This window comes from Streptomyces antimicrobicus (assembly GCF_020532625.1).
Classification (GTDB): Bacteria; Actinomycetota; Actinomycetes; order Streptomycetales; family Streptomycetaceae; genus Streptomyces; species Streptomyces antimicrobicus.
Window position 1 is genome coordinate 1 of the sequence record NZ_JAJAUY010000044.1, and the last position, 43,291, is coordinate 43,291.

Annotated in this window: 40 protein-coding genes; 15 read left to right on the forward strand and 25 right to left on the reverse strand. The window is 74.8% G+C overall.

Annotated elements, in window-relative coordinates; genetic code table 11:
- Both LG632_RS13735 and LG632_RS13740 read left to right on the forward strand, forming a co-directional pair.
- A partial coding sequence (locus tag LG632_RS13735) for a CAP domain-containing protein (protein ID WP_226727314.1) occupies positions 1–711 on the forward strand: 711 nt, incomplete at its 5' end.
- A gap of 89 nt (positions 712–800) precedes the next feature.
- Positions 801–3,287 (forward strand): DEAD/DEAH box helicase, encoded by a 2,487-nt coding sequence (locus LG632_RS13740; RefSeq protein ID WP_226727315.1) that lies wholly within the window; start codon positions 801–803, stop codon positions 3,285–3,287.
- Here LG632_RS13740 and gad read toward each other — a convergent pair.
- The 3 genes from gad to LG632_RS13755 all read right to left on the reverse strand — a co-directional run bounded on the left by gad (position 3,256) and on the right by LG632_RS13755 (position 7,007).
- On the reverse strand, positions 3,256–4,647 hold the full coding sequence (gene gad / locus LG632_RS13745) for a glutamate decarboxylase (protein ID WP_226727316.1): 1,392 nt from the start codon (positions 4,645–4,647) through the stop codon (positions 3,256–3,258). The two genes, LG632_RS13740 and gad, sit on opposite strands and share 32 nt — an antisense overlap.
- Positions 4,648–4,716: 69 nt before the next feature.
- On the reverse strand, positions 4,717–5,421 hold the full coding sequence (locus LG632_RS13750; protein ID WP_226727317.1) for a response regulator: 705 nt from the start codon (positions 5,419–5,421) through the stop codon (positions 4,717–4,719).
- Entirely contained in the window at positions 5,418–7,007 is a 1,590-nt protein-coding gene (locus tag LG632_RS13755) for a sensor histidine kinase (RefSeq protein ID WP_226727318.1), read from the reverse strand. The genes LG632_RS13750 and LG632_RS13755 overlap by 4 nt, the downstream gene beginning before the upstream one ends.
- Positions 7,008–7,113: 106 nt before the next feature.
- Here LG632_RS13755 and LG632_RS13760 point away from each other — a divergent pair, with 106 nt between their 5' ends.
- Entirely contained in the window at positions 7,114–8,472 is a 1,359-nt protein-coding gene (locus LG632_RS13760) for a cation:dicarboxylate symporter family transporter (RefSeq protein WP_226727319.1), read from the forward strand.
- Between the two features lie 458 nt (positions 8,473–8,930).
- Entirely contained in the window at positions 8,931–10,706 is a 1,776-nt protein-coding gene (locus LG632_RS13765; RefSeq protein WP_226727320.1) for a S8 family peptidase, read from the forward strand.
- 68 nt (positions 10,707–10,774) lie between these two features.
- On the opposite strand, the gene LG632_RS13770 is transcribed toward LG632_RS13765, so the two are convergent.
- From LG632_RS13770 to LG632_RS13780, 3 genes are read right to left on the reverse strand one after another with little or no spacing between them, the layout of a single operon-like run.
- Complete coding sequence (locus LG632_RS13770) at positions 10,775–11,461, reverse strand: (2Fe-2S)-binding protein (RefSeq protein WP_374203468.1); 687 nt, start codon at positions 11,459–11,461, stop codon at positions 10,775–10,777.
- Between the two features lie 10 nt (positions 11,462–11,471).
- Positions 11,472–12,023: a hypothetical protein gene (locus LG632_RS13775; RefSeq protein ID WP_226727321.1), complete on the reverse strand. Its 552-nt coding sequence runs from the start codon at positions 12,021–12,023 to the stop codon at positions 11,472–11,474.
- A 41-nt stretch (positions 12,024–12,064) separates the two neighbouring features.
- The gene (locus LG632_RS13780) at positions 12,065–13,402 is read right to left on the reverse strand and encodes an MFS transporter (RefSeq protein ID WP_226727322.1); all 1,338 of its coding nucleotides are present in this window, start codon (positions 13,400–13,402) and stop codon (positions 12,065–12,067) included.
- A 432-nt stretch (positions 13,403–13,834) separates the two neighbouring features.
- Between LG632_RS13780 and LG632_RS13785 the strand changes: the two genes are divergently transcribed.
- Positions 13,835–14,518 carry a GNAT family N-acetyltransferase gene (locus LG632_RS13785; protein ID WP_226727323.1) on the forward strand — a complete coding sequence of 228 codons (684 nt, stop codon included), beginning with the start codon at positions 13,835–13,837 and terminating at the stop codon, positions 14,516–14,518.
- Positions 14,519–14,594: 76 nt separating this feature from the next.
- Here LG632_RS13785 and LG632_RS13790 read toward each other — a convergent pair whose 3' ends face one another.
- On the reverse strand, positions 14,595–15,629 hold the full coding sequence (locus tag LG632_RS13790; protein WP_226727350.1) for a TolB family protein: 1,035 nt from the start codon (positions 15,627–15,629) through the stop codon (positions 14,595–14,597).
- 390 nt (positions 15,630–16,019) lie between these two features.
- Between LG632_RS13790 and LG632_RS13795 the strand changes: the two genes are divergently transcribed.
- Positions 16,020–17,003, forward strand: coding sequence for an alpha/beta hydrolase (locus tag LG632_RS13795; protein ID WP_374203471.1), 984 nt, complete (start codon positions 16,020–16,022; stop codon positions 17,001–17,003).
- On the opposite strand, the gene LG632_RS13800 is transcribed toward LG632_RS13795, so the two are convergent.
- Positions 16,978–18,432: a carboxylesterase/lipase family protein gene (locus LG632_RS13800; RefSeq protein WP_226727325.1), complete on the reverse strand. Its 1,455-nt coding sequence runs from the start codon at positions 18,430–18,432 to the stop codon at positions 16,978–16,980. The genes LG632_RS13795 and LG632_RS13800 overlap by 26 nt on opposite strands.
- A gap of 75 nt (positions 18,433–18,507) precedes the next feature.
- Between LG632_RS13800 and LG632_RS13805 the strand changes: the two genes are divergently transcribed.
- Positions 18,508–18,831, forward strand: coding sequence for a hypothetical protein (locus tag LG632_RS13805; protein WP_226727326.1), 324 nt, complete (start codon positions 18,508–18,510; stop codon positions 18,829–18,831).
- A 114-nt stretch (positions 18,832–18,945) separates the two neighbouring features.
- Entirely contained in the window at positions 18,946–19,224 is a 279-nt protein-coding gene (locus LG632_RS13810; RefSeq protein ID WP_226727327.1) for a chaplin, read from the forward strand.
- Between the two features lie 82 nt (positions 19,225–19,306).
- Here LG632_RS13810 and LG632_RS13815 read toward each other — a convergent pair whose 3' ends face one another.
- The 6 genes from LG632_RS13815 to LG632_RS13840 form a co-directional block, all read right to left on the reverse strand.
- Positions 19,307–20,170 (reverse strand): tyrosinase family protein, encoded by an 864-nt coding sequence (locus LG632_RS13815; protein WP_226727328.1) that lies wholly within the window; start codon positions 20,168–20,170, stop codon positions 19,307–19,309.
- A gap of 13 nt (positions 20,171–20,183) precedes the next feature.
- A complete protein-coding gene (locus LG632_RS13820; RefSeq protein WP_226727329.1) occupies positions 20,184–20,543 on the reverse strand; it encodes a tyrosinase family oxidase copper chaperone in 360 nt (119 codons plus the stop codon).
- A gap of 61 nt (positions 20,544–20,604) precedes the next feature.
- Complete coding sequence (locus tag LG632_RS13825; protein WP_226727330.1) at positions 20,605–21,237, reverse strand: GNAT family N-acetyltransferase; 633 nt, start codon at positions 21,235–21,237, stop codon at positions 20,605–20,607.
- 87 nt (positions 21,238–21,324) lie between these two features.
- The gene (locus tag LG632_RS13830; RefSeq protein WP_226727331.1) at positions 21,325–22,428 is read right to left on the reverse strand and encodes an acyl-CoA dehydrogenase family protein; all 1,104 of its coding nucleotides are present in this window, start codon (positions 22,426–22,428) and stop codon (positions 21,325–21,327) included.
- Complete coding sequence (locus tag LG632_RS13835; RefSeq protein ID WP_226727332.1) at positions 22,425–23,618, reverse strand: acyl-CoA dehydrogenase family protein; 1,194 nt, start codon at positions 23,616–23,618, stop codon at positions 22,425–22,427. Before LG632_RS13835 ends, LG632_RS13830 begins: the two co-directional genes overlap by 4 nt.
- A complete protein-coding gene (locus tag LG632_RS13840; protein ID WP_226727333.1) occupies positions 23,615–24,583 on the reverse strand; it encodes an NADPH:quinone oxidoreductase family protein in 969 nt (322 codons plus the stop codon). Before LG632_RS13840 ends, LG632_RS13835 begins: the two co-directional genes overlap by 4 nt.
- A 195-nt stretch (positions 24,584–24,778) precedes the next feature.
- Here LG632_RS13840 and LG632_RS13845 point away from each other — a divergent pair, with 195 nt between their 5' ends.
- On the forward strand, positions 24,779–25,960 hold the full coding sequence (locus LG632_RS13845; RefSeq protein ID WP_226727334.1) for a hypothetical protein: 1,182 nt from the start codon (positions 24,779–24,781) through the stop codon (positions 25,958–25,960).
- An 85-nt stretch (positions 25,961–26,045) separates the two neighbouring features.
- Positions 26,046–27,044, forward strand: a complete 999-nt coding sequence (locus LG632_RS13850) for an SDR family oxidoreductase (protein ID WP_226727335.1) — start codon at positions 26,046–26,048, stop codon at positions 27,042–27,044.
- On the opposite strand, the gene LG632_RS13855 is transcribed toward LG632_RS13850, so the two are convergent.
- The 4 genes from LG632_RS13855 to LG632_RS13870 all read right to left on the reverse strand — a co-directional run bounded on the left by LG632_RS13855 (position 27,031) and on the right by LG632_RS13870 (position 30,911).
- Positions 27,031–27,867, reverse strand: coding sequence for an enoyl-CoA hydratase/isomerase family protein (locus LG632_RS13855; RefSeq protein WP_226727336.1), 837 nt, complete (start codon positions 27,865–27,867; stop codon positions 27,031–27,033). The two genes, LG632_RS13850 and LG632_RS13855, sit on opposite strands and share 14 nt — an antisense overlap.
- Positions 27,868–27,919: 52 nt before the next feature.
- A complete protein-coding gene (locus LG632_RS13860; RefSeq protein ID WP_226727337.1) occupies positions 27,920–28,672 on the reverse strand; it encodes a PIG-L deacetylase family protein in 753 nt (250 codons plus the stop codon).
- A gap of 138 nt (positions 28,673–28,810) precedes the next feature.
- A complete protein-coding gene (locus LG632_RS13865; protein WP_226727338.1) occupies positions 28,811–29,896 on the reverse strand; it encodes an S-(hydroxymethyl)mycothiol dehydrogenase in 1,086 nt (361 codons plus the stop codon).
- A 73-nt stretch (positions 29,897–29,969) separates the two neighbouring features.
- A complete protein-coding gene (locus LG632_RS13870; RefSeq protein WP_226727339.1) occupies positions 29,970–30,911 on the reverse strand; it encodes a LysR family transcriptional regulator in 942 nt (313 codons plus the stop codon).
- Between the two features lie 71 nt (positions 30,912–30,982).
- Here LG632_RS13870 and LG632_RS13875 point away from each other — a divergent pair, with 71 nt between their 5' ends.
- Together LG632_RS13875 and LG632_RS13880 are read left to right on the forward strand one after the other, a co-directional pair.
- Complete coding sequence (locus tag LG632_RS13875) at positions 30,983–31,936, forward strand: dihydrodipicolinate synthase family protein (RefSeq protein WP_226727340.1); 954 nt, start codon at positions 30,983–30,985, stop codon at positions 31,934–31,936.
- A gap of 368 nt (positions 31,937–32,304) precedes the next feature.
- Positions 32,305–33,072: a LysM peptidoglycan-binding domain-containing protein gene (locus LG632_RS13880; protein WP_226727341.1), complete on the forward strand. Its 768-nt coding sequence runs from the start codon at positions 32,305–32,307 to the stop codon at positions 33,070–33,072.
- Positions 33,073–33,145: 73 nt separating this feature from the next.
- Here LG632_RS13880 and LG632_RS13885 read toward each other — a convergent pair whose 3' ends face one another.
- Complete coding sequence (locus LG632_RS13885) at positions 33,146–34,762, reverse strand: peptide-N4-asparagine amidase (protein ID WP_226727342.1); 1,617 nt, start codon at positions 34,760–34,762, stop codon at positions 33,146–33,148.
- A 128-nt stretch (positions 34,763–34,890) separates the two neighbouring features.
- On the opposite strand from LG632_RS13885, the gene LG632_RS13890 reads away from it, so the two are divergent.
- Both LG632_RS13890 and LG632_RS13895 read left to right on the forward strand, forming a co-directional pair.
- A complete protein-coding gene (locus LG632_RS13890; protein ID WP_374203472.1) occupies positions 34,891–36,123 on the forward strand; it encodes a cytochrome P450 in 1,233 nt (410 codons plus the stop codon).
- Positions 36,124–36,125: 2 nt separating this feature from the next.
- Positions 36,126–36,875, forward strand: a complete 750-nt coding sequence (locus LG632_RS13895; RefSeq protein ID WP_226727344.1) for an HAD family hydrolase — start codon at positions 36,126–36,128, stop codon at positions 36,873–36,875.
- Between the two features lie 117 nt (positions 36,876–36,992).
- Here the strand turns inward: LG632_RS13895 and LG632_RS13900 are convergent, their stop codons facing one another.
- The 4 genes from LG632_RS13900 to LG632_RS13915 form a co-directional block, all read right to left on the reverse strand.
- Entirely contained in the window at positions 36,993–37,187 is a 195-nt protein-coding gene (locus tag LG632_RS13900; protein WP_226727345.1) for a CsbD family protein, read from the reverse strand.
- Positions 37,188–37,276: 89 nt separating this feature from the next.
- Complete coding sequence (locus LG632_RS13905) at positions 37,277–37,948, reverse strand: HAD family acid phosphatase (protein WP_374203469.1); 672 nt, start codon at positions 37,946–37,948, stop codon at positions 37,277–37,279.
- A 207-nt stretch (positions 37,949–38,155) separates the two neighbouring features.
- On the reverse strand, positions 38,156–38,551 hold the full coding sequence (locus tag LG632_RS13910; protein ID WP_226727346.1) for a VOC family protein: 396 nt from the start codon (positions 38,549–38,551) through the stop codon (positions 38,156–38,158).
- Between the two features lie 104 nt (positions 38,552–38,655).
- Positions 38,656–39,717, reverse strand: coding sequence for an alkene reductase (locus tag LG632_RS13915; protein ID WP_226727347.1), 1,062 nt, complete (start codon positions 39,715–39,717; stop codon positions 38,656–38,658).
- Positions 39,718–39,867: 150 nt separating this feature from the next.
- On the opposite strand from LG632_RS13915, the gene LG632_RS13920 reads away from it, so the two are divergent.
- Positions 39,868–40,407 (forward strand): MarR family winged helix-turn-helix transcriptional regulator, encoded by a 540-nt coding sequence (locus LG632_RS13920; RefSeq protein ID WP_374203470.1) that lies wholly within the window; start codon positions 39,868–39,870, stop codon positions 40,405–40,407.
- A 477-nt stretch (positions 40,408–40,884) separates the two neighbouring features.
- Here the strand turns inward: LG632_RS13920 and LG632_RS13925 are convergent, their stop codons facing one another.
- Complete coding sequence (locus LG632_RS13925) at positions 40,885–42,534, reverse strand: beta-N-acetylhexosaminidase (RefSeq protein WP_226727348.1); 1,650 nt, start codon at positions 42,532–42,534, stop codon at positions 40,885–40,887.
- A 68-nt stretch (positions 42,535–42,602) separates the two neighbouring features.
- Positions 42,603–43,052, reverse strand: a complete 450-nt coding sequence (locus LG632_RS13930; RefSeq protein ID WP_226727353.1) for a GlcG/HbpS family heme-binding protein — start codon at positions 43,050–43,052, stop codon at positions 42,603–42,605.
- Positions 43,053–43,291: the final 239 nt, after the last annotated feature.

A 43,291-nucleotide genomic window follows, 5' to 3' on the forward strand; every position in this document is an offset into this window, starting at 1 on the left:
CGGCGGCAGACCCGGCGGCGCGCGGTCGGGGGCGCCGGGGTGGCCGTCTGCGTGGCGGGCGGCGGACTCCTCTACCTGGGCACCCGGCCCGGCGCCCCCGACGCGCAGGCCGCCAAGGGCGCCCAGGCCTCGCCGGTGGCGGCCCTGAACGCCTCGGGCTCGCCGATCCCGTCCGCCTCCCCCTCCCCTTCCGCCTCGCCGTCGCCTTCGGCGTCGGCGTCGCCCTCCCCGTCGGCGTCCGCGTCGGCCTCCGCGAGCCCGTCGAAGTCGCCGAGCCCGAGCCTCAGCTCCAGCTCCGCCCCCAAGCCGCCGGCCCCGGCGCCCGCGCCGCCGGGCCTGGCCGGCGAGGTGCTGGCACTGGTCAACAAGGAGCGGGCGGCGGCCGGTTGCGGCCCGCTCAAGGAGGACCCGCAGCTGCGCGCGGCCGCCCAGAAGCACTCGGACGACATGGCGGCCCGCAACTTCTTCGACCACACCAACCCCGACGGGGCCGACCCGGGCGACCGCACCACGGCCGCCGGCTACCGCTGGTCGACGTACGGCGAGAACATCGCGCGGGGCCAGCAGACGGCGGCGTCCGTGATGAACTCGTGGATGAACAGCTCCGGTCATCGGGCGAACATCCTCAACTGCTCCTTCAAGGACCTCGGCGTCGGCGTCCACCAGGGCGCGGGGGGACCCTGGTGGACGCAGAACTTCGGGGCGCGCTGATCCACGGCCCGGCGGCGGATGCTTCAAAATAGGCAGCAGATAGCGGCTGGTGCCGAAACGGGCTGATCAGAGTGGGTGGAGCGACGCGTATGCGGAAGAAGGAGCTCCGACCGCACCAGCGGGAGGCCGTCGACGCGGTGGTCCGCGCCCTCCAGCTGCCGCCGGGCGGACGGGTGCCGGAGGCGGGGCTGCGGACCCAGGTGATCATGGCCACCGGGTCCGGCAAGTCCCTGGTGGCGGTGCGCTCGGCCGAGGAGCTGCGCGCCGGCCGGGTGCTGGTCCTGGTGCCCTCGCTGGACCTGCTGACGCAGACCGTGACGGCCTGGCGGGAAGGCGGCCGGGCCGGGCGCACGGTCGCCGTCTGCTCGTTGCGCGGCGAGGACGCGGGGGTGCCCGCGACCACCGACCCGGCCGTCCTCGTGCGCTGGTGCCGCTCGGTGGAGCGGGTGACCGTCGTCGCGACGTACGCCTCCCTGGGGCTGGGCACCCTCGAACGCGCCCACCGCGCCGGGCTGCCCGGCTGGGACCTGATCGTGGTCGACGAGGCGCACCGCACCTCGGGCCGGATCGGCAAGCCGTGGGCGGTGGTGCACGACAACGCGAGGATCCCGGCCCTGCGCCGGCTCTACATGACCGCGACGCCGCGGGTGTGGCAGGACGGCGAGGAGGAAGGGTCCGAGGGAGCGCCGCCCGGCGGGGCGGAGGGCTCCGGCAAGGGGCAGGGCGGGCTGGTGGCCTCCATGGAGGACGACCCGGCGGGCCCGTTCGGGGCGCGCTGCTACACGCTGTCCCTGTCGGAGGCCATCGACCGCGGGATCTGCGCGCCGTACCAGGTCGTGTGCGTGGACGTGACCGATCCGGAGTTCCAGGCGGCGGTGCTGCTGGGCGCCGACGGCCGCTCGGCGGCGGTCCGCGGGGCCCGGCTCGCCGCGCTGCAGGCGGCGCTGGTGAAGGCCGCCGCCGAGCAGGGCTTCACCCGGACGCTGGTGTTCCACCATCTGACCAAGGAGGCCGAGGCGTTCGCCGCCGGGCTGCCGGCGGTGGCGGCGCGGCTGCGGGCGGCGCACCGCGCGCCGCGCCCCGAGTACCCGCGGACGGTCTGGGCGGACTGGCTGTGCGGGCAGCATTCGGCGGCCCACCGGCGCCGGGTGCTGGAGGCCTTCGCGGCCGACCGGATCGCCGACAAGGCGTTCCTGGGCAGCGTACGGGTGCTCGGCGAGGGCGTGGACACCAAGGAGTGCGACTCCGTCTACTGGGCGGACGTCCGCGGTTCGATGCCCGACCTGGTGCAGGCGGTGGGCCGCGCACTGCGGATCCACCCGGGCGAGGGGAAGGTCGCCTCGCTGGTGGTGCCGGTGCTGCTGGGGCCCGGGGAGACCCCGGAGACGATGCTCACCTCCCGTGCGTACGGGTCGCTGGCCCGGCTGCTGGAAGCGCTGCGGGCGCACGACACCCGGATCGTGGAGCCCTTGGCGCAGCCGCAGGTGCCGAGCCGGGCGCCGAAGGCGGCGGCCGCGACCGCCGCGGGAGCCGGCGGCGGGATCAGCGGGGCGGCGCAGGGCCTGCTGCGCTTCTCCACGCCCCGCGACCCGGCGCTGCTGGCCGCGTTCATCCGGCTGCGGGTGCTCGATCCGGAGACCGCGCACTGGCGGCGCGGGATGGAGGCGGCCCGGATCTACGCGGCCACGGCCGGGGACCTCAAGGTGCCGTTCGGGTTCAAGGTGCCCGCGGGCGGCGGGCCGTGGCCGCAGGGCCTGGCGCGGTTCCCGCTCGGGCAGTGGATCGCCGACGCCCGGCGCGCGCACCGGCGGGGCCGGCTGAGCAAGGAGCGCGTGGCGCAGCTGGACGGGCTGGGGATGGTGTGGAGCCACTTCGACGTGGCGTTCCAGGACGGACTGGCCGCGGCCCGTGCCTGGGCGGCCGCCCACGGGCACCTGCTGCCGCCGGCCGATGCCACCTGGGACGGCGCGCCGGTGGGGATCTGGGTCAAGAACCAGCGCGCCGCCGCCCGCCGGCAGGGCCCGGGGGCGCTGCCGCAGGAGCGCCGGGAGGCGCTGGAGGAGATCGACCCGTCGTGGTGCCCGGCGTGGGACGTCTCCTGGCAGCGCGCCTTCCACCTGACCCGGGTGCACCTGGACTCCGGCGGCCGGCTGCCCGCGCCGGGCGAGGTGGTGGTGCAGGGGGAGGACCTGGGTGGCTGGATCCGGTCCCAGCGGCTGGGCTGGGACCGGCTGCGCTGGGCCCAGCGCTGGCTGCTGGAGCACACGCTCGGGCTGACCCCGGCCACCGAGGCCGAGCGGCCGCGGCCCCGGCGCAGCCATGCCGACGCCTGGGCGGCGGGGCTGGCGGCCGCCCGTGCCTTCCACGAGCGGGAGGGGCACCTGCGGGTGCCGCGCGGGCACGTGGAGGAGGCGGGCGGCGAGCGGGTCAGGCTGGGCTCGTGGATCGCCAACCAGCGGGCCCGCGCGTCCGCCCTGACCCCCGAGCGGCGTGCCGCCCTGGACGCCCTCGGCATGCGCTGGTCGGTGCCCGGCCGCCGGGGCGTCAGTGGTGGAAGCCCGAGCGGGAGGCGCTGACCGGGGAGGGCGGTACCGGCACGGCCTTGAAGTGCTCCAGCGCCCGGCGCACGTCGTCCGCGAGCAGGGCCGTCTGGTCCCGGGTGACCCCGTGCCGGACCAGCACCCGCTGGACGACGGTCTGCGCGCGGTCCGGCGGCAGCGGGTACGAGGGGACCTGCCAGCCGCGCATGCGCAGCCGGTCGGAGAGGTCGTAGAGGCTGAAACCGGCGCCGTCGGGGTCGGTGAGGGTCCAGCAGACGGCGGGCAGGGCGCCGTGGCCGTCGTGCAGGAGGGTGAAGGGGCCCATGCCGGCGATCTGCGCGGCCAGGTGGCGGGCGGTGTCGGCGCAGGTCTGCTGGACCCGCCGGTAGCCGGCGCGGCCGAGCCGGAGGAAGAGGTAGTACTGGGCGATGACCTCGCCGCCGGGGCGGGAGAAGTTCAGCGCGAACGTCGGCATGTCGCCGCCGAGGTAGTCCACCCGGAAGACCAGCTCCTCGGGCAGGTGTTCGGCGGAGCGCCAGACGATCCAGCCGACGCCGAGGGGGGCCAGGCCGTACTTGTGGCCGGAGGCGTTGACGGACACCACCCGCGGCAGCCGGAAGTCCCAGACCTCGTCGGGCTGCAGGAAGGGGGCGACGAATCCGCCACTGGCGGCGTCCACGTGCAGCGGGACGTCCCAGCCGTGCTCGGCCTGGATCCGGTCGAGGGCGGCGGCCAGCTCGGCGACGGGCTCGTAGACGCAGGTGTAGGTGACGCCGAGGATGGCGACCACGCCGATGGTGTTCTCGTCGACGTGGGCGGCGAGCTGGTGGGGGCCCAGGCCCGTGGCGCCGGGTTCCAGCGGCACCTGGCGCAGCTCGACGTCGAAGTAGCGGGCGAACTTCTCCCAGCAGACCTGTACGGGGCCGCAGACCAGGTTGGGCCGGTCGGCCGGCTTGCCCTCCGCCCGGCGGCGGGCCCGCCAGCGCCACTTGAGGGCGAGTCCGCCGAGCATGGCGGCCTCGCTGGAGCCGGTGGTGGAGCAGCCGGTGGCGGCGCCGGGCGGGGCGTGCCAGAGGTCGGCCAGGATGCTGACGCAGCGGGCCTCGATCTCGGCGGTCTGCGGGTACTCGTCCTTGTCGATCATGTTCTTGTCGAGGCACTCGTCCATCAGCCGGTGGACCTCGTCCTCCGACCAGGTGGTGCAGAAGGTGGCGAGGTTCTGGGCCGCGTTGCCGTCGAGCAGCAGTTCGTTGTGGAGCAGCGAGTAGACGACCTCGGCGGGCGAGTGCTCCTCGGGCATCCGGAGCTTGGGGAGGACCTGGCCGCTGAGCGGGGAGGCGAACACGTCGGTGTCCAGGTCGCCCGTGCCCGCTTTCTTCGTCTCATGAAGAGGCATGTTCCGGACTATAGGTGACATACCGCCGCACGGCGGGGAGTGCGCCGTGCGCCCGCGCCGCGGCTCGTGCTACGCCGTCGGGACCGGACCGGCCGCCGCCAGCCAGCGGTAGTGCAGTTCGGGGCGGCCGACCTGGCCGTAGCGCGGGGTCCGGTCGGCGCGGCCGGTGTCCACCAGGTGCTCCAGGTAGCGGCGGGCGGTGATCCGGGAGATCCCGGCCGCCTCCGCGGCGCCGGCCGCCGTCAGACCTTCGGGCGCCGAGCGCAGCAGGGCCGCGACCCGGTCCAGGGTGGGGGCGCTGAGCCCCTTGGGCAGCTCCGCGGGCCGGGGCGCGCGCAGCGCCGCCAGCGCCCGGTCCACGTCGTCCTGGCCCGCCGCCTCCCCCGCCGCGGCGCGGAACTCGGCGTAGCGCAGCAGCCGTTCGCGCAGGGTGGGGAAGGCGAAGGGCTTCAGGACGTACTGGACCACGCCGAGCGAGACGCTCTCGCGGACCACCGCGAGGTCGCGGGCCGAGGTCACCACGATGACGTCCACGGGGTGCCCGGCGGCCCGCAGGCCGCGGGCGAAGCGCAGTCCGTTGCCGTCGGGCAGGCCGAGGTCGAGCAGGAGCAGGTCCACCTCGGTGCGGTCCAGCACGCGGGCGGCCTCGCCGAGCGAGTGGACGGCGCCGACGGCCCGGAAGCCCGGTACCCGGCCCACGTAGAGGGCGTGCGCGGCGGCGGCGACGGGATCGTCCTCGACGACGAGCACCCGCACCTCGGGCCCGGCGCTCACGCGGTCACCTCCCGGCACAGCGGCAGTCGTACGGTGAACTCCGCGCCGCCGCCGGGGACCTCGGCCGCGGCCACGGTTCCGCCGTGCCGGTGGGCGGCCTGGCGGACCAGGGCCAGACCGAGGCCGCGCCCCTCCCCCTTGCCCGACCAGCCGCGGCGGAACACGTCGGCGCCGGCCGGCAGCCCGGGGCCGTTGTCGGCGACCCGCAGCAGCAGGTGCTCCCCGTCGGGGCGGGCGGTCACCCGGATCCGGGCGCCGGGGACGCCGGTGAGCGCGTCCACGGCGTTGTCGATGAGGTTGCCCAGCACGGTGACCAGGTCCCGGGCCGGTGGTGTCGGGCAGCCCTCGGGCAGGATCCGGCTGTCGGGGGTGACGACGAGTTCGACGCCCCGCTCGTGCGCCTGCGCGGCCTTGCCCAGCAGCAGCGCGGCCAGCACCGGTTCGCCGACGGCCGCCACGACCTGGTCGGCGAGGGTCTGGGCGAGCTCCAGCTCGGCGGTGGCGAAGGCCACCGCCTCGTCGGCGCGGCCGAGTTCGATCAGGGAGACCACGGTGTGCAGCCGGTTCGCGGCCTCGTGCGCCTGGGAGCGCAGGGCCTGGGTGAAGCCCCGCTCGTGGTCCAGTTCGCCGGTGAGTGCCTGCAGTTCGGTGTGGTCGCGCAAGGTGACCACGGTGCCGCGGCGGCCACCGCCGTCGACCGGCGCGCTGTTGAGCACGAGCACCCGGTCGGCGGTCAGGTGCACCTCGTCCACCCGGGGCCGGTCGGCCAGCAGCGCGCCGGTCAGCGGCGCGGGCAGGCCGAGGTCCACGACGCCCGTGCCGCGGACGTCCGTGGCGGGCAGGCCCAGCAGCTCGCGCCCGGCGTCGTTGATCAGGGTGATGCGGCGGCGGCCGTCGAGCATGAGCAGGCCCTCGCGCACGGCGTGCAGGGCCGCCTGGTGGTAGTCGTACATGCGGCTGAGCTCGGTGGCGTTCATGCCGTGGGTGTGCCGGCGCAGCCGGGCGTTGACGACGTAGGTGCCCATGCCGCCGAGCGCCAGGGCGCCGGCGGCGACCCAGAGCAGGGCGGTGAGCTGGCCGGCGAGGCGGTCGCTGATCGCGCGCACGGTGATCCCGGCGCTGACCAGGCCGACGATCCGGCCGTCGGTGTCGCGCAGCGGGGTGACCACCCGGATCGACGGCCCCAGGGTGCCGGTGTACGTCTCGCCGAAGGTCTCCCCGTGCAGGGCGCGGGCGGTGGTGCCCATGTAGTGCTCGCCGATCCGGCGCGGATCGGGGTGGGTCCAGCGCCGCCCGCCGGTGTCCATGATCGTGACGAAGTCGACCCCGGAGCCGCGGCGGACCTGTTCGGCGTACGGCTGGAGGACGGCCGAGGGGTCCGCGGTGCGCACGGCGTCGCGGACGGAGGGCGAGCCGGCGACCGCGTGGGCCACGGCGCCCGCCTGGCGCCGCGCGGCCTCCTCCGCCTGCCGCCGCGCGGTCGCGTACGCGAAGACGGCGCAACCGGCGACGACCACCGCGACCAGCACCACCTGCATGGCGAACAGCTGGCCGGCGAGGCTGCGGGGACGAGGCAAGCGGAACATGACGGTCAGTGTGCACCGGTGTGTGAACTCAATGAACGCAAGGGTGACCGGGGTCACAGGCCTGCGTCATGGTCTCCCGGAACGACTTCACCACCCGGGAGGCAACGTGGCCGCCAGGCGCGACCGAACCCACTATCTCTACATCGCGGTCATCGCCGCGGTGCTGCTCGGCATCATCACGGGGTTCGCCGCTCCCGGGACCGCCGTGGAGCTGAAGCCGCTGGGAACCGGCTTCGTCAACCTCATCAAGATGATGATCTCGCCCGTGATCTTCTGCACGATCGTGCTGGGGGTGGGCTCGGTCCGCAAGGCCGCCAAGGTGGGCGCCGTCGGCGGCCTGGCCCTGGGCTACTTCCTCGTCATGTCCACGGTCGCCCTCGCGATCGGCCTGCTGGTCGGCAACCTGCTGGAGCCCGGCGGCGGGCTGCACCTGACCGAGGCGACGGCGAAGGCGGGCGCGGCCCAGGCCAAGGCCGGGGGCGCCGAGTCCACCACCGACTTCCTGCTGGGGATCATCCCGAAGACGCTGGTGTCGGCCTTCACCGAGGGGGCGGTCCTCCAGACCCTGCTGGTGGCGCTGCTGTGCGGATTCGCGCTCCAGGCCATGGGCACGGCGGGCGAGCCGGTGCTGCGAGGGATCGGCCACGTGCAGAAGCTCGTGTTCCGGGTGCTCGCGATGATCATGTGGGTCGCCCCGGTGGGCGCCTTCGGGGCGATCGCGGCGGTGGTCGGGGCGACCGGCGTCGACGCGCTGAAGTCCCTGGCCGTGATCATGATCGGCTTCTACACCACCTGCCTGCTGTTCGTCTTCGTCGTGCTCGGCACCCTGCTGCGGATCTGCACCGGGATCAGCGTCTTCGCCCTGCTGCGCTACCTGGGCCGGGAGTTCCTGCTGATCCTGTCCACCTCCTCCTCGGAGTCGGCGCTGCCGCGGCTGATCGCGAAGATGGAGCACCTGGGGGTGTCCAAGCCGGTCACCGGCATCACCGTGCCGACCGGGTACTCCTTCAACCTGGACGGGACGGCGATCTATCTGACGATGGCCTCGCTGTTCGTGGCCGAGGCGATGGACAAGCCGCTGTCGCTGGGCGAGCAGGCCTCCCTGCTGGTGTTCATGATCATCGCGTCCAAGGGCGCGGCGGGCGTCACCGGCGCCGGACTCGCCACGCTGGCCGGCGGGCTCCAGTCGCACCGCCCCGAACTGGTCGACGGCGTGGGCCTGATCGTCGGCATCGACCGGTTCATGAGCGAGGCCCGGGCGCTGACCAACTTCGCGGGCAACGCCGTGGCCACCGTGCTGGTGGGCACCTGGACCAAGGAGTTCGACAAGGGGCGGGCCACCGAGGTGCTCGCCGGACGGCTGCCGTTCGACGAGAGCACGCTGCTGGACGACGGCCACGGCGACGCGCCCGCGCCGCCGGTGCCGGCCCAGCCGGCGGACGGCAAGGACACCGTCCCGGCCTGATCCCAGGCCCCGTAGACCCTCCGCCGGACGACCGGCCCACCCATCCGGTCGGCGGAGACCGCCGCACCGCCGTCTCGCGAGGGGCGGCGCGGCGGGAACCGGCGGGCCGGGGCGCGCCCCCATGGCGCCCTGCCCGCCGGTCCGGGCCCGGTGGCCGACCCTCCCGGCTGCCGGGCCCTTCCCTGTCCGCCCACGGGAACCGGCGGCCCGTCAGCAGCGTCCCCGGGGGCCGGTGGAGCGGACGCGGGCGGTCCCGGCAGAGCGGACACCGATGGTCGATTTTCGGCCACATCAGCGAGAACCGACGTGCGCCGAAAGGTACTTCCCTCCCCGGGTCCGTGTCTGACATCTTGCGTCCACCACTCGTTTCGTACGCCCCGGTAGGTGTCACCAGCACCACCGGGGCCTCGGAGGACGCATTGATACCCCACATATCGGGCCGACCCCGACGTGTCCTGGTGACGGCCGCCGCCCTCGGCGCCGCCTTGACGTTCGCCTCTCCTTCGGCGTTCGCCACCGCCGGACCGACGAACCCCTCCGCGCAGCCCCCTCGGGCCGCCGCACCCGCCACCACCGCCGCTGCCGCTGCCGCTTCCCAGAGTGCGACCTGGGCCGCCGGCACCCGCGCCTACCTCGTGCTCACCGCTCCCGGTGACACCTCCGCCGTACGAGCGGCCGTGGCCGCCAACGGCGGTTCGGTCTTCTCGTACTTCGACGCCATCGGCGTCGTCGTGGCCCACTCCACCTCCAGCACGTTCGCCGCCACCATGCGCGGCGTCAGCGGCGTGCAGAAGGTGGGCGCCACCCGCACCTCGGACGTGCCGGCCGACGCCTACAACCCGGCGCTGCCCGCCAACCCGGCCCAGGCCGCGCCGCCGACCACCGAGCCGGTCCGCTCCGACATGAGCCAGATCAAGGCCGACCAGGCGTGGGGGGTCAACCCCGGCTCGGCGACGGTCAAGGTCGGCATCCTGGACACCGGCGTGGACGACCAGCACCAGGACCTCGCGCCGAACTTCAACGCGGCCGACTCCGTCTCCTGCGCCTACGGCAAGCCCGACACCCGCCCCGGTGCCTGGCGCGACGTGGACCAGCACGGCACCCACGTGGCCGGTACGGTCGCCGCCGCCAAGAACGGCAAGGGCGCCATCGGCGTGGCCCCTGGCGTGAAGATCTCCTCGGTGCGCATCGCCGAGCCCGGCACCACGCTGTTCTTCCCCGAGAACACCATCTGCGGTCTCGTCTGGGCCGGTGACCACGGCTTCAAGGTCACCAACAACAGCTACTACACCGACCCTTGGCAGTTCGTCTGCCCGAACGACCTGGACCAGGCCGCCATCCTCGAAGGCGTCGGCCGCGCCCAGGCCTACGCCGACGGCAAGGGTTCGCTCCAGGTCGCCGCGGCGGGCAACGAGAACTACAACCTGGCCGCCAAGACGACCGACTCCTCCAGCCCCAACGACTCGACGCCGGTCACCCGCACCGTCACCAACGACTGCAAGGACATCCCGGCCGAGCTGCCGGGCGTCGTCACCGTCGCGGCGAACGGCACCAACGGCACCTCGAAGGCCTCCTTCTCCAACTACGGCCGCGACATCATCGAGGTGTCCGCCCCCGGCGAGTCGGTCTACAGCACCGTCCCCGGCGGCAAGTACGCCTCGCTGAGCGGTACGTCGATGGCCTCGCCGCACGTCGCCGGTGTGGCCGCGCTGCTCGCCAGCACCAACCCGGCGTCCACCCCGGCGGACATCCGCGCCAAGCTGGCCCAGCAGGCCACGGACCTGGCGTGCCCCGCGTCCGACAGCCGCTGCACCGGCACCACCGCCAACAACAGCTTCTTCGGCGAGGGCCGGGTCGACGCGCTGAAGGCCGTCCAGTCCACCCCGCCGGACGGCAAGTACTTCGAGAACCCGGCGGACGTCACCGTCAACGACAACGCCACGGTCGAGAGCCCGATCACGGTCAGCGGAGTCACCGGCAACGCGCCGGCCACCCTGAAGGTGGGCGTGGACATCAAGCACACCTACATCGGTGACCTGAAGGTCGACCTGGTCGCGCCCGACGGCAGCGTCTACACCCTGCACAACCGCAGCGGCGGCAGCACGGACAACATCCTCCAGACCTACACGGTCAACGCCTCCTCCGAGGTGGCCAACGGGACCTGGAAGCTGCGCGTGAACGACAACGCCAGCGCGGACACCGGCAGGATCGACTCCTGGAACCTCACCTTCTGAGGCGTCCCGCGGACCGGTCGACGGGCCGTCGGGGAGCAGCACCCCTGCTCCCCGGCGGCCCTTGCCGTTCAGTCCCGCCGGTCCCGCCTGCCGTGCAGGACGCAGTCCCCGCACAGACCGCCACCGGCCGGCACCCGGTAGTACAGGCAGCAGCTGCGGCGCCGGAACGCCACCCCGAGGCCCTCCTCGTGCACGAAACCGCCGGTGCCGGCCAGGCGGCCGCCCGGGCCGAGCAGCTCCGCGACCAGGGGCACCGGCGGGCAAGGCGGTGCGGGGAGCCGGTCCAGCAGCACCCGCAGGGTCCCCACGAGGGCGGACGCCGCGTTGCCCCGCAGGATCCGGGGCGACACCCCGAACCGGGCCCGGACCTCGCCGTCGAGCACGGCCAGGTTCCCGTCCAGCACCGCCGTCCCGAGCTCCGCGCCCGGCAGGGCGGCCGGCTCCGGCAGCCACAGCTGGAGCGACCCGGCCGCCGGCAGCCGCCACCACACCCGGTCGGGTGCGAGGTCGGGCACGCGTGCGGCCAGGGCCGCGCAGCCCAGCGCGAGCGACCACATCCGGGAGGCGATCCCGAGGTGCGCGGTCGAGGCCGCGACCCGCCGGTCCCCGGTCCCCAGCCGCCGCCCGACCTCGGCGACGTACCCGTCGAGCCCGCTCCCGTACAGCTCGGCCAGCGGCCGGTACCCCGGCCCCGGTGGCTCGCCCCCGGCGGGCACGTCGAAGAAGCCTCCTACGCCGCTCAGCTCCCGCAGCACCTCCCGCACCTCAGACCCCGTATCCGTCGTCGGGCACGGCCCGGTCGGGCTCGGGGCACACCTCGTGGTCCCGGCCGCTGGTGCTCGCCTGGTACAGCGGCCAGTCGTCGGCCGGGGCGTCGTCCGGCCGGTGGCGGGCGACGAAGGTGAACGTCACGGCGCTGTACGGGGTGGGCCTGGTGGTGAGGATCCGCTGCTCGGGCCGGTCCTGGGGCCGGTCCTCCGTCCGCCAGGACACCCCGGCGGCGGTCAGGGCGGCCGTGAGCCGGGACTCGGTCACCGGCATCGGGACGAGCGTGCTCCCGCCGGCGGCGGGGCCGGGGATCTCCAGCTCGCCGTGCCAGGCGGGCACGTGCATCGCGCTGAGCCGCCGGCAGCGGCACCACACGATCTGCAGGGAGCCGTAGTGGAGCCAGTGCGGCCAGCGCCGGCCCGGGGACACCCGCTGCTGCGCCTGCGGCTCGCCGTGCACGGCCACGACGTCGTACAGGTGCACGCCGTAGCCGAAGACCCCCAGTCGCCCGGTGGCCGCGAAGCGGGCCAGTTCCGCTGCGAAATCCATGGGCCGATCATGTCAGGTCGCGCCGGCGGCCGGACCGGCCCCTACCGTCCCGCCCGTACGGTCGGGACCGCGGTGCCCGCCGGGGTGCCCTCCGGGGTGCCCGCCGCGTCCGGCGCCGCCGCCGGCTCCCCGGCCGCGGCTGCCGCGGCCGGTTCCGGCTCGGGCTCCGGGCGCTGCGCCGCGGCCCGTTCCGCCCGCCGGACGGCGGGTCCCATCGCCCAGGACGCCACCAGCAGCACGCCCCCCAGGAGCAGCCAGCCCGGGATGCCCCACAGCAGGAGCAGGGAGGTCAGCAGGAGCGGGCCGAGGGTCCGGGCGACGGGCACCCCGGTGCCGAAGAACCCCTGGTACTGGCCGATCTTCTCGGGCGGGGCCAGCGAGAAGCTGATCTGCCAGGACCCGGCGGACTGGCGCATCTCGGCGAACAGCTGGAGCACCGCGCCGACGACCAGGGCCGCCCCGGCGGCCCAGGCGGCCGCGGGGAGCGCCGACAGGGCGAAGACGACGCAGGAGGCGGCCATGACCAGCCCGGAGCTCCAGACGGCGGCCCGGGCCGTACGCAGGTCGGTCACCGGGCGGGCCGTGCGGACCTGGAACAGCATCACGCCGACGGTGTTGAGGACGAACAGCGCCGACACCAGCCAGCCGGGGGCGTGGGTGCGCTCCACGATCCACAGCGGGATCGCCAGGCTCAGCAGCGGCATCCGCAGCAGCAGGACCGCGTTCAGCGCGGTGACCAGCGCGTACGGCCGGTCGCGCAGGACCGCCAGGCGCGGCTCGCCGGCGGCCCGCCGCTCCACGGGGGCCACCGCGGGCAGCCGCAGCAGGACGGCGGCGCACACGAGGAAGCTGACGGCGTCCATGGCGAACACGGCCCGGTAGGCGCCCGCGCTGTCGGCGCTGAGGGCGAGCCCGCCGATCGAGGCGCCCAGGGCCAGTCCCGCGTTCAGCATGGACTGCAGGTGCGCCAGCACCCCGGTGCGCTCCCGGGGCTCCACCAGCCCCGCCAGCAGGGCCTGACGGGCCGCGGCGAGCCCGCACTGGGCGGTGGCGTAGAGGCAGGCGGCGAGCAGGAACGGCCAGAAGGACCGGATGACGAGGAACGAGGCCACGGCGGCGGCCGTGGCGAGCGCCAGCAGCACGGAGGTGCCGCGGGGCCCGCGCCGGTCGGCGAGCGCCCCCAGAGGCACTCCGGCGACCGAACCGACGGCCCAGGCGACGGTCAGCCCCAGGCCGATCTGGGCGGGCGAGAGACCGACCACCCGGGTGAAATACAGGGCCGAACACACGTAGTACGCACCGTCACCGACGGAGTTGCTCAGCTGCGCGGCAGCCAGTCGGCGCGGTGCTCCGGGCGGGGGCAGGATGCGTAAGTTCATCGCTCCATGAGAACAGTCACGGTGGCCCGCTGGGCAGGTCCAATCGGCGCCGCTCCGGTTGGGCCAATTCACCATTGCTCCCGACCCCTGCCGACGATACCCGATCTTCGCACGTCGTCGCAGGTCAGGAGGGGTGGGAGCAGGTCTGCGGGGCGGCTGCGCGGGGGGCGCGGACGGGGTCGGCGAGGTGCGTGGACGGGCCGGTCCGTGAACGATGAGCACCCCCGGCCCGTGATCCTCCTCGGGGCCGCCGGAAAACAGTGTCGCGCCATACGTCTCAAGGGGGTTCATCGGATCCCGGTAACGAGCTACATTGAGCCACTCGTCGCGTTCACCTGACCGCCCGTTGCCCTTCATTCCTGTTTTGCCCACGCAACGACGTCCGGGGCGCAGACTGTGCCACCACCCATCTTCCGAAGGACCGAAGGCTCCGTGCCCGTACCCGTACTCCTCGCCGGCCGCTCCGTGCGGCTGGAGCCCCTCGCCCCCCACCACACCGAGGCCCTGGCCGTGGCCGGGGCCGAGGATCGTACGACTTACGCCTTCACCCCCGTACCCCACGGTGTGGAGGCGGCCCTCGAGTACATCGACCGCGCCCTCGCCGATCAGGCGGCGGGCCGCTCGCTGCCCTTCGCCATCGTCAGGCGGAGGGACGGGCGCGTGGTCGGTTCCACTCGGTTCCTGGAACTGGACTACTGGCAGGGACCGCTGGTGTGGCCTTCCGTGCCCGGGGTCCCGTACGGCGATCCGCTGACCGCGGTCCCCGACGCCGCGGAGATCGGCAACACCTGGCTGTCCCCGGCGGCCCAGGGCACCGGGATCAACACCGAGACCAAGCTGCTCATGCTCCGCCACGCCTTCGAGACCTGGGGCGTACGGCGGATCTCGCTGCGGGCCGACGCCCGCAACACCCGCTCGCGGGCGGCCATGGAGAAGCTGGGCTTCACGTGCGAAGGGGTCCGGCGGGCCCATTCGCGGGGCCTGGACGGCATGGTCCGCAGCACGGCCTTCTACTCGATCCTCGACGAGGAGTGGCCGGCCGTGCGCTCGATCATCGAGCTGCGGCTGTCCGCCCGGAGCCCGCGCCGGCGGCGCAAGACGCTGGTTCCGGCGTAACGGTCCTGCGGGGCGGTGGCACGGCCGCCGCCCCCGGTACCGCCCGCCCGTCCGGCGCGGCCCCGGTCCGGTCCCCTCAGCCGAGGAGGGCCGGGGCGAGGGCCGCGTCCATGAACCGGGCCGGTGCGCCGCTGCCGTCGGCCGGTACGGCGTACAGGTCGGCGCCGAAGTCACCGGGCAGCGCGTAGGCCACCGTCCGGTCGTCGAGCCACACCGCCTGGTCGTCGACGCTGCGCTGCTCGGCGAGCGGGGTCTCGGCGCCCGTGGCCAGGTCCAGGACGTGCAGCTGCCAGGGGGCCTCGGCGGGCCGGCCGGGGATCCGCTTCTTGAAGGCGATCCGGGTGCCGTCCGGGGACAGGGAGGGGCACTCCGCGTTCTCCCGCAAGGTCGTCACCGTCCGCGCCGCCAGGTCGCCGCGGACCAGGTAGGTCGTGCCGCCGGTGGCCAAGGTGGCGTAGAAGCCCTGCTCGTCGGGGGTGAAGGTGACCCCCCAGAAGTTCACGTCCACGGCCTTGTGGATCCTGCCGTCCTTGCGGATCGCGTAGTCCTCCAGCGAGGCCTCCAGCCGGCCGGTGCGCAGGTCGAGCACCGAGGTGCGGGTGGAGAAGTCCGTGCCCGCGTAGCTGTCGCCGCCGACGAACACGGTCCAGGCGGCCAGGTGCCCGCCGGGCGAGACCCGGGCCCGGGTCGGGATGCCGGCCAGCGGGTGCGCGGCGAGCTCGCGCAGGGACGCGTCGAGGACCACGGCGCGGTAGCCGTCCTGGACGCCGGCGCCGCCCTTGACCGACTGGAGGCAGATCCCGGTCCCGGCGGCCGCGTGCAGCCGCAGGCAGCTCACGCCGGAGGCGGTCCGGGGTGCCCGCGGGTCCTCGGCGGGCACGGTGGCGAGCTCGTCCCGGTGGGGTCCCCAGGCCATGTTGCGGAACACCAGGCGCCGGCCGCCGCCGGCCGCGGCGAGCGAGACCGGGCCCGGGGCGACCCGGGGGCCGCCTGCCTGCTCCCGGTCCTTCTCGTGGGCCCGGTCCCCCGCCCGTACGACGGCGGCGACGGCGACCCCGCCCAGCAGGACGACGGCCACGAGCAGGATCAGCAGACGGCGGTGGAGGGACAGGCCGAGCACGGGTTACCTCCGGTACGTGGGGGGTCGGTGGCGGCGCGGGGGGCACCGTACGACGGGAGTCCGGCAAGGAGGAGCCCCAGGGAATCCCAAGAGAAGGAAAAATTAGGAACTGGGCAGGGGTTTCGTTCATCCTTCGAACGGAAGACACCATCCGAGCCCCCTGGGGCAGCAGCAGCCGGAGACCTCACGCACATGTCGCACATACCCGACGGGCAGTATCAGCAGGCGTACCAGGAGGGGTACCGGCAGGGCTACGAGGACGGCTGGGCGCAGTCGCGGGACGGCGACGGCCACCGGGACGAGCCCCGTCCGCGCAAGGCGCGACGGTGGATCATCGCCGGCGTCAGCGTGCTGGCCCTCGGCGGTGTCGCGGCGGGTGTGATGGCCTACTTCGAGATCCCGCCGTTCACCGACAAGGGCTCGCCGGTCTCCTTCGGCGGCGGCGCGGGCGCCGGCGGCGGGCAGGCGGGCGGTGCCGAGCAGTCGGCGAACTCCAAGGTGCTGATGCCGACGGGTCCGCAGGCCGACTTCAAGAACTCCATGACCCTGGGCGACGGCACGCACGTCGCCGTCACCACCGTGACCGGCAAGAAGTCCGGCTTCACGGGCAAGGTGTGGGTGTGGGCGCCCAAGGAGTACGGCGACCCCAAGTTCGCCAAGAGCGGTTTCCCGGTGCTCATAGCCCTGCCGGGCGGCGCCGGGTATCCGAACAACTACTGGATGGGCACCGACCTCGGCCTCCAGACCAGCATCAGCAAGTGGTACCACGAGGGCAAGAGCAAGCCCTTCATCCTCGTCATGCCGGTGCTCAACCCGGCCCCGGACGACAAGGGCATCTACTGGGACGGCTCCGACATCCCCGGCCAGCCCAAGATGGGCACCTGGCTCACCGAGGACGTCCCGGACTTCGCCAAGGCCAACTTCCGCACCATCAAGTCCCGTGACGGCTGGGCCTTCATGGGCTCCTCCACCGGCGGCTTCGCGGGCCTGAAGGCCGTCCTGAAGCACCCGGACAAGTTCAAGGCCGTGATCGCCTCCGGCCCGGACATCGTCCCGGACTCGCCCCTGTGGAAGGGCTACGACAAGGAGAAGGCGGAGAACAACCCCGAGGTGCTGGCCAAGCAGCTCATCGACAAGAAGGGCCCGGACGTCTACCTGGCCTTCCAGGTCGGCACCAACGAGAGCAACAAGAACACCCTGCCGAACGTGCAGAAGTTCATCGCGACCTACGGCAAGGGCCCCGTCCACACCAGCCTGCGGGTCATCGAGGGCGGCCAGCACAACGCCAAGACCTACGTCCCCAACATGGGCGAGGGACCGATCCAGTTCATCAGCAAGGTCATGGAAGGACCGGTGTCGGACTGACCCCGGCGTCCGCCGCGAGCGCCGGCCCGCCGAACTCCTTCGGCCGGCCGGCGCCGCCGTCGTACGCCGCCCAACCCGGCTCGCCACCGGTGCCGTACGCCACCCACGCCGCGTGCATCTCGTCGGCGAGGGCCTGGGGCGCGCCGGGCCCGGCCAGCCAGGAGCTCTCCGGCACGGCCAGGGTGTCGAAGACGAAGCCGAGCTCCAGGGCGTGGCAGGCACCGAGCCCGGGCACGGCGGACGGCCAGCGGAACTCGTAGAGGTGGACCGGTGCCCGGCGGCGGGCCCCGGCCAGCGCCCGCAGGGGGTCGCGCAGCAGCCGGTCGGTGAGCAGGTGCCCGGCGAGGTCTGCGGGTCCGGCGGTCGGCAGCGCGGTGCGCAACGCCCGTACGGCGGCCCGGTCCTTGCCGCTGCGCAGCCGGGCCAGGGCGACGGCCAGCGGGCCGAGCCGGTCCAGTCGGCGCAGCATGCCGGTCGGCGCGAGCCAGAGCCGGTACTCCTCGGTGGTCCAGCCCAGCATCAGCGGCACGTCGGCCGAGGCCCGGCCGCGCACGAGGGCGTCGAGCGGGTCCTCCGGGAGGACGGCGGGATCGGTGACCAGACCGAAGGCCGGGCCGCCGAGCGGCCCGGAGCGGCGCAGCACCGCGGCCTGGGCGGCGAGGAGGGTGGCGCGGTCCAGGTCGGCGAAGGCCCGCGCGGTGGCCGGGACCTTCAGCAGGGACGCCATCCGGCGCACCGTGGTGCGGACCCGGTCGCGCGGCAGCACCTCGGGGGCGCCGCTCTGCAGCACGGCCCGGGCGAACAGCCCGGCGGCACGCGGGGCGGCCAGCAGGGCGCCGGTGCTGATGGCGCCGGCCGACTCGCCGAAGACCGTGACCCGGCCGGGGTCGCCGCCGAAGGCGCGGATGTTGTCGCGCACCCATTCCAGGGCGGCGATCTGGTCGAGCAGGCCCCGGTTGGCCGGGGCGTCGGGGAAGAGCCCGTAGCCGAGGACGCCGAGCCGGTAGTTGAGGGAGACCAGGACGACGCCGTCCCGGGCGAAGGCGGAGCCGTCGTAGACGGGGCAGGCGGAGGAGCCGCGGGTCAGCGCGCCGCCGTGCAGCCAGACCATGACCGGCAGCCCGGCGCCGGGGGCCGGGTCCGGGGTCCAGACGTTGAGGTTCAGGCAGTCGTCGCCGGGCACCTCGGGGTCGGGCAGCAGCGTGGCGAAGGGCGCGGCGTACGCCACCTTGGGTGCGGTGGGGCCGAAGGCGCCCGCGTCCCGTACGCCGTCCCAGGGGGCCGGCGGCGCGGGCGCGGCGAAGGCGGCCGGGCCCACGGGCGGTGCGGCGTAGGGGATGCCGCGGAAGACGGCGATCCCCCGTTCGGTGCGGCCCTCGACCACACCGTGTCCGGTCCTGACCTTCGGGCGTACGTGCTCGGCGTTCACCGGGCCCACCGTGGCACAGCCTCCTACGGGTGACAAGCCGTGACCCGTGCGGGGCGGGGCGGGGTTGGACCTGGCATGCGTATCAACGACACCTTCCGAGCCGCCGCGGTCCCCGCGCTCCTGCTGGCGGCGGCCGCCGCCGGCCCGGCGCAGGCGGCCGGGGCGGACTTCCAGTACCTGGGCCAGGACGACCGGCCGCACGCGATCACGGACCCGCGGGGGTGCGTCGCCGCCGCGGGCAAGGGCGGGGGCCTGACCGGCGCGGTGGTCAACCACACCGGGAGGACCGCCACGCTGTACCCGGAGCCGGGCTGCAAGGGCCGTGCGCTGCTCGTCGTCGGGCCGCACTCCAGCGCGCCCGTCGGACCGTTCTTCTCGTCGGTGCGCTTCACGGAGTGACGAGCGTCATCACCGGGAAGGCGCAGCGGCCGTGACCCCTGGCCGCTCTCCGCGTTGTATGCCATGTCAAATGCCGCACCAGTGCGGCACCCCCCGTCTCTCAAGGAGATCTTGATGTCGCGTATCGCGAAGGCAGTCGCCGTCACCGCAGCTGCCGGCAGCGCCCTGGCCGCCGGCGCCGGGCTGGCCGTCGCCGACGCCGGAGCGCACGGTGCGGCGGTCGGCTCCCCCGGTGTCGCCTCGGGCAACCTCCTCCAGGTTCCCGTCCACGTCCCGGTGAACGTCTGCGGCAACACCGTGAACGTCATCGCCCTCCTGAACCCGGCGTTCGGCAACACCTGCATCAACCAGTCCGACGGTGAGCACCACACCGAGGGCGGCTACGGCCACTGACGCCGAGGCACCCAGGCAGCGCTGAGGGCCCCCGCCGGACGGCGGGGGCCCTTCGTCGATCAGGCCTCGTAGCGCTACACGATCAGGCCTCGTAGCGGTACAGGCCCTGGTGGCTGAGCATCTCGCGCGGGGTGACGTCCCACGGCGGCATCGGCTCGTCCAGGGAGATCACCCGGCCGCGCTGGAGGTCGCCGAGCGGCAGCGGCCGGTCGGGGAGGTAGCCGGCCCCGGGGTGGCGCTGCTGCCAGCGGTCCCACAGCAGGTCCACGAACGCGTGGTGCAGCCAGAACGCCGGGTCGTTGGGGGCCGCGCCGCCGGTCATGTGGCCGCCGATCCACTGGTGCACCTTGTTGTGGTTGCGCCACTTCTCGCTGCGCGGCGCGGCCCAGCCCTCCAGCCGGTTGCGGAAGCCGTCGGGGGCGGTGGAGTCCCAGGGGTCGGAGTCGTAGAGCGGGGCGTCCAGCGCCCATTGCAGCTCGGCGGCGGTGGGCAGCTTGATCGGGTTCTGCGGGCGGCCGAGGTTGCGGGTGAGGTAGCCGGCCTCGCTGGTGCGGACGTTGATGGTCCAGTTGCCCCGGTCGTAGGCGAACGCGCCGGTCGTCACCCGGCGGTCGCCCTCGCGGCCGGTGCCGCCGAGGAAGTCGTCGGCCCACAAGGAGGAGACGGGGCTGTTGTCGGTGGTCCAGTCCCAGTACGGGATGGACAGGCCGGGGTCGAGGGCGCGCAGCCGGTTCTCGAACTCCAGCAGGTAGCGCCGGTGCCAGGGGAAGAACGACGGCGACATGTGCCCGACCCGGAGCTTGGTCTCCCGGTCGGGCACGAACCAGCGGTCGTGGACGCGGACGAACTCGTCGTAGGTGCCGTTGCGCTTGAGCTCCAGCAAGGCCGCCACGAAGCGCTTCTTCTGGGCGCCGGTGAGGTTCTTCTGGTTCTGCCGGGTGTGCACGGGCGGACTCCGCTCAGCCGTGGTGGGGCGCGGCCAGGGCCAGCCGCTCGGTGCCCAGCTCGTCGACGGCGGCGCGGGCGAGCTCCAGCGGCGTGGCGAAGGACTCGAAGTGGTTGATCCCGCTGAGGTAGCTGCCGTCGGCCCGGCGCATCACGTGCAGCGGCCGGCCGTCGATCCACACCTGGTGGCTGCGGACCGCGATGTGCCGGCCGCGGTACGTCTCCTCGGCGAGCGGCGCGGGGGCGGTGACCGGGCGGGGCCGGCGGGCCCGGAGCACCGGGGCCAGCGCCGCGGCCGTACCGGCGAGGACGGCCGCCGTGAAGGCCGTGCGCAGCAGCGCGCGGCGGGTGGGCGGTACGGCGACTGCGTCCATGCGGACTCCCTGGCTCGGCGGGACGGCGACTACGGGGTCTAACGCGGCGCCGCCGACGAGGTCACCTCGGCTGCTCGGGGTGCTTGTGGAACAAGGTCGTGGGGCGCAGCCGGCCCTCGGGGTCGGTGGCGTAGTCGGGGATGGTGCCGGCCTCGGTCCAGCCGGCACGGCGGTAGAGGTGCTCGGCGCCGCTGCCGGTCTCGGTGTCCAGGACGAGCAGGACGACACCGGCCCGGGCGGCGCCCGCCTCGGCCTCGGCGAGCAGCGCCCGGGCGGTGCCGCGGCCGCGGGCGGCCGGGTGCACCATGAGCTTGCGCAGCTCGGCGCGGTGGCGGCCGTTGGGCTTGGTCTCCCGGCACCAGCTGACGGTGCCGTCGACGCGGCCGTCGGTCCGGGAGACCCACAGGGCGAGGGTGCCGTCCTCCAGGCCGGGCAGCAGGGAGTCCCACCAGGCGGCGGCGGCCCGGTGGTCGAGGCCGGCGAGGAAGCCGAGGGAGGCGCCCGCCTCGACGGTGTCCACGAGGAGCGCGGCCAGTTCGGCGCGGCTCGCGCGCAGTCCGTCGGCGGTCAGGCGGGTGATGGCGGTGGCGCCGGTGGTGCCGGTGGCCGAGGGGGAGGCGGGCGACGGGGAGGGCGCGGGAGGGACGGCGGGGGTGGCGGGCGTGGCCGGGGTGGCGGGCGTGGCGGGCGTCATGCGGCCAGGGTAGGGATCAGCGGGGGACCCGCGGCGGGCGGGGCAGCCGCAGGGCGCCGGAGCGGCGGCCCTGCGGGTGCCGTCCGGTCAGGCGGGCGGGGCCGGGAGGTCGGCCTCGGCGGCGATCAGGGTGTGGTGGTGGGACGCGGTACCCAGGGCGAGCGAGGCGGACTTGGCCCGTTTCAGGTAGAGGTGGGCCGGGTGTTCCCAGGTCATGCCGAGGCCGCCGTGCAACTGGACGCACTCCTCGGCGGCGCGGACGGCGACGCCGGAGCAGTACGCCTGCGCCACCGCGGTCAGCAGCGGCGCGTCGGGTGCGGCCGTGGCCAGCGCGTCGGCGGCGGCGCGGGCGGCGGCCCGGGCGGCGGCCACGTCGAGCCACAGCTGCGCGAGCCGGTGCCCGAGCGCCTGGAAGGAGCCGAGGGGGCGGTTGAACTGGTGCCGGGTCTTGACGTGGGCGACCGTCGTGGTCAGGCACCACTCGGCCAGGCCCACCTGCTCGGAGGCCAGCAGACCGGCGCCGGCCCGCAGGGCGCGGTCCACCGCCGCCCGCGCCGGACCGGGACCGGCCAGCAGCCGGCCGGGGGCGCCGGTGAGGCGCACCCGCGCGAGCGGGCGGGTCAGGTCCAGCGGGACCTGCGCGGTGAGTTCGGCCGCGGCGGCCGGTACGGCGTGCAGGCCGGTGTCGGCGAGGACCAGCAGTGTGTCGGCGGCCGCCGCGTCGGCCACCGCCGTGACCGTGCCGGTGAGCCGGCCGCCGCCGGTGTCCCGGACCGTGGGCGTCGCCGCCGCTCCCGGCGCGGCCGTCAGCGGCAGGGCCAGGACGCCCACGCTCTCCCCGGCGGCCAGCGGGCCCAGCAGGGCCTCGGCCGCGGGGCCCGGGCAGCCGAGCAGGGTCTCGGTGGCGAGCACCGCGCTGGTCAGGTACGGCAGGGGGGCCACGGCCCGGCCCAGTTCCTCCAGCACCACCGCCGCCTCGCGGTGGCTCGCGCCCTGCCCGCCGAGCTCCACCGGGACGAGCAGTCCGGCCGCCCCGATGTCGCGGGCCAGGGTCCGCCACAGCGCCGGGTCGTGCGGCCGTCCGGCCTCGGCCCGGGCGAGCGCGGCCGCCGGGTCGAGCCGGGCCCCGAGCAGCGACCGTACGGCGGCGCGGAGTTCCTCCTCGGTGTCGCTGTAGAGCAGATCGGTCATCGGGCCAGGTCCTTCCAGGGCAGGTCCTTGTCGTCGCGCGGGTCGGCCGGCAGGCCCAGCACCCGCTGCGCCACGATGTTCAGCAGCACCTCGCTGGTGCCGCCCTCGATCGAGTTGCCCTTGGCGCGCAGGTAGCGGTAGCCGGCGTCGCGGCCGGTGAAGTCGACCAGTTCGGGCCGGCGCATCGTCCAGTCGTCGTACAGCAGGCCCTCCTCGGCGCGCAGTTCCACCTCCAGGGCGCTGATCCGCTGGTTCAGCCGGGCGAAGGCCAGCTTCGTGCCGGAGCCCTCCGGTCCGGGCTGCCCGGCGGCCAGTTGCTGGCGCAGCCGGTCGGCCGTCAGCCGGGCGACCTCGGCCTCGACCCACAGGCCGAGCAGCCGCCGGTGCAGGTCGTGGGTGCGCAGCTCGGGGCGGGCCCGCCAGGTGGCGGCGACCGGCCCGATCATGCCGCCCTCGCGGGGCATCCGCATGCCGCCGATGGAGACGCGTTCGTTCATCAGGGTGGTCCGGGCGACCTCCCAGCCCTGGCCGACCTCGCCCAGGCGGTGCGCGTCGGGGATCCGGACGCCGGTGAGGAAGACCTCGTTGAACTCGGCCTCGCCGGTGATCTGGCGCAGCGGCCGGACCTCGACGCCGGGGGCGGTCATGTCGCACAGGAAGTAGGTGATGCCGCGGTGCTTGGGCACGTCCGGATCGGTCCGGGCGAGGAGGATGGCCCAGCGGGCGGTGTGGGCGCTGGAGGTCCACACCTTCTGGCCGGTGACGGTCCAGTCGCCCGCGGTGTCGCGCACGGCCCGGGTGCCGAGCGCGGCGAGGTCGGAGCCGGCGCCGGGCTCGCTGAAGAGCTGGCACCAGACCTCCTCCCCCAGCCACAGCGGCCGCAGGAACCGGCTCTTCTGCTCGGGGGTGCCGTGGGCGAGGATCGTCGGGGCGGCCATGCCGAGGCCGATGCCGATCCGGCGCGGGTCGTTGTCGGGGGCGCCGGCGGCCTCCAGTTCGGCGTCGACGACGGCCTGCAGGGCGCGGGGCGCGCCGAGGCCGCCGAGGCCTTCGGGGTAGTGGACCCAGGCGAGCCCGGCGTCGAAGCGGGCCCGCAGGAAGTCCGCCCGGTCGGTGGTGGCGGGCGGCCGGTCGGCGAGCAGGGCCCGGGTGCGGGCGCGGAGGTCCTCGGCGGTGGTCGCGGCGGTCATCGGGCGGCTCCCCCGGGTACGACGACCAGCCGGCCGGTGGTGGTGCCGTCGGCCACGCGCTGGACGGCGTCGGCGGCCCCGGCGAGCGGGACGCGCTCGCTGACCAGCGGTTTGATCGCGCCTTCGGCGGCGAGGCGGGTGAGCTCGGTGTGGCAGGCCAGGATCGAGGCCGGGTCCTTGGTGGCGTACAGGCCCCAGTGCAGGCCCACGATCGCGTAGTTCTTGACCAGGGCGTGGTTGAGGGCGGGTGCGGGAACGGTGCCGCCGGCGAAGCCGACGACGAGGATCCGGCCCTCGAAGGCCACGCACTTGGCGGAGGCGGTGTAGGCGTCCCCGCCGACCGGGTCGTACACGACGTCGGCACCCCGGCCGCCGGTGAACTCCTTGACCCGGGCGACGACGTCCTCGCAGGTGCGGTCCACGACCAGGTCGCAGCCGAGGTCCTCGGCCGTGCGGAGCTTGGCCTTGCCGCCGACGACCCCGATGACGGTGGCTCCGGCGGCCTTGCCGAGCTGGACGGCGGCGCTGCCGACGCCTCCTGCGGCGGCGTGCACGAGGAGGGTCTCGCCGGCCTGGAGACGGGCCCGCCGGTGCAGGCCGAACCAGCCGGTCTGGTAGCCGATGTGGAGGGCGGCCGCCTCGGCGTCGTCGAGCGCCTCGGGCGCCGGGAGCAGGGCCGCGGCGGGCGCGGTGACGTACTCGGCGAACCCGCCGTGGGGCAGGGCCGGGTTGGCGACGACGCGGCGGCCGTCCTCGGTCTCGCCGCAGATCTCGACGCCGGGGGTGAAGGGCAGCGGCGGGCGGATCTGGTACTGGCCGCGGCACAGCAGGGCGTCGGGGAAGTTGACGTTGGCGGCGAGCACCCGGAGCTTCACCTCGCCCTCGCCGGGCCGGGGTTCGGGTACCTCGTCGAGGCGCATGGCCTCCCGGGGTTCGCCGTGGGTGTGGACTCGCCATGCCTGCATCGGGGCCTCCAGCCGCCGTCGAGGGTTCACGCCGGTCCGCATACTAAGCGGTCGCTTGCCGTCCTGGGAACCGGGCGGAACCTGGCCCCCCGGCCGCTCGACAGAAAGTGGTATGCACCATTCCGGGTCGATCCGCCCTGATCCTGTGCAGGATGTGACCCTGCCTCACCCGTCTCACCTGGGGGGAACCACCACATGCGCACCACCTTGAGAACGACCACGTCCACCCTCGCCGCCGCCGTGGCCCTGGCCGGGCTGGTCACCGCCGCCGGTCCGGCCGGGGCCGCGGTCCCCGCCGCCACCCCGGCGTGCAGCCCGGGCCTGGTCACCCTGCCGTCCCTGCCCGACCCCGGCGGCTGGACGTACGGCTCCGTGCGCGCCTTGGGCTCCGGCGACCTGGCCGTGGGCACCAGCGTCGGCCGCCCCGCGTACTGGACCGGGGGCGAGGTGCACGCCGTACCGCTGCCGGACGGCTTCCGGGCGGGCGAGGTCACCGCCGTCAACGCCAAGGGCCTGCTGGTCGGTACCGCCCGGCGCACCTCGGACCAGGCCACCGCGGTGTTCGCCTACCAGCTCGGGGCGCCCGTGGCCCGGCTGCTCACCGAGGCGTCCGCCACGGGGACGGGCGCGCCGTACGTCAACGACGCCGGTCGCGTCGTGGCGCTCGACCGCGGCGCGGTCAAGGAGTGGGTGAACGGCACCGAGGTGGCCCGCGCCTTCCCGCTGCCCGCGGACGCCCGGCCCGGCACCGAGATCGTCTCCCTCAGCGGCGTCAACCGCCGCGGCGACGTCCTCGGCACGGCGTACTCCACCTACGTGGACCCCGAGACGGACGAACTGCACCGCAGCCGCTACCCCGTGGTCTGGCCGGCCGGCGGCTACCCGCCGTACAGCCTCCCCGTGTGGACCGACGACGACCGCACGGTGGGCACCGTGGCGACCGGCATCGACAACCGCGGCCGGGTCGTCGGCTACGAGAAGGAGAGCTACCGCGACGTCCAGCGGCGCACCCCGGCCGTGTGGAAGCAGCCCTACGACGCGCCGCCCGCCGACCCGGGCCGGCTGGCCGGCGAGGAGCAGGCGGCGCTGGAGGCGATCAGCCCGAACACCAACGTCGCGGTCGGCACGGCGAGCACGTTCGTCGACGGCTACGAGAACTACGCCCAGGCGCTGTACTGGCCGGGCAGCGGCCCGCTGCTCGCCCTGCCGCGACCGGGCACCGACTGGCGCAGCTGGGCCCACGCCGTCTCCGACGACGACCGGGTCGGCGGGGAGATGGTGGACAACTCCACCCTGAAGGTCACGGCCGTGATCTGGACCTGCGCGAGCAAGCAGGCGTTCCTGCCCGGGGGTCCGTCGAAGGGCTCGACGGGCTGATCGGCCCTCCCCGCCCGGCCGGGAAGCGGCGGTCCGGGGCGGCATGGGCATGGTGATCTGCGGGCCCACGCGCTATCGATGCGCCATGGATCCCCTCGACAACACCGCGCCCGGCCGGCCCGGACCGCCCGGCCTGCCCCCACCACCGCCGTACGGCGCCGCCGCGCTGCCCCCGGGGACGTACCGAGGGCAGGTGGTCCTGGTCACCGGCGGCGGCACCGGGCTGGGCCGGGCGGTCGCCGCCGAGTTCGCGCGGCTGGGCGCGGACGTGCTGATCACCGGGCGCCGGGCGGAGCGGCTCGGCGACGCGGCCCGGGAACTGGCGGCCGTCCCCGGCGCGGGCCGGGTGACGTCCGCCGTCTGCGACATCCGCGATCCGGAGCGGGTGGCGGAGCTGTTCGCGGCGGCCGACGCCACGGTGGGCCTGCCGGACGTGCTGGTCAACAACGCGGCGGCCAACTTCCCCTGCCCGGCCGAGGACCTCTCGCCCCGGGCCTGGCGGGCGGTGCTCGACACCACGCTGACGGGGACCTGGTTCATGACCCGGGAGTTCGGCCGCCGGCACCTGGCCGCGGGCACCCCGGGATCGATCATCAACGTCGGCGCCTCCTACGCCTGGACCGGCGGCCCGGGCTTCGCGCCCGGCGCGGCGGCCAAGGCGGGGGTGAAGAACCTGGTGGAGACCCTGGCCGTGGAGTGGGGGCCGTACGGGATCCAGGTCAACGGGCTGGTGCCGGGGCTGTTCCCGCACGCGGACATGACCGCGGACATCAGGCAGGGGCTGGACCGCGCGGCGCCCGAGGAGACCGGGCACGACGACCGGCAGCCGGCCCTGCGGGTCGGACTGCCGCGCGAACTGGGCTGGGCGGCCACCTTCCTCGCCTCGCCGTACGCCCGGTTCGTCACCGGGCACACCCTGGTCGTGGACGGGGCGAACTGGCAGCGGCGGGCGCTGGTGAACCCGCCGGTGGTCCCGGTGCGCGAGCAGCTCGGGCGCGGGCCGTTCACCGGCGCCGGACGGGCGGCGGGCGGGGCGGCGGGGACCGGGCCGGCGGAGAGCGGGGGGCCCGTCAGTCGCCCGTGAAGCGGGGCGGGCGGCGGGCGGCCCGGGCCGCGTAGCCCTCCCGGCAGTCCTGCGAGGTCAGGGTCAGGGCCGCGGTCAGGGCCACCCGGTCCAGGGCCGCGGCCAGCGCGGCGTCGGCGTACGCGTCCACCGCGCGCTTGATGCCCTGGACGGCGAGCGGCGCGTTGGCGGCGATCTCCGCCACCAGCGCCCGGGCGGTGGCGTCGAGCGCGTCGGGGGCGACCACCTGCTGGACGAGGCCCAGGCGTTCGGCCGTGGCCGCGTCGATCCGGCGGCCGGTCAGCGCCAGCAGCTTGGCCCAGCCGGCGCCGGCCTCCCGGGCGATCCGCAGGTCGCCCCCCGCGTCCACGGCCACGCCGAGCCGGGCCTCGGGCAGGGCGAACACGGCGTCGTCCGCGGCGATCCGGATGTCGGCCATGAGCGCCAGCTCGAAGCCGAAGCCGAGGCAGTGGCCCTGCACCGCGGCGACCACCGGCTGCGGGAGCCGGGTAAGGACCGCGAAGCGCTCGTGGACCCAGCGGACGCCCTCGTAGTAGTTGCGGGTGCGCCGGGCCGGCGAGTCGCCGGTGATCGCCCCGCCGGGGGCGGTGACGTCGATGCCGGCGCAGAAGGCCCGCCCCTCGGCGCGCAGCAGGACGGCCCGGACGGTCTCGTCGAAGCGGATGCGGTCGGCGAGCAGGCCGAGCTGGCGGCTGGACTCCCAGCTCCAGCCGTTGAGGGTGGCGGGGCGGCAGAGGGTGAGGACCGCGATGCCGTCGTCGCCCACCTCCAGACGGATGCGTTCCTCGCCCTCCTCGATCCGCGTGGTCACGGTGTCGATCACGGCTCCGCCCCCCTCCCCTACCTGACGAGTCGTCAGATTACGGGGTGCTCCCTCACCTCGGGAAGACCTCGAACGCCACCGCCGGCCGACCGCCGAACCGGGCGCCGGTCTGCTCGGCGTTGCGGGTCAGGAAGCCCCGGGCGTAGGTCTCGCAGTCCTCGTCCGTGAGCGCCTCGATGTAGGCGCGGTGCTCCATCAGGGACTTCACCGAACGTTCCAGACCGGGCCGCGCGTCGGCCGCGTGGGTGGGCGTGCTGGAGCCGGCGACCGCGACCCAGCGCACGCCGTTCCAGGGTTCCAGGCCCTGTTCGCTGATCAGCTCCGGGAAGATCCAGCGGTTGCCGGCGTCCCCGGCGGCGTCCAGGGTCGCCCGGCCGACGGCGCGGTGGTCGGGGGTGTTCCACAAGCCGCCGGGACCCTGGCCCCAGATGTCACGATGGTTGAGCGTGATCACCAGCTCCGGGCGGTGCCGGCGGATCGCCGCCGCGATGTCGCGGCGCAGGTCCGGGCCGTACTCGACGACGCCGTCCCGGTGGTCGAGGAACTCCACCGTCGAGACGCCGACGACGGCCGCGCTGGCGCGTTGCTCGGCCTCGCGCACCGAGGCGCACTCGGCCGGGGCCAGGGTGTCGATACCGGCCTCGCCGCGGGTGGCGAGCAGGTAGACGACCTCGCGTCCGCCGTCGGTCCAGTCCGCGACGGCCGCCGCGCAGCCGTACTCCAGGTCGTCGGGGTGCGCGACCACCGCGAGGGCGCGCTGCCAGTCGGTGGGCATGGGCTGCAACTGATCCATGGACTCGGTCATACTGTGCACCCTAGGCCAAAGATCGCCGAGAGGCGGCCGGACGCAACGCCCGGGCCGCGGAGCGGCGTTGCCGGACCCACGGGACCCGACCCGGCCGCCGCCCCCACCTCACGGAGCCGCGCTGCCGGGCCGGCGTGGTCAGAACGTGACGACCGAGCGGAGCACCTCGCCGCGTTCCATGCGGGTGAAGGCCTCCTCCACCCCGTCGAGCGGGACGGTCTCGGAGACGAACGCGCCGAGGTCCAGGCGGCCCTGGAGGTAGAGGTCGATCAGCATCGGGAAGTCGCGCTCGGGCAGGCAGTCGCCGTACCAGGAGGACTTCAGCGCGCCGCCGCGGCCGAACACGTCGAGCAGCGGCAGCTCCAGCTTCATCTCGGGGGTGGGGACGCCCACCAGGACGACCGTGCCGGCCAGGTCGCGGGCGTAGAAGGCCTGCTGGTAGGTCTCGGGGCGGCCGACGGCCTCGATCACCACGTCCGCGCCGTGCCCGCCGGTCAGCTCCTGGATCGCCTTGACCACGTCCTCGGTGCGGCCGTTGACGGTGTGGGTGGCGCCCAGCTGCCGGGCCCACCGGAGCTTGCGGTCGTCGAGGTCCACCGCGATGATCTTCGCCGCGCCGGCCAGCCGGGCGCCGGCCACGGCGGCGTTGCCCACTCCCCCGCAGCCGATGACGGCGACGGAGTCGCCGCGCCCGACGTTGCCGGTGTTCAGCGCGGCGCCCAGGCCCGCCATCACCCCGCAGCCCAGCAGTCCGGCGACGGCCGGCGAGGCCGCCGGGTCGACCTTGGTGCACTGGCCGGCGGCCACCAGCGTCTTCTCGGCGAAGGCGCCGATGCCCAGCGCCGGGGACAGCCGGGTGCCGTCCTCCAGGGTCATGGGCTGCGCGGCGTTGTGGGTGGCGAAGCAGTACCAGGGGCGGCCCCGCTTGCAGGCCCGGCAGGTGCCGCAGACCGCGCGCCAGTTGAGCACGACGAAGTCCCCGGGGGCGACGCCGGTGACGTCCGGCCCGACGGCCTCGACCACCCCGGCCGCCTCGTGGCCGAGCAGGAAGGGGAACTCGTCGTTGATGCCGCCCTCGCGGTAGTGCAGGTCGGTGTGGCACACCCCGCAGGCCTGGACCTGGACGAGGGCCTCGCCGGGGCCCGGATCGGGGACGAGCACCGTGGTCGTCTCCACCGGTGCGCCCTTGCTCCGCGCGATGACACCTCGTACGCGATGCGTCACGTCGTACCCCTTCTTCCGTTGATCGGCCCGGTGAACGAACGTACACGGCCGGGACCCCGTACGGCAGTTGGCCTCACCGGCCCGGGGACGCGAGCTCCGGCGGTACGGCCTCGCGGACGGCGGCGGCGAAGGCGGCCACGGCGGGGTGACCGCCGGCGCCGCTGCGGAAGGCGATCTTCGTACGGCGCTGCATCGGCAACCGGGTGAGGCTGACCCCGGACCCCTCGCAGCCGGCGGACCGGTCGACACCCAGCTGCGGTACGACGGCCACGCCCTGGCCCGCGGCCACGAGCGCCAGCACGGTCGGGAACTCGTCGACCTGGTGGCGCACCCGCGGGCCGAACCCGGCCGCCTGGCAGGCCCGCACGGTCATGGCGTGGCAGAGGGTGCCTGGAGTGGCGGTGATCCACGGCCTGTCCCGGTGCGCGCGGAGCACGGCGCCCTGGTCGGGCCCGGGGGTGTCGGCGGGGTCGGGACCGGCCCCGGCGGGGGACGCGAGGTACATGGACTCGCTGTAGAGGGGTTCGGTCTCCAGGCCCGGTTCGGGCGGGGCGGGTACGAAGTCGTACTCGTGGACGAGGGCCACGTCCAGGTCCCCGCCGCGCAGGGCGTGGGCGACGGCCGCCGGGTCGGTCTCGCAGACCATGGGTTCCAGCCGGGGGTGGCGGCGGGCGAGGGTGACCAGGGCGGCCGGGACGATGGCCCGGGTGGCGGTGGGGAAGGCGCCGATCCGCAGGGCGCCGGCCAGGCCCTGGCGGGCCTCGGCGAGATCGGCGTCGGCCTGTTCGAGGCGTTCGAGGACGGCCTCGGCGTGGCCCACGAGGTGCCGGCCGGCGGGGGTGAGCCGGACCCGGCGGCCGGTGCGTTCGAGCAGCGGCAGGCCCGCTTCGCGTTCGAGGACGCTCAGTTGCTGGGACACCGCCGAAGGGCTGAACGACAGGGCTTCGGCGACGGCCGCGATGGTGCCGCGGCGGGCGAGTTCGCGCAGCAGGCGCAGGCGTCTGACGTCGAGCATCGGCTCAGCTTACGCTTCAGGTAAGAAAAGCGAACTGGACCTGAGGCTCGGTGCGCACGATTCTCCTGTGCATGGCACAGGACATGATCGACATCGCGCCGCCGGGCGGCATCCACGTTCCCCTCGTCACCCCCTTCTCGGCCTCCGGGGAGGTGGCGGCGGACGCCCTGGAGGGGCTCGCGCACGAGGTGCTGGACGCGGGTGCGGCCGGTGTCGTCGCGCTCGGCACCACGGCGGAGGCGGCCGCGCTGGACCCGGCGGAGCGGGCGCTGGTGACCGAGGTGTGCGCCCGGGTGTGCGCCGAGCGGGGCGCGGTGCTGACCGTCGGCGTCGGCAGCTCCGACACCAGGGCCGGCGAGGCCGCGCTGGGCGCCCTGGCGCGGTGGCCGCAGGCGCGGGCGGCGCTGGTGACCGTGCCCGCGTTCGTACGGCCGTCACCGGCGGGCGTGGTGGCCCACTTCGCCCGGCTGGCCGCGGTCAGCCCCGTGCCGTTGATCGTCTACCACATCCCGTACCGGACGGGGCTGCCGCTGGACGCGGCGACCCTGCGCACGCTCGGGGAGCTGCCGGGGGTGGTGGGTGTGAAGTACGCGGGCGGCGGCATCGACCAGGAGACGGTGGCGCTGCTCGCCGATCCGCCGGCCGGGTTCTCGGTGCTGGCCGGGGACGACGTGTACCTCTCCCCCATGCTGGCGCTCGGCGCGACGGGCGGCATCCTCTCCTCCGCCCACCTGGCGACGGCGCGGTTCGTGGAACTGGCCGCGGCCTGGGAGGCCGGGGACACGGCCCGGGCGCGGGCGCTCGGGCACGCGCTGGCGAGGTTCTCGGCGGCCGCGTTCGCCGAGCCCAATCCCGTGGTGGTCAAGGCCGTGCTGCACGCCCAGGGGCGGATCCCGACGCCGGACGTCCGGCTGCCGCTGCTGCCGGCGGCGCCGGCGTCGGTGGCGGGGGTGGAGGCGGCGCTGGCAAGGGTGGAGGCGGCGCCGGCGGAGGTGGAGGCGGTGCCGGCGGCACCGGGATTCTGACACCCTCGGCGGATCTGTCCATTTTGCACCGGATCAATACTCGGATCGGCATTTACCGGGGAACGCAAACAACGCCCTTCTCGACCCCAACAGCAGCACTTGCCCAGGTATGAAAGCGGGGCTGTTCATGGGCCGCTCCGGGTGACGTCAGTCACTCGGAGCGGCCCAACATCATTCTTTTCCGGGGCCCGCAACCCAAGGGGGAAAAGGCGAGTTGGGTGTGCCCGAGATCATTGCGCGGAGGTAATTCGAGGGCCTAATCCCCATTATCGATCACATCGGGAATTTCAAGGGTTGTTCCCGGGCTTCCGGCTCGCTTACGGTCGCCCCGATTCCCCTCCCGCACCCCCCATGTGAGGAATTCGCCCATGCGCGCCAAAGGCAGGCACCGTCGCCCCAAGAACAACGCGATCACCCGTCGGATCGCCGTCGCCGGTACCGGTGGCGCGGCCCTCGCGATGCCGCTGATCGGCGCCACCGCCGCCGAGGCGCAGCCGGCGGCCGCCGCGCAGGCGCCGCAGGTCATGGCCATGACGAAGACCGCGCAGGCCGTGGCGGCCGGGCAGCCGGCGAAGGCACCGGCCAAGGCGTCGGCCAAGCCGGTGATCTATTCGGTGGTCACGGGCGACACCCTTTCCGAGATCGCCCAGGAGCATTCCGTCAGCGGCGGCTGGCAGCAGCTGTACGCGGACAACAAGGCGCTCATCGGCAGCGACCCCTCGGTGATCCGGCCGGGTCTGAAGCTGACGATCGGCGGCCCCGCCAAGGCGGCCCCCGCGGTCGTCCAGGCCGCCGCTGCGCCGGCGAAGTCGTACCCGAACAACCTCGACGGCTGGATCCGCGAGTCCCTGGACGTCATGGCCAAGCACGGAATTCCCGGCACCTACCACGGGATCCACCGCAACGTGATGCGCGAGTCCTCGGGCAACCCGCGCGCCATCAACCTCTGGGACTCCAACGCCGCGGCCGGCATCCCCTCGAAGGGCCTGCTCCAGGTCATCGACCCGACCTTCAAGGCGTACCACGTCCCCGGCACCTCGCTGGACTCGTACGACCCGGTCGCCAACATCACCGCGGCGTGCAACTACGCGGCCGCCCGCTACGGCTCCATCGACAACGTCTTCGGCGCCTACTGATCCCACCGACCGCCCGCCGATCCCCCGTCAGGGCCGGGCGGCCACCGCCCGGCCCGTGGGCCCGGCGTGATCGTCAGCAGCGGAGGTGGTCCTCCGTCAGCGTGCCCTGGGTGGTGCGCAGGGTGCGGTCGTGGCAGGTGGTCGGGGTGTGCAGGCGGTAGCGGGTGGTCGTGGTGCCGACCGCGTGGCGCTGGTCCCGCGGGACGCCCGTCGTGTACGTCGCGTCGCCCTCGTAGGTGTGGTCGCGCAGGCTCCGGCTCGGGAGGCGACCCGGGCGGGTGGTGCGGGTGTCGGCCCGGTCGGTCAGGGCGAGGACCGTGCGCAGACGGGCGTCCGTGCCGATCGTGGTCGTGCCGTCCATCGTGTAGGTGCGCTCCGTGCGCACCACCGTGCCATGGCCGGAGGTCACCGTCTCCTCGTCGGTCCAGGTGGCCCGGAGCGCGTCCCGGTTCTCGCCCTCCGTCCAGCGGTGCACCGAGGTGGTGCGCACGGACCGGCCGACCGTGGTGACGACCCGCCCGTGGGAGGTGTCGAGGTAGCCCGCGACCGTGAGGCGGTGCCCGCCCTCGGTGTCCAGGCGGTGCTCCTGCGGACCCGGGGTCCAGCGCGAGGAGTTGGCCGGATCGCTCTGCTCGTGCCGGGTCAGCGCGCCGGGCACGACCGCGCGGCCGGCGTCCTGCCACAGCAGCAGGTTGGTCGGCGTGCTCCAGCCGCTCTGCCCCGCCGGCACCCCGGCGACGGAGACGTCGACCGCGTGCGGCCGGCCGTCGTTGAGCAGCGCCGCGAACGGCGTGAGGTCGTACACCACCGGCTGGACGTCGAAGGCGCGCGGCCCGGGCGTGACGTACCACAGGAACGGGTTCGACCAGCCGCCGGTCCACACCGTCGGGAACGGCGCCGCGATCCCGGCGAGGGTCCCGTCGACGCGGATCTGCACCTCGCGGTAGGGGCCGTCGGCCGCCTTGCACGAGTACGGGGCCGCGTCCGGGGTGGTCATGTACCAGTACTCCTCGCAGCCGCCGCCCGACCCCGTCGCGTAGACCTCGGCTAGGAGCCGTTCGGTGTTGCGCGGGGTGGTGACCGGGGTGCCCGCCGTGACCGGGACGACCCGGTCGGGCACCTCGTCGCGGCCGGCGGGCCGGGTGCGGCCCTCGGCGGCGTAGAAGGTCAGCGTCACCTTGACGTCGATGACGCCCGTGTACGTGTCGTTCACGACGTTGCCGATGAGCATCTCGACCGGCTGCGCACGGCGGAAGGTCTGCGCGTAGCGGGTGACGTCCTTCTCCACGGACCACTGGATCCCGTCGGGCGACGGTTGCGGGGTGGAGGTCCGCAGGATCTCGACCCCGCCCATGGAGAGGTACCCGAGCCGGTCGTACTGGCGGCCCTTGACCTTGCCGTCGAGGCGGAGCACGACCTCGGCCCAGGGGCCGGCGCAGTCGGCGGGCGGAGTGTAGCGGCCCGTGTACGGGGTGAAGTCGCGGAACTGCGCCTCGGCCACCGTGATCTCGCAGGACCGGGTCGACGGGCGTTCGACCGGCGGGTCGGCGGTCAGCGGGTCGTGCCAGTCGCTGCCGAACTCGGCAGGCGGGGTCGGTCCCCCGGCCGCCGCGGCGGGCCCGGCCGCCGTCAGGGCGCCGGCGGCCAGCAGCAGCGCGCCGAGCATGCTCATGATCCTCGTTCGTGTCATGGCCCCGCAGTGAAGCGCGGCCCGGCGGCGTCCGCCAGGGTCCGGGCCCGGCCCTGGCGTGATCCGGCCGCACCCGTACGGCGGAGTGTGGGCGCGGTCGGAGCGGGTAACCGCGCGGCATGAGGCCAGTGATCGACAGCACGGTCCCCCTCCTGCTGCGGGGCTACGCGTGGCTGCCCGCCAAGCGCCGGCGCGCCGGCGACGACGGCGGGGGGCTGGTGCGCGCCCGGCTGCTGGGCAGGCCCGCGGTCTTCCTCCACGGACCGGCGGCGGTGCGTTTCTTCTACGACGAGCACCACGTGCGCCGCGGCGGCGCCCTGCCCGAACCGGTGCTGGACACGCTCTTCGGCCAGGGCGCCGTCCACACGCTCGACGGGGACGCCCACCGGATCCGCAAGGCCCTGTTCACCGAGCTGCTGATGGACCCCGAGGCCGTCGCCACGCTCACCGACACCGTCGTACGGCACTGGCGGGAAGCCGCGGCGCGCTGGTCCGAGCGGTCCCGGGTGACCCTCTTCGACGAGGTGGCGGTGGTCCTGGCGACGGCCGTGTGCGCCTGGGCCGGGCTGCCGCACACCGGCCGCGCGGCCGCCCGGCTCGCGCGGGACTGCGTGGCGATGGTCGACGGCTTCGCCACGCCCGGACCGCGCCACTGGCGGGCCCGCCGGGCCCGGGCGCGGCAGGAGCGGGTCCTCGCCCGGACGGTCGAGCGGGCCCGGGCCCAGGGGGCGCGGGGGAAGGTGCTGGAGCGGGTGGCCGGGCAGCGCGACGCCGACGGCGAGCTGCTGGACGCGCGCACGGCGGCGGTGGAGCTGCTGAACATCGTCCGTCCGACCGTCGCCCTCGCCTGGTTCGTCACCTTCGGCGCGCACGCCCTGCACCGGCACCCGGAGCTGCGCGACGAACTGCGGGCGGCCCAGGAGCCCTCGTTCGAGACGGCGTTCGCGCACGAGGTGCGCCGCTTCTACCCCTTCGCCCCGTTCGTCGGCGGGCGGGCCGTGACCGACCTGACCTGGGGCGGCGAACCGATCGCGAAGGACAGCATGGTGCTGCTCGACCTGTACGGGCAGAACCACGACCCCGCCCTGTGGGAGCAGCCGTACCGCTTCGACCCGCGCCGGTTCCTGGGCCGGCCGCCCGGTCGCGACGAGCTGGTGCCGCAGGGCGGCGGGGACGCGCGCGGCGGCCACCGCTGCCCGGGCGAGGACGTGGCCGTGCAGGTGGTGGGAGCGCTGTGCACGGAGCTGGCACGGATGGAGTTCGACGTGCCCCAGGAGCAGGACCTGCGGATCCCGCTGCACCGGATCCCGACCCGGCCGCGCAGCGGATTCGTGATCGCCACCGTCCCGACGGGAGGCTGACCATGCAGCGGGCCGCGCTGTTCGACGTGGACGGCACCCTGACCGACACCACGTACCTGCACGTGACGGCCTGGTTCGAGGCCCTGCGCCAGGCCGGGCACAGGGTCCCGATGCGGGCCGTGCACCGGGCCGTCGGGCTGCCGTCGAAGGACCTGCTGGCCCATCTGCTGGGCGAGGACCGGGACCCGGACCAGGACGAGCAGCTGACTGCCGCTCACGACGCCCTGTACGCCACGTGGTTCGAGCGGTTGCCGGCCCTGGAGGGGGCGGGCGACCTGCTGCGGCGGCTCGACGGGCTCGGGTGGACCGTGGTCCTGGTGACCTCGGCCTCCGGCACCGAGCTGGAGGCGCTGCGCGCGGCCATCGACGCCGATCCCGTCATCGCGGCCACCACCAGCGCGGACGAGGTCTCGCGGGGCAAGCCGGATCCCGAGCCGGTCCACCGCGGGCTGGAGCTGGCCGGGGTCCGGCCGGAGCGCGGGGTCTTCGTCGGGGACTCCGTATGGGACATGGAGGCGGGGGTGCGGGCCGGGGTGACCTGCGTCGGCCTGTTGTCCGGGGGCATTCCGGAGCCGGACCTGAGGCGGGCGGGCGCCTCGGCGGTCTACGCGCATCCGGCGGAGCTGCTGGCCCGGCTGGAGGAGAGCCCGTTCGCGAGCGGGTCCGCCGACCCGTCCGCGAGCCCGTCCGCGAGCCCGTCCGCGAGCCCGTCCGGGAGCCCGTCCGGGAAGGCGGCGCCGAGCGCGCCGTAGCGGGGCCGCCGGCAGCCGCCGCCCGCCCGGCCCGCAGCCGCCCGGCCCGGCGGGGACGCGTCGTAGCGGCCCGCTCCGGAGGGGGCGGGCCGCTACGGTCGTGGAGCGGGGGCGGACCTACATCGAGCGGCGCTTGTCGCGTGCCGTCTGCCGGGCGGTGTCGGACATGGCGTCCTCGACCTTGCCCTTCATCTTCTCGGTCTTGCCCTTCATCTTCATGCTCTCGTCGTCGGTCATGTCGCCGACGGTTTCCTTGACCTTGCCCTTGACCTGGTCCGCCTTGGCCTTGGCCTTGCCCTTCGCCTTGTCCATGACCTCTCCCTTCCGGAGTCGAGCGGCGCCGGATCGGGCGCCCGCTGGGCGGGTACCCGGCCGTTCGCCGGGTATGCGCCCTTGCGGGCCTACGACAGCTTGCCGTCGTAGTCCGGCAGCTTCACCGTGCGCTCGGCGTGGCCGCCGACCAGGTCGCTGTGGTTGTTGCCGATGTTGGCGATGATCGTGTAGCCGCGGGCCTCGATCTCGGCGCGCTTGGCCGTCTTGTACGTGCTGACCTCGTGGAAGAGGTCGGGCAGGTCGCGCACGTAGAGGCCGGTCACCGGGTAGCCCACCTGCTTGAGGTTGTACAGGGTGAGCGACTCGATGATGCCCGGGCGGGCGGTGACGAAGAAGACGGCGACGCCGCGGGAGTGGGCGTACTGCACGAGGGCCCGGACCTTGGTGATGGCCGGGGTCGGGAAGGTCCAGAAGTAGTGGAAGTCCGTCTCCAGCGACGAGTTGTCGATGTCGAGGACCAGGGCCGGCTTCTCGCCCGGCCGCGCCGCCGCGATGCGCTGCTCGATGTGCGGGCGGGCCTCGTCGACGACCGCGGCCACGTCGCGCTGCCAGGTCGCGTAGTCGATGCCGAGGATGGCCGCGTTGCCGCCGGGGGCGGACGCCTGCGCGACCGCCACGGGGGCGGGGGCCGGGGCGGTGGCGGCCTGGGCGGCGGTGGCCGGGACCAGGGTGAGCACGGCGGTCGCCGCGGCCGCGGCGACGGCCGAACGGGAGGTGCGGGGGCGGGAGGGCATCTGCATGTGGGGGGCTCCTCGGTGGCGGCACGGGGGCGCGCCGCACCGGGGACCGGGCGACGCGCTCGCATTGGCATGAACGCAACCAAGAATCAGCGAGAACCGGCCAGGAATCTACTGGCCGGTAAGGAACTTTTCGCGACCAGGAAGTGAACCAACGCCCCTACGGGGTGGGCGACTTCCGGGTGCTGCCCCGCCGTGCAGGGGGACGGATCAGGACGGCCGGTAACGCAACGGATGGTCGGCCGGCACCTCGACCAGGACGATCCGCACCCCGTCCGGGTCGGCGATCCACATCTCGATCAGCCCCCACGGCTCCTGCTGCGGCGGGCGCAGGACCTCCACCCCGCGCCCGCGCAGTTCCTCGTACGCCGCCCGTACGTCGGCCACCTGGAGCCAGAGCCGCAACCCCGGGGCCGTGGCCGTGGCCGGGTCGGCGCGGCCGGAGACCTCCAGGAAGCCACCGCCGAGGAAGTAGACCGTGCCCCGGTCGGGGCCGGTGCCGAACTCCCGGTGGACGGCGAGGCCGAGGGTCTCGCCGTAGAAGGCGCGGGAGCGTTCGGGATCGGTGGGGCGCAGCAGGACCCGGCTGCCGAGGACGTGCACCATGCCCCCAACCTAGTGCGCGGAGCCGGCGTGCGCACGGCTCCGCCGGCGTGGCGCCGCCGGCCCGGCCCCGCCGGCACGGTGCCGGCGGAGCGCGGCCCGGTCCGCTAGAGCGCCGGGTAGTCGGTGTAGCCGCGGGCGTCGCCGCCGTAGAACGTGGCCTGGTCCGGGGTGTTGTACGGCCCCTCGGCGCGCAGCCGGGCCGGCAGGTCGGGGTTGGCGAGGAAGAGGCTGCCGAAGGCGACGACGTCCGCCACGCCCTCCTCGACCAGGCCGAGGGCGCGGTGGTCGGTGGGACCGTCGGTGGCCGGGTTGAGGATCAGGCGACCGGAGAACTGCTCGCGCAGGGCGAGGGTGATCCCGCGGGTGCCCGCGGGCTCCATGATGTGCAGATAGGCGAGGCCCAGCTGGTCGATCTCCTTGACCAGCGCCTCGTACGTCGGGAGCGGGTCGGGCTCGTCGATGTCGTTGAAGGGGTTGCCGGGCGAGACCCGCAAGGCGGTGCGCTCGGCACCGATCTCGGCGGCCACGGCCTTGACCGTCTCGACGGCGAAGCGGATGCGGTTCTCGACGGTGCCGCCCCACTCGTCCGTGCGCCGATTGGTGCCGGGGGCCAGGAACTGGTGGATCAGGTAGCCGTTGGCGCCGTGCAGTTCGACGCCGTCGAAGCCGGCCTCGATCGCGTTGCGGGCGGCGCTCGCGTAGTCGGCGATCGTCTGCCGCACCTCCGCCGCGGTCAGCTCCCGCGGGGTGACGAAGTCCTGGGGACCCTCGGGGGTGAAGACCTGGCCCTTGGCGGCGACCGCGGAGGGGCCGACCGGCGTCAGGCCGTCCGGGAGCAGGGACGGGTGGCCGATCCGTCCGGTGTGCATGAGCTGCGCGAAGATCCGGCCGCCGGCGGCGTGCACGGCGTCGGTGACCCGGCGCCAGGCGGTGACCTGCTCGGCGCTGTGCAGGCCGGGCGTGAAGGGGTAGCCCTGACCGACCGGCGAGGGCTGGATGCCCTCGGTGACGATCAGCCCGGCGGAGGCGCGCTGGGCGTAGTACTCGGCGGTGAGCTCGGTCGGCACTCCCCCCGCTGCCGCGCGGCTGCGCGTCATCGGGGCCATGGCGATGCGGTTGGCGAGCTCGGCACCGCCGACGTGGATCGGGTCAAAAGCGCTGGTCATGACTGCCCTCACAGGTTAATTGGTCGGCCAATGATTGGCTGCGGAGCCCACCATACACCCATTCATTGGCCGACCAAGTTAAAATCTGCCGCAGGGGGCACGGGATGCTGGATCCTGGGAGGCGGGCGACGCGAGGACGGGAGCCGAACGATGACGACCACGACGCACGGGGTCACGCAGGAGCAGGGTGCCGCGGCGCCGCGCTGTCCGGGGCCGCCGAGCGCGATGCTGGACGGGCCGGTCAGCCATGCCGTGAGCAAGGTGGCGCGGCTGCACCGGATCGTCGCGGGGCGGCTGCTGCGGGAACTGGGCCTGCATCCGGGGCAGGAGTTCTTGATGATGCACCTGTGGGACAACGGGCCGGTCCGGCAGTCGGAACTGATCAAGACCGTGGGCCTGGACCCCTCCACCGTGACCAAGATGCTCCAGCGCCTGGAACAGGCGGGCCACGTCCGCCGCTGCCCGGACCCGGCCGACCGCCGGGCCTCCCTGGTCGAGGCCACGGAGACCAGCTGCGGCCTGCTCCAGCAGGTCCGCGAGGCCTGGGCCGAACTGGAACGCCGGACCCTGACCGGCCTGGACGAGGCCGAGAGCGCGGAACTGCTGCGGCTCCTGCGGAAGGTCGAGGGAGCCCTGTGCACGGAGGCAGCAACGGACCCGACGTGCCGCACCGATCCGGACCCCGGTTGACGCCCTGCCGGGCGGCGCGGCAGGCCCGGGCGATGCCCGGCCGGGCGGCGACGTGGGCCGGGGCGAAGCACGGCCGGGCGGCGACGTCGGCCAGCGCGAAGTCCGGCCGGGCGGAGCAGCAGGCCAGGGCGAAGCCCGGCTGGGCGCCCTACGGGGGGGCGGGGGCGTCGTACGGGTTCAGCGGGACTTCGGCCTACGGCCAGGCTCAGCCGCGTTGCGGCGTACGGCCAGGGCGGGGGCCCGCCGGGCGGCGCATGGCCAGGAGCGGAGCCGCGACCCGGCGGGCGGCCGCTGGGGCCCGCCGGGCAGCGGCGCGTGCCCGGAGCGCGGACCCGCCAAGCTGCGGCGCGCGCTCAGGCGGAGCCGGCGTGTGCGGCGTACGGCCAGGGCCGGGGCCCGTCGGGCTGCGGCGGACGCCCAGGGAGGGACCGGAGGCGGTCAGGGGGCTCGGGCCGGGGCGGGGTGGCAAGGCGCCGGTCAGTCGGGCGGGGCGTGGAGTCGGTCGGCGAGGGACGCGAAGGTCGGCCACGGTTGCGTCGGGGGTCGCGGGTCCCAGGTCTTCTGGGCGACCGCCGCGAGCGGCCGGGCGATCCCGGCGGCGACCTGCGCCTGGGTCTGCGCGTTCGCGAGGTCGCACCAGACGGCGAGCCGGCCGCCGAGGATCTGGTCGGCGTACTGCGCCGGGACCGGCGTGGTGCCGCGCAGCACGAGCGGGGTCCACTGCTCGTAGATCCGGCGGCCGGTGGGGTACGTGAACTGGTTGGGCTCGCCCAGGACGTAGTACAGGAATTCGTCGTTGAGGTTCACCACCGGACGCCCCTCGCGCAGGTACGCCAGCGGGGGCCGGGCCCCGATCTCCTTGCCCGTCCAGTACTCGACCTGGAGGTCCTTGGCCGGGGTGACGACCCCGCCCGGGAAGAAGCCGTCGTTCCAGGCCTTCGGCTGCCGGCCGGCCGCGCGGACCACGGCGGCCCGGTCGTTCAGCCAACCCGTCGCCAGGTCGGCGACCTTGGCCCCGGCGCCGTACCGCTGCTGCGCGGCCCGGGCCAGCTGCGGGAAGGACAGCTGCGGGTTCTTGACCACCAGCGCCTGGTATTCGTCCGCGCCCAGGTGCCACGGGCTGCCGGGGAACAGCGGCAGGTACTCGCGCAGCAGGTCGTCCACGAGCCGGGCCGAGGCCGGGTTCGAGATGTCGACGGCGCCCTTGACCGCGGTGCCGTCGGCGTTGCGCAGCTGGAGCTCGGGGTGCGCGCGCAGTACGGCGCCGAGGTGCCCGGGTGAGTCGATCTCCGGGACGACCGTGATGTGCAGGCTCTTGGCGAGCGCGACGATCCGGCGCACCTCGGCCTTGGTGAGGTGCGGGGTGGACACGATCTCGGGGTGGCTGTCGGAGGCGATCCGGAAGGCCTGGTCGTCGGAGAAGTGCAGGCCGAGCTGGTTCAGCTTCAGGTCGGCCATCTCGCGCAGCCGGTCCTCGATCCAGTCGGGGGTGAAGTGCTTGCGGGCGATGTCGAGGTGGAGCCCGCGCTGCGGCTTGTCGGGCCGGTCGGTGACCGTGCCCTCGCCGATCGAACCGGCGGAGCGGACGGCCTGCTGGAGGGTGCGGGTGCCGTAGAAGACACCCGCCTCGTCGGGGCCGGCGATGCGGACGGTGCCGTCGCGGACGGTGAGGGTGTAGGACTCCGCGCCGCCGGAACCCCCGCCGGAACCGGTGGCGCCGAGGGCGAGTTCGACGTCGCCGCGCCGCGGGGCGGCGCCTTCGGCGTAGCCGATGCCCAGGCCCTTCGCCAGCAGCTCGCCCTCGTCCTTCAGAGCCGCGGCATCGTCCTGGGCGACGACCACACGGGCGCCGTCCGCCGGCTTCCAGCCGGGACCGCGGCCCGGCTGGAACGCGCGTACCGAGGGGATGGTGCGGGGGGCCGCGGCCGGCGGGTACGTCGGCGAGGGCGGCGGGGCCGGGTCGGTCGCGGCCGTGCCGGTGACCAGCGGTGTCGGCGCGGGGGTGCCCGCCAGGCCCCGCGGACCTCCGTCCTGCGGGGTGCCCGCGCAGCTGGTGAGGCCGAACGAGAGCACCGCAACGACTACGGCCGGCGCGGTGCTCCGGGCCCTGGTCCTCGGCTTCCGCATGAGTCACCACGTCCTCCACCCCAACGTCCCACCGGTGGCGGGCACGCGCGACCCGGGACGGCGGGCGGTCAGCCCAGCGCGGCGAGGGCGGCGAGGGCGGCCTCGCCGAAGGCGTGGTCCTGGGCGGGGGCGCCACCGCCGATGCCCAGGGCGCCGACGAGGCGGCCGCCGCGGCGGATCGGCAGCCCGCCGGCGAGGAACAGCAGCGGCCGGTCGAGGGCCGTGGGCAGGGTGTGGAACGGCCCGTCGGGACGGACGGCGTCGACCAGGTCGGCCGTCGCCGCGTCCAGCTGGAGGGCGGTGAAGGCCTTGCGGGTGCTGGTCTCGCCGGAGATCAGCACGGCCCGGTCGTCCCGCCGGAAGGCCAGCAGGTGCCCTCCGGCGTCGACGACGCTGACGCTGACGGCCACACCGTCCCGCTCCGCGGCCGCCACGGCGGCGGCGAGCAGGCGCTCGGCGTCGGCGGTGGTGAGCGGGTGGGGGGCCGGGGTGGGGGACGGGGCCGCGGCCGGGGTCACCGCCTGGGGCGCCGTCGGCTCCGCGACCGACGCATCGACCGGCTCTGCGACCGACTCTGCGACCGACGCCGGGGCCGGGGTGGGGCTGGGGCTGGAGGTGGGGGTGGTACGGGCGGACATGCGGGGGTGCTCCTTGTTCTTCGCTCTTCGGCGTTCTTCGCTCTTCGGCGTGGTGGTGGCGGTGGTCTAGCGCCGCGCGGCGGCTGCGGCGGGGGTCGTTCGCGGGGCCGGAGTGCGCG

What these genes read in the sequence shown, in the direction of transcription:
- LG632_RS13845 (WP_226727334.1), top strand. Translation starts at nt 24,779, where the DNA reads ATGCGCACCACCTTGAGAACGACCACGTCCACCCTCGCCGCCGCCGTG.
- LG632_RS13870 (WP_226727339.1), bottom strand. Translation starts at nt 30,911, where the DNA reads ATGCTCGACGTCAGACGCCTGCGCCTGCTGCGCGAACTCGCCCGCCGC.
- LG632_RS13895 (WP_226727344.1), top strand. Translation starts at nt 36,126, where the DNA reads ATGCAGCGGGCCGCGCTGTTCGACGTGGACGGCACCCTGACCGACACC.
- gad (WP_226727316.1), bottom strand. Translation starts at nt 4,647, where the DNA reads ATGCCTCTTCATGAGACGAAGAAAGCGGGCACGGGCGACCTGGACACC.
- LG632_RS13755 (WP_226727318.1), bottom strand. Translation starts at nt 7,007, where the DNA reads ATGTTCCGCTTGCCTCGTCCCCGCAGCCTCGCCGGCCAGCTGTTCGCC.
- LG632_RS13740 (WP_226727315.1), top strand. Translation starts at nt 801, where the DNA reads ATGCGGAAGAAGGAGCTCCGACCGCACCAGCGGGAGGCCGTCGACGCG.
- LG632_RS13875 (WP_226727340.1), top strand. Translation starts at nt 30,983, where the DNA reads ATGGCACAGGACATGATCGACATCGCGCCGCCGGGCGGCATCCACGTT.
- LG632_RS13775 (WP_226727321.1), bottom strand. Translation starts at nt 12,023, where the DNA reads ATGGATTTCGCAGCGGAACTGGCCCGCTTCGCGGCCACCGGGCGACTG.
- LG632_RS13810 (WP_226727327.1), top strand. Translation starts at nt 18,946, where the DNA reads ATGTCGCGTATCGCGAAGGCAGTCGCCGTCACCGCAGCTGCCGGCAGC.
- LG632_RS13830 (WP_226727331.1), bottom strand. Translation starts at nt 22,428, where the DNA reads ATGACCGATCTGCTCTACAGCGACACCGAGGAGGAACTCCGCGCCGCC.
- LG632_RS13835 (WP_226727332.1), bottom strand. Translation starts at nt 23,618, where the DNA reads ATGACCGCCGCGACCACCGCCGAGGACCTCCGCGCCCGCACCCGGGCC.
- LG632_RS13825 (WP_226727330.1), bottom strand. Translation starts at nt 21,237, where the DNA reads ATGACGCCCGCCACGCCCGCCACCCCGGCCACGCCCGCCACCCCCGCC.
- LG632_RS13805 (WP_226727326.1), top strand. Translation starts at nt 18,508, where the DNA reads ATGCGTATCAACGACACCTTCCGAGCCGCCGCGGTCCCCGCGCTCCTG.
- LG632_RS13795 (WP_374203471.1), top strand. Translation starts at nt 16,020, where the DNA reads ATGGCCTACTTCGAGATCCCGCCGTTCACCGACAAGGGCTCGCCGGTC.
- LG632_RS13840 (WP_226727333.1), bottom strand. Translation starts at nt 24,583, where the DNA reads ATGCAGGCATGGCGAGTCCACACCCACGGCGAACCCCGGGAGGCCATG.
- LG632_RS13885 (WP_226727342.1), bottom strand. Translation starts at nt 34,762, where the DNA reads ATGACACGAACGAGGATCATGAGCATGCTCGGCGCGCTGCTGCTGGCC.
- LG632_RS13925 (WP_226727348.1), bottom strand. Translation starts at nt 42,534, where the DNA reads ATGCGGAAGCCGAGGACCAGGGCCCGGAGCACCGCGCCGGCCGTAGTC.
- LG632_RS13820 (WP_226727329.1), bottom strand. Translation starts at nt 20,543, where the DNA reads ATGGACGCAGTCGCCGTACCGCCCACCCGCCGCGCGCTGCTGCGCACG.
- LG632_RS13780 (WP_226727322.1), bottom strand. Translation starts at nt 13,402, where the DNA reads ATGAACTTACGCATCCTGCCCCCGCCCGGAGCACCGCGCCGACTGGCT.
- LG632_RS13850 (WP_226727335.1), top strand. Translation starts at nt 26,046, where the DNA reads ATGGATCCCCTCGACAACACCGCGCCCGGCCGGCCCGGACCGCCCGGC.
- LG632_RS13900 (WP_226727345.1), bottom strand. Translation starts at nt 37,187, where the DNA reads ATGGACAAGGCGAAGGGCAAGGCCAAGGCCAAGGCGGACCAGGTCAAG.
- LG632_RS13910 (WP_226727346.1), bottom strand. Translation starts at nt 38,551, where the DNA reads ATGGTGCACGTCCTCGGCAGCCGGGTCCTGCTGCGCCCCACCGATCCC.
- LG632_RS13860 (WP_226727337.1), bottom strand. Translation starts at nt 28,672, where the DNA reads ATGACCGAGTCCATGGATCAGTTGCAGCCCATGCCCACCGACTGGCAG.
- LG632_RS13920 (WP_374203470.1), top strand. Translation starts at nt 39,868, where the DNA reads ATGACGACCACGACGCACGGGGTCACGCAGGAGCAGGGTGCCGCGGCG.
- LG632_RS13915 (WP_226727347.1), bottom strand. Translation starts at nt 39,717, where the DNA reads ATGACCAGCGCTTTTGACCCGATCCACGTCGGCGGTGCCGAGCTCGCC.
- LG632_RS13905 (WP_374203469.1), bottom strand. Translation starts at nt 37,948, where the DNA reads ATGCAGATGCCCTCCCGCCCCCGCACCTCCCGTTCGGCCGTCGCCGCG.
- LG632_RS13880 (WP_226727341.1), top strand. Translation starts at nt 32,305, where the DNA reads ATGCGCGCCAAAGGCAGGCACCGTCGCCCCAAGAACAACGCGATCACC.